This is a genomic window from Pseudomonas sp. GW456-E7, from assembly GCF_059424105.1.
Map to the genome: position 1 here is coordinate 55915 of NZ_JBWKZB010000021.1, position 49324 is coordinate 105238.

50 protein-coding genes and 1 pseudogene (1 of these 51 cut by a window edge) are annotated in these 49324 nt (G+C 59.9%); 23 read left to right on the forward strand and 28 right to left on the reverse strand.

Annotated features, from left to right (window positions below; genetic code table 11):
- On the reverse strand, positions 1-126 hold the start of the coding sequence (locus AC07YV_RS15355; protein WP_015097381.1) for a chorismate--pyruvate lyase family protein. It extends 438 nt beyond the left edge of the window; the window shows 126 of its 564 coding nt (coding positions 1-126); its start codon is at positions 124-126; the stop codon falls past the left edge of the window.
- A 199-nt stretch (positions 127-325) separates the two neighbouring features.
- Here AC07YV_RS15355 and AC07YV_RS15360 point away from each other — a divergent pair, with 199 nt between their 5' ends.
- The 3 genes from AC07YV_RS15360 (at position 326) to AC07YV_RS15370 (ending at position 2133) form a co-directional block, all read left to right on the forward strand.
- Positions 326-496, forward strand: coding sequence for a rubredoxin (locus AC07YV_RS15360; RefSeq protein ID WP_007975200.1), 171 nt, complete (start codon positions 326-328; stop codon positions 494-496).
- An 18-nt stretch (positions 497-514) separates the two neighbouring features.
- Complete coding sequence (locus AC07YV_RS15365) at positions 515-1663, forward strand: NAD(P)/FAD-dependent oxidoreductase (RefSeq protein WP_102700114.1); 1149 nt, start codon at positions 515-517, stop codon at positions 1661-1663.
- 194 nt (positions 1664-1857) lie between these two features.
- Positions 1858-2133 (forward strand): HU family DNA-binding protein, encoded by a 276-nt coding sequence (locus AC07YV_RS15370; RefSeq protein ID WP_003195589.1) that lies wholly within the window; start codon positions 1858-1860, stop codon positions 2131-2133.
- Between the two features lie 121 nt (positions 2134-2254).
- Here the strand turns inward: AC07YV_RS15370 and AC07YV_RS15375 are convergent, their stop codons facing one another.
- The 4 genes from AC07YV_RS15375 to AC07YV_RS15390 all read right to left on the reverse strand — a co-directional run bounded on the left by AC07YV_RS15375 (position 2255) and on the right by AC07YV_RS15390 (position 5363).
- On the reverse strand, positions 2255-2872 hold the full coding sequence (locus tag AC07YV_RS15375; RefSeq protein WP_102700113.1) for a GAD-like domain-containing protein: 618 nt from the start codon (positions 2870-2872) through the stop codon (positions 2255-2257).
- 80 nt (positions 2873-2952) lie between these two features.
- Complete coding sequence (locus AC07YV_RS15380) at positions 2953-3570, reverse strand: GAD-like domain-containing protein (protein WP_102700112.1); 618 nt, start codon at positions 3568-3570, stop codon at positions 2953-2955.
- Positions 3571-3584: 14 nt separating this feature from the next.
- Positions 3585-4934 carry a DUF6861 domain-containing protein gene (locus tag AC07YV_RS15385; RefSeq protein ID WP_102700111.1) on the reverse strand — a complete coding sequence of 450 codons (1350 nt, stop codon included), beginning with the start codon at positions 4932-4934 and terminating at the stop codon, positions 3585-3587.
- A 237-nt stretch (positions 4935-5171) separates the two neighbouring features.
- Entirely contained in the window at positions 5172-5363 is a 192-nt protein-coding gene (locus tag AC07YV_RS15390; RefSeq protein ID WP_146025364.1) for a hypothetical protein, read from the reverse strand.
- A gap of 239 nt (positions 5364-5602) precedes the next feature.
- Here AC07YV_RS15390 and AC07YV_RS15395 point away from each other — a divergent pair, with 239 nt between their 5' ends.
- Positions 5603-6526 (forward strand): leucine-rich repeat domain-containing protein, encoded by a 924-nt coding sequence (locus tag AC07YV_RS15395; RefSeq protein ID WP_146025363.1) that lies wholly within the window; start codon positions 5603-5605, stop codon positions 6524-6526.
- 376 nt (positions 6527-6902) lie between these two features.
- On the forward strand, positions 6903-7286 hold the full coding sequence (locus AC07YV_RS15400; protein ID WP_007975192.1) for a hypothetical protein: 384 nt from the start codon (positions 6903-6905) through the stop codon (positions 7284-7286).
- Between the two features lie 97 nt (positions 7287-7383).
- Here the strand turns inward: AC07YV_RS15400 and AC07YV_RS15405 are convergent, their stop codons facing one another.
- The 6 genes from AC07YV_RS15405 to exbB form a co-directional block, all read right to left on the reverse strand.
- Positions 7384-8784 (reverse strand): aminoacyl-tRNA deacylase and HDOD domain-containing protein, encoded by a 1401-nt coding sequence (locus AC07YV_RS15405; protein ID WP_102700108.1) that lies wholly within the window; start codon positions 8782-8784, stop codon positions 7384-7386.
- 78 nt (positions 8785-8862) lie between these two features.
- Positions 8863-10938 (reverse strand): ATP-dependent DNA helicase RecG, encoded by a 2076-nt coding sequence (gene recG, locus AC07YV_RS15410; RefSeq protein ID WP_102700107.1) that lies wholly within the window; start codon positions 10936-10938, stop codon positions 8863-8865.
- 9 nt (positions 10939-10947) lie between these two features.
- Positions 10948-11877 carry a hydrogen peroxide-inducible genes activator gene (locus AC07YV_RS15415; protein ID WP_095964342.1) on the reverse strand — a complete coding sequence of 310 codons (930 nt, stop codon included), beginning with the start codon at positions 11875-11877 and terminating at the stop codon, positions 10948-10950.
- A gap of 285 nt (positions 11878-12162) precedes the next feature.
- The gene (locus AC07YV_RS15420) at positions 12163-12912 is read right to left on the reverse strand and encodes an energy transducer TonB family protein (protein WP_015097375.1); all 750 of its coding nucleotides are present in this window, start codon (positions 12910-12912) and stop codon (positions 12163-12165) included.
- Positions 12909-13337 (reverse strand): TonB system transport protein ExbD, encoded by a 429-nt coding sequence (gene exbD, locus AC07YV_RS15425; RefSeq protein WP_007975187.1) that lies wholly within the window; start codon positions 13335-13337, stop codon positions 12909-12911. Before exbD ends, AC07YV_RS15420 begins: the two co-directional genes overlap by 4 nt.
- Positions 13338-13343: 6 nt before the next feature.
- A complete protein-coding gene (gene exbB, locus AC07YV_RS15430; protein WP_102700106.1) occupies positions 13344-14318 on the reverse strand; it encodes a tonB-system energizer ExbB in 975 nt (324 codons plus the stop codon).
- 188 nt (positions 14319-14506) lie between these two features.
- On the opposite strand from exbB, the gene AC07YV_RS15435 reads away from it, so the two are divergent.
- Positions 14507-15361: an SDR family oxidoreductase gene (locus AC07YV_RS15435; RefSeq protein ID WP_102700105.1), complete on the forward strand. Its 855-nt coding sequence runs from the start codon at positions 14507-14509 to the stop codon at positions 15359-15361.
- A 90-nt stretch (positions 15362-15451) separates the two neighbouring features.
- Here the strand turns inward: AC07YV_RS15435 and AC07YV_RS15440 are convergent, their stop codons facing one another.
- From AC07YV_RS15440 to AC07YV_RS15465, 6 genes are all read right to left on the reverse strand, one after another.
- Positions 15452-16192, reverse strand: a complete 741-nt coding sequence (locus AC07YV_RS15440) for a hypothetical protein (RefSeq protein ID WP_102700104.1) — start codon at positions 16190-16192, stop codon at positions 15452-15454.
- Between the two features lie 67 nt (positions 16193-16259).
- Positions 16260-16640 (reverse strand): RidA family protein, encoded by a 381-nt coding sequence (locus AC07YV_RS15445; RefSeq protein WP_102673745.1) that lies wholly within the window; start codon positions 16638-16640, stop codon positions 16260-16262.
- Positions 16641-16662: 22 nt separating this feature from the next.
- Positions 16663-18768, reverse strand: a complete 2106-nt coding sequence (gene spoT / locus AC07YV_RS15450) for a bifunctional GTP diphosphokinase/guanosine-3',5'-bis pyrophosphate 3'-pyrophosphohydrolase (RefSeq protein ID WP_102700103.1) — start codon at positions 18766-18768, stop codon at positions 16663-16665.
- Positions 18769-18825: 57 nt separating this feature from the next.
- The gene (rpoZ, locus tag AC07YV_RS15455; RefSeq protein WP_007921129.1) at positions 18826-19089 is read right to left on the reverse strand and encodes a DNA-directed RNA polymerase subunit omega; all 264 of its coding nucleotides are present in this window, start codon (positions 19087-19089) and stop codon (positions 18826-18828) included.
- A 167-nt stretch (positions 19090-19256) separates the two neighbouring features.
- The gene (gene gmk / locus AC07YV_RS15460) at positions 19257-19877 is read right to left on the reverse strand and encodes a guanylate kinase (RefSeq protein ID WP_102700102.1); all 621 of its coding nucleotides are present in this window, start codon (positions 19875-19877) and stop codon (positions 19257-19259) included.
- 12 nt (positions 19878-19889) lie between these two features.
- Positions 19890-20753 carry a YicC/YloC family endoribonuclease gene (locus tag AC07YV_RS15465; RefSeq protein ID WP_007975180.1) on the reverse strand — a complete coding sequence of 288 codons (864 nt, stop codon included), beginning with the start codon at positions 20751-20753 and terminating at the stop codon, positions 19890-19892.
- 268 nt (positions 20754-21021) lie between these two features.
- Between AC07YV_RS15465 and rph the strand changes: the two genes are divergently transcribed.
- The 3 genes from rph to gltS all read left to right on the forward strand — a co-directional run bounded on the left by rph (position 21022) and on the right by gltS (position 23771).
- Positions 21022-21744, forward strand: a complete 723-nt coding sequence (gene rph / locus AC07YV_RS15470; protein WP_007975179.1) for a ribonuclease PH — start codon at positions 21022-21024, stop codon at positions 21742-21744.
- A gap of 28 nt (positions 21745-21772) precedes the next feature.
- Positions 21773-22141 (forward strand): DUF4870 domain-containing protein, encoded by a 369-nt coding sequence (locus AC07YV_RS15475; RefSeq protein ID WP_007975177.1) that lies wholly within the window; start codon positions 21773-21775, stop codon positions 22139-22141.
- Between the two features lie 421 nt (positions 22142-22562).
- Entirely contained in the window at positions 22563-23771 is a 1209-nt protein-coding gene (gene gltS, locus AC07YV_RS15480) for a sodium/glutamate symporter (protein ID WP_102700101.1), read from the forward strand.
- An 89-nt stretch (positions 23772-23860) separates the two neighbouring features.
- Here the strand turns inward: gltS and crc are convergent, their stop codons facing one another.
- Complete coding sequence (gene crc / locus AC07YV_RS15485; RefSeq protein ID WP_003176915.1) at positions 23861-24640, reverse strand: catabolite repression control protein Crc; 780 nt, start codon at positions 24638-24640, stop codon at positions 23861-23863.
- Between the two features lie 80 nt (positions 24641-24720).
- Between crc and pyrE the strand changes: the two genes are divergently transcribed.
- A complete protein-coding gene (gene pyrE, locus AC07YV_RS15490) occupies positions 24721-25365 on the forward strand; it encodes an orotate phosphoribosyltransferase (protein WP_007975175.1) in 645 nt (214 codons plus the stop codon).
- A gap of 166 nt (positions 25366-25531) precedes the next feature.
- Here pyrE and argB read toward each other — a convergent pair whose 3' ends face one another.
- From argB to coaBC, 4 genes and pseudogenes are all read right to left on the reverse strand, one after another.
- Positions 25532-26437, reverse strand: coding sequence for an acetylglutamate kinase (gene argB / locus AC07YV_RS15495; RefSeq protein ID WP_007975174.1), 906 nt, complete (start codon positions 26435-26437; stop codon positions 25532-25534).
- Between the two features lie 17 nt (positions 26438-26454).
- Positions 26455-27831, reverse strand: a pseudogene (locus AC07YV_RS15500) (phosphomannomutase/phosphoglucomutase); the annotation flags it as partial.
- 260 nt (positions 27832-28091) lie between these two features.
- Positions 28092-28547, reverse strand: a complete 456-nt coding sequence (gene dut / locus AC07YV_RS15505; RefSeq protein WP_102700100.1) for a dUTP diphosphatase — start codon at positions 28545-28547, stop codon at positions 28092-28094.
- Positions 28548-28552: 5 nt separating this feature from the next.
- Positions 28553-29761, reverse strand: coding sequence for a bifunctional phosphopantothenoylcysteine decarboxylase/phosphopantothenate--cysteine ligase CoaBC (coaBC, locus tag AC07YV_RS15510; protein ID WP_102700099.1), 1209 nt, complete (start codon positions 29759-29761; stop codon positions 28553-28555).
- Between the two features lie 135 nt (positions 29762-29896).
- On the opposite strand from coaBC, the gene radC reads away from it, so the two are divergent.
- Entirely contained in the window at positions 29897-30571 is a 675-nt protein-coding gene (radC, locus tag AC07YV_RS15515; RefSeq protein ID WP_102700098.1) for a RadC family protein, read from the forward strand.
- A 131-nt stretch (positions 30572-30702) separates the two neighbouring features.
- Here radC and AC07YV_RS15520 read toward each other — a convergent pair whose 3' ends face one another.
- Entirely contained in the window at positions 30703-32289 is a 1587-nt protein-coding gene (locus AC07YV_RS15520) for an ABC transporter substrate-binding protein (protein ID WP_102700097.1), read from the reverse strand.
- Positions 32290-32734: 445 nt separating this feature from the next.
- Here AC07YV_RS15520 and rpmB point away from each other — a divergent pair, with 445 nt between their 5' ends.
- Positions 32735-32968, forward strand: coding sequence for a 50S ribosomal protein L28 (rpmB, locus tag AC07YV_RS15525; RefSeq protein ID WP_007975166.1), 234 nt, complete (start codon positions 32735-32737; stop codon positions 32966-32968).
- 11 nt (positions 32969-32979) lie between these two features.
- A complete protein-coding gene (rpmG, locus tag AC07YV_RS15530; protein WP_003177274.1) occupies positions 32980-33135 on the forward strand; it encodes a 50S ribosomal protein L33 in 156 nt (51 codons plus the stop codon).
- A gap of 188 nt (positions 33136-33323) precedes the next feature.
- Here the strand turns inward: rpmG and AC07YV_RS15535 are convergent, their stop codons facing one another.
- Positions 33324-33686, reverse strand: a complete 363-nt coding sequence (locus tag AC07YV_RS15535) for a cupin domain-containing protein (protein WP_102700096.1) — start codon at positions 33684-33686, stop codon at positions 33324-33326.
- Positions 33687-33921: 235 nt separating this feature from the next.
- Between AC07YV_RS15535 and AC07YV_RS15540 the strand changes: the two genes are divergently transcribed.
- Both AC07YV_RS15540 and AC07YV_RS15545 read left to right on the forward strand, forming a co-directional pair.
- The gene (locus AC07YV_RS15540; RefSeq protein ID WP_007975163.1) at positions 33922-35415 is read left to right on the forward strand and encodes an aldehyde dehydrogenase; all 1494 of its coding nucleotides are present in this window, start codon (positions 33922-33924) and stop codon (positions 35413-35415) included.
- 192 nt (positions 35416-35607) lie between these two features.
- Positions 35608-36750: an MFS transporter gene (locus AC07YV_RS15545; protein WP_102673749.1), complete on the forward strand. Its 1143-nt coding sequence runs from the start codon at positions 35608-35610 to the stop codon at positions 36748-36750.
- A gap of 55 nt (positions 36751-36805) precedes the next feature.
- Here the strand turns inward: AC07YV_RS15545 and AC07YV_RS15550 are convergent, their stop codons facing one another.
- Together AC07YV_RS15550 and AC07YV_RS15555 are read right to left on the reverse strand one after the other, a co-directional pair.
- Positions 36806-38380 (reverse strand): phospholipase D family protein, encoded by a 1575-nt coding sequence (locus AC07YV_RS15550; protein WP_102700095.1) that lies wholly within the window; start codon positions 38378-38380, stop codon positions 36806-36808.
- Between the two features lie 60 nt (positions 38381-38440).
- Entirely contained in the window at positions 38441-39874 is a 1434-nt protein-coding gene (locus AC07YV_RS15555; RefSeq protein ID WP_102700094.1) for an aminotransferase-like domain-containing protein, read from the reverse strand.
- A gap of 179 nt (positions 39875-40053) precedes the next feature.
- On the opposite strand from AC07YV_RS15555, the gene AC07YV_RS15560 reads away from it, so the two are divergent.
- Positions 40054-40299: a DUF1127 domain-containing protein gene (locus tag AC07YV_RS15560; RefSeq protein WP_102700093.1), complete on the forward strand. Its 246-nt coding sequence runs from the start codon at positions 40054-40056 to the stop codon at positions 40297-40299.
- A gap of 103 nt (positions 40300-40402) precedes the next feature.
- Here AC07YV_RS15560 and AC07YV_RS15565 read toward each other — a convergent pair whose 3' ends face one another.
- Positions 40403-41710 (reverse strand): NAD(P)/FAD-dependent oxidoreductase, encoded by a 1308-nt coding sequence (locus AC07YV_RS15565; RefSeq protein WP_102700092.1) that lies wholly within the window; start codon positions 41708-41710, stop codon positions 40403-40405.
- Between the two features lie 147 nt (positions 41711-41857).
- On the opposite strand from AC07YV_RS15565, the gene AC07YV_RS15570 reads away from it, so the two are divergent.
- Positions 41858-42211, forward strand: a complete 354-nt coding sequence (locus AC07YV_RS15570) for a YkgJ family cysteine cluster protein (protein WP_102700091.1) — start codon at positions 41858-41860, stop codon at positions 42209-42211.
- A gap of 136 nt (positions 42212-42347) precedes the next feature.
- On the opposite strand, the gene AC07YV_RS15575 is transcribed toward AC07YV_RS15570, so the two are convergent.
- Positions 42348-42836, reverse strand: coding sequence for an Lrp/AsnC ligand binding domain-containing protein (locus tag AC07YV_RS15575; protein ID WP_007975155.1), 489 nt, complete (start codon positions 42834-42836; stop codon positions 42348-42350).
- A gap of 157 nt (positions 42837-42993) precedes the next feature.
- On the opposite strand from AC07YV_RS15575, the gene dadA reads away from it, so the two are divergent.
- The 6 genes from dadA to AC07YV_RS15605 all read left to right on the forward strand — a co-directional run bounded on the left by dadA (position 42994) and on the right by AC07YV_RS15605 (position 49232).
- The gene (dadA, locus tag AC07YV_RS15580; RefSeq protein ID WP_095964443.1) at positions 42994-44298 is read left to right on the forward strand and encodes a D-amino acid dehydrogenase; all 1305 of its coding nucleotides are present in this window, start codon (positions 42994-42996) and stop codon (positions 44296-44298) included.
- On the forward strand, positions 44270-44623 hold the full coding sequence (locus AC07YV_RS15585) for a RidA family protein (RefSeq protein WP_007975152.1): 354 nt from the start codon (positions 44270-44272) through the stop codon (positions 44621-44623). The genes dadA and AC07YV_RS15585 overlap by 29 nt, the downstream gene beginning before the upstream one ends.
- Positions 44624-44722: 99 nt before the next feature.
- Positions 44723-45796: an alanine racemase gene (alr, locus tag AC07YV_RS15590; protein WP_102700090.1), complete on the forward strand. Its 1074-nt coding sequence runs from the start codon at positions 44723-44725 to the stop codon at positions 45794-45796.
- Positions 45797-45924: 128 nt separating this feature from the next.
- Positions 45925-46473 (forward strand): cupin domain-containing protein, encoded by a 549-nt coding sequence (locus tag AC07YV_RS15595; RefSeq protein ID WP_007975150.1) that lies wholly within the window; start codon positions 45925-45927, stop codon positions 46471-46473.
- Positions 46474-46655: 182 nt separating this feature from the next.
- Positions 46656-47078 (forward strand): c-type cytochrome, encoded by a 423-nt coding sequence (locus AC07YV_RS15600; RefSeq protein WP_102700089.1) that lies wholly within the window; start codon positions 46656-46658, stop codon positions 47076-47078.
- A 234-nt stretch (positions 47079-47312) separates the two neighbouring features.
- Entirely contained in the window at positions 47313-49232 is a 1920-nt protein-coding gene (locus AC07YV_RS15605; protein ID WP_102700088.1) for an acetyl-CoA hydrolase/transferase C-terminal domain-containing protein, read from the forward strand.
- Positions 49233-49324: the final 92 nt, after the last annotated feature.

A 49324-nucleotide genomic window follows, 5' to 3' on the forward strand; every position in this document is an offset into this window, starting at 1 on the left:
AATCAGGCGTCGGGTGAGCGAGCCTTCGTCGAACAGCCAGTCCAGGATGGAAGCATCGGGGAGGGGCGCCAGTTCGCTGCGCGAGAGCCAGAGGGGAGCTGGAGAGGGGGATTCTGTGTGTTGCACAATGAGTCATTATTGGCAGCAAATGAGGCGGCGAGCTTAACATGTCAGCCGCCGATATCGATTGAATTGGCCTGCCGTTGCGCCGAACAGGCTTGCATCCGGCGGCATCGATCAGTACAAAACGCGCTGAGTTGGACGGCAGTGCTACAACCATCGACCGTCCGGCCGGCAAAACGCCTGAACCCTGAGGAAGTACCTGATGAAAAAGTGGCAATGTATCGTCTGCGGCCTGATCTACAACGAAGCCGACGGTTGGCCGGATGACGGCATTGCGCCGGGCACCCGTTGGGAAGACGTGCCGGAAGACTGGCTGTGCCCGGACTGCGGTGTGGGCAAAATGGATTTTGAAATGATCGAAATCGCTGCCTGAATAATTGAGGAGTAAGGAATGAACGCACCTGTCGTCATCATTGGCACCGGTCTGGCTGGCTACAACGTCGCCCGCGAGTTTCGCAAGCTCGACAGCGAAACCCCGCTGCTTTTGATTACCGCCGATGACGGGCGCTCCTACTCCAAGCCGATGCTCTCCACCGGTTTCGGCAAAAACAAGGATGCCGACGGCCTGAGCATGGCCGAACCCGGCGCCATGGCCGAACAACTCAAGGCCGAAATACGTACCCACACGCGCATCAGCGGCATTGACCCGGGCCACAAGCGCCTGTGGATCGGTGAAGAAGCGGTGATGTACCGCGACCTGATCCTGGCCTGGGGCGCCGAAACCGTGCGTGTGCCCATTGAAGGTGACGCGGCGGACTGCGTATTCCCGATCAACGACCTGGAAGACTACGCACGCTTCCGTGCGGCAGCCGCTGGCAAGCGCCGCGTGCTGCTGCTCGGCGCCGGCCTGATCGGCTGCGAGTTCGCCAACGACCTGACCCTGGGTGGCTACGAAGTGCAACTGGTTGCGCCGTGCGAGCAAGTCATGCCGACCCTGTTGCACCCGGCGGCCGCGGCAGCGGTGCAGGCTGGCCTGGAAAGCCTCGGTGCACGTTTCCACCTCGGGCCGGTGCTCAACCGTCTGCAACGCGTGTCGGACGGCCTGGAAGCGCACCTGTCCGATGGCCAGGTGATCCCGTGCGACGTGGTGGTCTCGGCCATTGGCCTGCGCCCGCGTGTCGACCTGGCGGCAGCGGCCGGTTTGCAGGTCAACCGCGGCATCATGGTCGACCGGCACCTGAAGACCTCCCACGCGAACATCTACGCCCTGGGCGATTGTGCCGAGGTCGATGGGCTGAATCTGCTGTACGTGATGCCCTTGATGAGCTGTGCGCGAGCGCTGGCGCAAACCCTGGCCGGCAACCCGACCGCCGTCACCTATGGCCCGATGCCGATCACCGTCAAAACCCCGGTGTGCCCGCTGGTGGTGTCCCCGCCGCCACGGGGCGCAGAAGGCATCTGGACCGTCGAAGGGCAGGGCGCCGACATCAAGGTTTTATGCCGCGATGCCGCAGGCAAACTGCTCGGTTATGCCCTCACAGGCGCCGCCGTGATGGAAAAACTGGCCCTGAACAAAGAGCTTCCAGCCCTGTTGGCATAAATACCGGTCGTTCTGTCGGAATCACCCCCCTTTTGCCCTAACAATGGCCGCGCCGATACTGGCGCGGGGCCTCACTGCGTGCCATCCTCACTCCCGTCTGCCGCAGAGTAGAGCACCTGCGGCGCTTTTGGCGCTGCTCCGCAGAGAGCAGCACGGACATAACAACAACAAACCGTCAAAGGGGCTTCACTCACATGCGTAAACCAGACCTCGCTGCAGCCATTGCTGAAAAAGCAGACCTCACCAAAGAACAAGCCAACCGCGTTCTCAACGCCGTTCTTGAAGAAATCACCGGTGCCCTGCACCGCAAAGACAGCGTGACGCTGGTGGGCTTCGGCACCTTCCTGCAACGCCATCGCGGTGCCCGCACCGGCAAAAACCCGCAAACCGGTGAACCCGTCAAAATCAAGGCCAGCAACACCGTTGCGTTCAAGCCAGGCAAGTCGTTGAAAGACAGCGTCAATCCGTAAGCCGTTTTCGCCTCTCGCGTAGCGGGGGGTGGAATAAAAAATGGGCACGCCAACCAGGGTTGGGTGCCCATTTTTTGTGGGGTTAACAGAGCTTGTTGAAATCCGTCCCCTGAAATCTGGCTTATAGGTCTGAAAAACTGTAGGGCTGAAGCTCGGTGATCTGAGACAGCAGGATCAGATGCTCCACTGCCTTCACCTTCTCTAGATGATCGAGGGTGTCCGGGCCGCCGAACATCAGCGCTGGAACAAAGCCGTACATTTCGTCGTGACGCAGGGTGCCGAGCTTTTTCTTTGCGGGTTGGAACAGGTCGCCGAAATCGTTGTATTCCACTTCTGTAGATAAAAGAAAATTTTGAAGTTCTCTGTCCATCTCGTCACTCGTAATTTCGAAATCATCAAAAACACATCGAGAAAGCACACTGGTTATTTTAAGTGAGGCACCCGTTCTTTCGCCCCACAGGTACAAGTCACCGAAGGCGCTACGAGCAATCAGGTGGTAAGCATCACGCTCTTCATATTTCGTCCCCTCAAGCCAAGGCGCCACTACCTCATCGTATTCCTGGGGGTTCACTATCCAAAAAATGCCGTCACCGTATCCGCACCAGCCGTGTTCGGCCCAGTATTCCAATAACTGATTGGGTAGCTTGCCTCTATAGCGTTCGATACTTGAAACCGGTACTTCTTGACGATCAACGGGCCGGCCAAACGTCTCCAGAAAAATCGAAAATATCTCGTCCATTCAATATCTCCTTAAGCGTTATGAGGGCACCAGGCGAGTAACCCTGCTCGGAGCGCGGCCTAGGGGGGGAACTACATCCTTTACAGGTCTGAAAAACTATAGGGCTGAAGCTCGGTGATCTGGGACAGCAGAATCAGATGCTCCACCGCCTTCACCTTCTCTAGATGATCGAGGGTGTCGGGGCCGCCGAACATCAGCGCTGGAACAAAGCCGTACATCTCGTCGTGACGCAGGGTGCCGAGCTTTTTCTTCGCGGGTTTGAATAGGTCGCCATAATCGTTGGAGTCCACGTCCGTGGATAAAAGAAAGCCTTGCAACTCCCTATCCATTTCTTCGATCGTAATTTCAAAATCATCAAAAACACATCGAGAAAGCACACTGGTTATTTTAAGAGAGGCACCAGTTTTTTCGCCCCACAGGTACAAGTCACCGAAGGCACTACGAGCAATCAGGTGGTAAGCATCGCGTTCTTCATATTTCGTCCCTTCAAGCCAAGACGCTACTACCCCATCGTATTCCTGGGGGTTCACTATCCAAAAAATGCCATCACCATATCCGCACCAGCCGTGTTCGGCCCAGTATTCCAATAACTGATTGGGTAGCTTGCTTCTATAGCGCTCGATACTGGATGCTGGGACTTCCTGCCGATCAACAGGTCCGCCAAATTTCTCTATAAACCGGGCAAATACTTGGTCCACGCGATATCTCCTTATTAGCACTTATGTAGTTTTACATTGAGAAAAGTTGACTCTCTCATTGATTGGGGCACGTTCTCAGCAGCAGCCTTCAAATGTGCGATTTTCGGTCCCCATTGAGGGCCGATACTGGAATTCACTTGGCGATCACCAAAGTCCGCAATAATGTCCTTGCCGCCAGCGCTCAGATCAGGATTATGCAGCCCAGCAAGGTTTGACATCGTTTCCTTGGCTTTTTTGATAGCTTCAGCCTCCGCTTCAAGCGGAGTCATGTTTTTCTGATATTCCCGCTGAAAACGCTTTTTCAGCGTAGTTGTTAAATCTTTTCGAGCTCGCTTGGCAGCCGCCCGACTACGCTTCACCGGATTAGCAATATTCTCCAGATACTCATCAACCGTCAGCCGATTCAGCCCGTCCTCTTGCCCCTTCAACTGCCGCTCGAACTCTCCGATTTTAGACGCTGGCATCTTGTCCGCTTTGAAGCATTCGACTTTATGAAGCGGCATGGCGTTCGGTTTGTCACGGGGCGAGTCCTTGTCTTTTCCGGGTGGGCGATTTGCTGGCGGCGCAGGCTCCTGCGGGCTGAGTGCACCTCTGCGCGGCCCTGCGGGTTGCAGGTCTGGTCGTTTTTTCAGTGCATCTTCATGCTTGAGCATCCATTCGCCAAGCCGTGCCCCTTTGGGGCTTGCTCGCATTTCCTGGGCGAGGACGTTTGCATTGCCTCGACCACGGGTGATGTAAGCAACGATGGCTCCCAGCAGCAGGACGACAACTTCCACATGACCCAGTGCGATGTGATGGGAGGCTCTTTTTTCGGCAAAAGGATCGTCCCGGCTGAACGGGTTCAACCCTTCCTCCCCGCGTGGGCCTTTCCACGCGATGTTGATGCCCGTCAGGTAATACTCGCCAATGCGCGGTAATCCCTCGACGAAAAACTCGGCGATGGACGTCAGGCCAAGTATCCCTAATATCCAGGTGCTGACTTGCAATCCCATTGCGGCGCCAGCGGCACCCATGGGAATGGCACCTGCCCCTCCGAGGAATGCGCCCACTCCCGCGCCAATTGCCCCTCCGGTCAGCACACTGCCGGCGACGATCATTGCCATTTGAGTAACGACTTCGATCAACTCGTTGAGGATGCTGGAGATGTCGAGGTCAGAGAACCGTTGCCTCAATAGGCGGCCGACTTCCCACTCGGCTTGGTTGAATGCGTAGCGGACACTGTTGATGCGTCGGATGTTGAGAGAAAGGGAGGGGGCAGGTTCGTTGAAATGCGTGCGAAAGCTGGCTCCTCCCTGGTAACCCATTTCATGGGTCATACGTTTTTCAATCTCGTGCCACGTGGGCACGATTTGCCATAAAAACATTCCAGTGTCTCCCTGACAGTTCGCCCGTTCGTGGACTGGTAACTCCGGTGTCCATGACCGAAATACGCTAACAAGAAGTTGGAGGAGGTGATGTAGGAAGACTCTCCTTCAGCGATCAGAAACTTCCTATATTTCAGAATGTTGCATATCTCAAAGCGGAACGATCCAGGCTGGCACCTGGATTTTTTCCTGGAGCCGTGGCGTGGGTGATTTGATGTCGAACAACGTGATACGCAGTCAGAGAAGCCCCCGAATGTGCGTTGCGAAGGAAATGTCCGAGAAGTCTGCTGGGTGCAAGATCAGAAGTTCGCAGCCTGCGGCAGCTCCTACAGGAATGTGTTTCTGCAGGTGTTGTTGCTTGGCGATCAATGCCGGCATTTCCGGTTCGCTGAAATGGTCGCGGCGTTCTTTCTCACGATGGCTTTTCAAAAAATGATCGTTTTCGAGAGCGTCACCCCGTGCCAATGGTTTAGCGTGATTTAATTCCGTTTTCTAAGGCGATCTCAGGTTTTGCTAGTGCATTTCACGGTGCGCCGCATACCGTTCCCTCCGTCAACCGGCTCAGGATTATTCTAAATGGGTCTTACCAACTGTCAGTTATGACAGTTAAAAGGGGGCGGTCGATGTTTTATAAAAGAGTCTCCTTAAACACTGGCAAGGTGACCGACATGACCTCGTACACGGCAACTGCAAAGGCTTTTACCCCTGTGAAAATCCGGGCGCCGATCAAGACTCTCTTTGACGACATTTCATTTGCGCGCGTGGCGGCCGAGCATATTTCAAAAGCCACGGGCACGCCGGTGACTATCGACGACAAGGTGACGCAGGACACGCTGGATAAAGTGACGACGTTGAGAATGCTGAGCGGGGAACCGTTAAAAATCACCAGCTTGCGAGGTATTGGGCGTCTGCGCAACTTGGAGGATGTGATGATAGAGCGCCAACCTATCACCCGTCTGCCTGAAGACTTCGGGACGTTGGCAAAGTTGAAGTCGGCGTACTTCATCAACTGCTCACTCAAATCAATTCCAGACTGGATCGGCAAACTCGAAAGCCTGATCAGCCTGAACCTGAGTTCTCAAACGCCGCTGGGCATTATGAGAGGCGGTATTCCGGAGTCGATTGGCAACCTGATAAAACTGGAACGCTTCGACGTGGCTAATAACAATAACCTGTGCGGAAAGCTGCCGGATTCCTTTGCCAGGCTGACCGCCCTCAAAAACCTGTTGGTTCAGAGCAACGGGTTTGAAGACCTGACCGTCCTGAATAACCTGCCTTCGACCACCACCATCAATGCCATCAATCAAGCCTTGGGCATTTTTGAGCTGGGCAATGTGGCGCAAAATAGTTTGCTACCCATCAGGCTGCCTGAAATATTTGTGCAGGCCCAGACGGAGGGTGACGTCCTGTATGAATCGGGCGGTGTCCAAATCGTGGGCAGTCCAGAAGCGTATCTGGATAAAAATCTGCAATATGTGCATTTGCCGACCCGCACACTTGGTACGTCCGAGGTGATGCTGGCTATTCATGGGCGGCTGACCAATGTGAGTTATCGCTATACGGTGACCGCGCAACGGCCAACCATCAGATGAAGTGACCTGACATAAGCCGTGCGCAGGAGCGCGACAGCGTTCTCCGCGCACGGCTCATTAACCAGGAAGGGGTGACGGCGGGCAGGTGTGTGGGCACGCCCCATTCGATTTTTGTCATTGCGACTACATCAGCAACGAAACGCGATTTTGGGTCGGTGTGCCTCGGGTTCTGGATAATATCGGGTTCCTGATAATGCGTAATAAAGTAGAAAAACACCGCCTGCCGAAGTCACTTGTGCAGAAGATTCGTCAATGACTTGGTAGTCATCGGCGTCAAAAATGGCAGCATCTTCTGCAAAATAAAGCAGATGGTGGCGTTCTATATTTTAGCCGTTACACTGCCCCCGCCGTTCATTTTCCTTCTGAGGCTGTGCGCATGAAATTTCGTTTTCTGCTGTGGATGCTGGGTTTGTTGATGGGTAAGGCCAGCCGGACCAATCCGGCGTTTCAGCAGCAGTTGGGTGACAAGGACCTGGTGTTCCAGCTGCAGACCCTGGACGGGAAAGTGGCGCGGCAATTCCGCGTGAAGGACCAGCGCATCACCAGCCAATCGGGTGTGCATGCCGAGCCGGCGTTTGCGATTGCCTTCAAAGATGCCGCGTATGGCTTTGCCACGATGCAGGCGAAGAACAAGCAACTGGCGTTCATGACCGGGATTCAGGACAAATCGATTCAGATCAAGGGCAACCCGGCGCTGGTGATCTGGTTCCAGGGGCTGACCAAGTATTTGAAGCCGAAGAAGGCGAAGCCCAAGGCTTGAGGTCTTTCAGTTAGACCGAATGATATTCATCGCGGGCAAGCCCGCTCCCACAGGATTTAAGCGATCCCTGTGGGAGCGGGCTTGCCCGCGATGCTGTTCAGCCTTGAGTAAATTGCGACGCCAGTTCACGCAGCAGCACTTCAGCTTCCAGCACTTTGCTGACCACGTCGTCGGCCTTGGCGCGGCTCAGGCCGAGGCGTTCGAGCAGGGCGTCGGGGATGTCTTCGTCGGGGCCGGAGCCGATGCCTCGGCTGCGCAGCAGGCGCACCGACAGGCAGACCAGGTTCGGGTATTCGGCGTAGGTGCCGTCGTAGGCCGGGTCGTGCTGGAAGCGCAGGGCGGTAGACAGCTCTTCGGGCATGTCCCAGTAGCGCATCAGCCACGAGCCGATCTGTTCACGGCTGATGCCCAGCAGGTGTTGTTCCACGAAACTGTGGCACAGGTGCGGGTTGACCTCCAGGTGGCGGCAGATCAGCGAGAAGTGTGGCGGGAACACGTGGGCCAGCAACAGGTAGCCGAAGTTGTGCAGCAGGCCGGCGAGGTAGGTCAGGCCGGCTTCCGGGCGCTGGGTGCGCGGCATGGCGCGGGTCAGGCCTTCGATGACGGCGGCGGTGTAGATGGATTGCTGCCAGTACGGCGTGGTTTGTTGCGGGTGGTCCTTGGGCAGGCTCAGGGTTTTACCCAGGGCCAGGCCCAGCGCCAGGTTGATCACCAGGTCGAAGCCCAGCACGCGCACGATGGCGTCTTCCACGGAGCGGATCTTGCCCGGTGAGGCGTAGTACGGCGACGCTGCCCAGCTCACGACTTGCGCGGCCAGCGCCGGGTCGGTTTCGACCACGCCGGTGATGTCGTCGATGGTGGCGTTGGGGTCGACACGCAGCTTGATGATCTTTTGCGCGGTTTCGGCCAGCGGCGGAATCTCGATGGTCTCCTCCAGACGCTGCTGGATGCGCCGCGCGGTAAACGCCTGTACGGCCTGGGTGATTTCCTCGCGGTCGTCATCGGGGCGGTCGAGGTTCGGACGGATGCTGGTCAGGTTTTCGCCGAAGTTGGCGGCGCTGGCCTTGGTCAGCATGGTCTTGAAGTCTTCGCTGGAGACTTCCAGCAGCACGCCTGGCTCGCCAGAGTTGATCAGCAACTTCGGCTCACGCAGCAAGCTTTCGTCGTACAGGCAGGGTGAACTGGTCAGCGCCGGCAGGCCCGGCAGCAAGCTGAGGTTGTGCTTGCCGAGCATTTTTGTCAGGCGCTCGGTGGATACGGCAGTGAGGCGGCGACCGGTGAGTTCGGTCAGGCGATTGAGGTCCAGCAACTGGCTCTGCGGGAACAACACCATCAGCGCGCCGACGCTGTCATCGAGCAGAACGGCCTGTACTTTGCGTGCGGCATTGAGGCCGTGATGGTCCAGCACTTCTTCGTAGGCAATGCCCAACTTGCCCAGCATCAGCCGAATAACCGACGGAGCGTGCGGGGTCTCGGGTGCGAAGGCAACGTCGGTCATGGTCTGTATCCGTGATTAAACAATTGCAGGAGTATAACCAGCTTGCCTAAGGCCACGCCTCAGAAACTGTGACGGTTGTCACACTTGGCCGTATTGTTGGCCATGACGCAGCCAACGGTCGAGTAGCGGGCTGACGTGGGTCGGCCAGCGTTCGAGCAATGCCTGGGCGGCATCACGCACGGCGGGCAGCAAATCGGCATCGCGCATCAGGTCGGCGACCTTGAATTGAAGCAGGCCGGTTTGGCGGGTGCCGAGCATTTCGCCGGGGCCGCGCAATTCCAGGTCCTTTTCGGCGATGACAAAACCATCGTTGGTTTCGCGCATGATGCCCAGGCGCTGGCGGCCGATCTGTGACAGCGGCGGATGGTAGAGCAGCACGCAATGGCTGACGGCGCTGCCCCGACCGACGCGGCCGCGCAACTGGTGCAATTGCGCCAGGCCCAGCCGCTCGGGGTTTTCGATGATCATCAGGCTGGCGTTGGGTACGTCCACGCCCACTTCGATCACCGTGGTCGCGACCAGCAGTTGCAGGTTACCGGCCTTGAATTCGGCCATCACCGCCGCTTTTTCCGCAGGTTTCATGCGGCCGTGGATCAGCCCGACCTTCAGCTCGCCGAGGGCGGCGGTGAGGTCCTCAAAGGTGGTTTCGGCGGCTTGGCAGGTCAACTCTTCCGACTCTTCGATCAGCGTGCACACCCAATAGGCCTGACGCCCTTCGGCGCAAGCGCTGCGCACCCGCTCGATGACTTCGACCCGTCGGGTGTCGGTGATCAGCACGGTGTTGACCGGGGTTCGGCCGGGGGGTAGTTCGTCGAGGATCGAGGTGTCGAGATCGGCGTAGGCGCTCATGGCCAGCGTGCGCGGAATCGGCGTGGCGGTCATGATCAATTGGTGCGGACACATGCGTCCGCCGACGCCTTTCTGCCGCAGGGCCAGACGCTGCTGTACGCCGAAACGGTGCTGTTCGTCGATGATCACCAGCGCAAGGTTCTTGAATTGCACTTCGTCCTGGAACAGCGCGTGAGTGCCAACCACCATGGGCGTGCCATTGGCGATCTGCTCCAGTGCTGCGGTGCGGTTCTTGCCCTTGAGCTTGCCGGCGAGCCAGGCGACTTCGATGCCCAGCGGCTCGAGCCAGCGCTTGAAGGTGATGAAGTGCTGCTCGGCGAGAATCTCGGTGGGTGCCATCAGTGCGACCTGATAACCGGCCTCCAGCGCTTGCAGCGCGGCAAGGGCGGCGACCACCGTTTTGCCAGCGCCGACGTCGCCCTGGATCAGCCGCAGCATCGGTTCGTGCTGGCTGAGGTCGTAGGCGATTTCGTTGCCGACCCGTTGCTGGGCGCCGGTCGGGCTGAAGCCGAGATTGGCCAGGTATTTGGCCGGCAGCCGGGTGGCTTTGGGCATCGCCGGCGCACGCAGGGCGCGCATGCTTTCGCGTAGGCGCTGTTGTGACAGTTGATGGGTCAGCAGTTCTTCGAAAGCCAGGCGGTGCTGCGCCCAGTGATGGCCGAGGGCGAGTTCATCGACGTCGGCATCGGCGGGCGGGTTGTGCAGGTAGCGGATTGCATCGGCAAGCGGTGCCAGTTGGTAGTCGCGGGCCAGCTCGTTCGGCAGCCAGTCGGGCAGGCTGCTGGGGCCGAGCAGGGTGAGGGTCTGCATGCACAACTGGCGCAGGCGCTGTTGGGTCAGGCCCTCGGTGAGCGGGTAGACCGGGGTCAGGGTTTCATCCACCGGCGGTGGTTCGTCGCCAGTAATGGCGCGATATTCCGGGTGGTAGATCTCCAGCCCCGAAGCACCGGGCCGTGCCTCGCCGTAGCAGCGAATCCGCGTGCCGCGTTTGAGGCCTTCCTTCTGCGCATTGCTGAAATGGTAGAAGCGCAGGCTGAGTCCGCCGGTGCCGTCCTGCAAGCGCACCACGAGGCTGCGCCGACGGCCCATGACCACATCGGCGCCGCTGACCGTGCCTTCGATGACTGCATCCTGCCCGGGTCGCAGCGCGCCGATCGGGACCACGCGGGTGCGGTCCTGATAGCGCAGGGGCAAGTGAAACAACACGTCCTGGAGGTTTTCCAGGCCGACCTTGGCCAGTTTCTCGGCCATGGCTTCACCGACACCCTTGAGTGCCGTCACCGACACTTGCGACAACTCGCTCATGACCGTCGCTTAGCCCGCAGCGACCTGCGCCGCTGGCTTGGCCACCGAGCACAGGCGAATGGAGTCGGCGAGGATTTCAATCGCCTTCGGACGCGGGAAGCTCGCGCGCCACGCAATGGCCACGGTGCGGAACGGTACGGGTGCCGACAACGGACGCACCTCGATCACGCCGGGGGCGTAGTGATGGCTGTCCACCGCTGACAACGGCAGGATCGAAATCCCCAGGCCGGACGCGACCATGTGGCGAATGGTTTCCAGGGAGCTGGATTCCACCGTGGTGTGCTTGGCGCCGTCGTTGCCTTTGGTCAGGGTCGGGCAGGCTTCCAGTACCTGATCGCGGAAGCAGTGGCCTTCGCCGAGCAGCAGCAGGCTCTTGTCGTTGAGCAGGTTGGCGTCGATGGACTCTTTTTGTGTCCACGGGTGCTGGGCCGGCATCAGCACGTAGAACGGCTCGTCGTAGAGCTGCAGGGTCAGCACGTCGGCTTCGCTGAACGGCAGGGCGATGATGATCGCGTCGAGTTCGCCGTTGCGCAGTTTGTCGCGCAGCACGTGGGTGAAGTTTTCTTCGATGTACAACGGCATCTGCGGGGCGACCCGGTGCAGTTGTGGAATCAGGTGCGGGAACAGGTACGGGCCGACGGTGTAGATCGCGCCGACTTTGAGCGGGGCAGTCAGCTGATTCTTGCCGGCCTGGGCCAGTTCGCGGATGCCCTGGGCCTGTTCCAGCACCTTTTGCGCCTGGGCCACGATGCCTTCGCCGACCGGCGTCAGGCGCACGGCGCTTTTGCTGCGCTCGAAAATCAGCACACCGAGTTCGTCTTCAAGCTTTTTCACGCCCACCGAAAGGGTCGGCTGGCTGACGTGGCAACGCTCGGCCGCGTGGCCGAAGTGCTGCTCTTGGGCGAGGGTAACGATGTAGCGTAATTCTGTGAGGGTCATAGCAAGCGTCCATGAAGTTGCGGGCCAAGCATACCGGCTGCAATCGATAGACGCACGTTATCAGACTGAGCGTGTCGGGTGACACCGGGCAATGCCGGTTTGCCGCTGGTAGATAAGAGAAAGGCACCTTTCGGTGCCTTTTTGGCTTGGAACGCGACCTTCCTGCTGGCAGAAATCTCTGTGGGAGCGAGCTTGCTCGCGATGAGGGCCCAACATTCGACATCTGCGTTGAATGTTAGACCGCTATCGCGAGCAAGCTCGCTCCCACATGGGGCGGTGGTGCGTTTACCGGCGGCGTTTTTCCAGCGAATACACAAAGGGTGCAACGATCTCGATGGAGCCATTGGTCAGCATGTCGGCCGGCGGCTTGGGCAGCGGTTGAGCGCGGCGGATCATTTCCAGGGTGGCCCGGTCCAGATCGGCAGTGCCCGAGGCGCCTACCAGTTCAAACGACAACACATTGCCTTCGGCATCCACGACGAAACGCAGGCGGTTCATGCCTTCCTTGCCCCGGGCCTGTGCACTGGCAGGGTACTTTTTGTACTTCTGCAGGTGCGCCAGCAGCGTGCCTTGCCAGCTGGCCTTGGCCGCCAGTTGAGCCGGCGAAGGACCCGGTGCAGGCTGAGCGGATTTCTCCGTTGGCGCCTGAGTCTGTTGCGTTTCGGCAGGCTTTTCCTCGGCCGGTTTTTCCTTCGGCGGTTCGGGTTTCTTCTCTACCGGCTTGGGCGGCTGTGGCTTGGGCTTTGGCTTGACGGGCTTGGGCACGGCAATTTCAGCTTTCGGCGCTTCGGCGAGCTTGGGGATCGGCAGTTCTTCAACCGGAGCCGGTGGCTGCGGAGGGGTGACGACCTTCGGCGGAGCAGGCGGTGGCGGGGCAGGGACCGGTGCCAGTTCGACCATCATTGCCTGGGGCGGCAATTCGATGGGCGGGCGGGCGGACCAGTTCAGCGCCAGCGCGATGGCCAGCGCGTGAACGCCCAGCACCACAGCCAGGCTACCGCTGTAACGCGTCAGCTTATGGCGCGTCGTGATCATTTCTTGGCTGCCGTCTCGAGTCCGACCAGACCTACCTTCAGGTAACCGGCCGAGCGCAGGTTGTCCATCACGCTCATCAGGTCGCCGTAATCCACGCCTTTGTCGGCCTGGAAGAAGATCGTGGTGTCTTTCTTGCCCTGGGTCCTGGCGTCGAGCGTGGCGCCGAGTGCTTCGGCCTTCACTTCGTCTTCACCGAGGAACAGGCGCTGGTCAGCCTTGACGCTGAGGAACACCGGTTTCTCTGGCCGCGGTGCCGGTTTGGCGGTGGAAGCGGGCAGGTCGACCTTGATGTCCACGGTGGCCAACGGGGCCGCCACCATGAAGATGATCAACAGCACCAGCATCACGTCGATGAACGGCGTCACGTTGATTTCGTGGTTTTCGGACAGATCGTCGTCTGCCCCTTCTTTCAAATGCAGGCCCATGGCCGATTACCCCATTTTCACCATGTGCGGTTGCGAGCTGCGCTCAGGCTGGTGGTCGAGGTCGCGGCTGACCAGCAGCAGGACCTGTGCCGACGCATCGGACACTTGAGCCTTGTAACCGGCGATGGAGCGGGCGAAGACGTTGTAGATCACGACCGCAGGGATCGCTGCAACCAGGCCCAGTGCGGTGGCCAGCAGGGCTTCGGCGATGCCGGGAGCGACGACGGCGAGGTTGGTCGTCTGGGTTTTGGCGATGCCGATGAAGCTGTTCATGATGCCCCACACGGTACCGAACAGGCCGACGAAGGGCGCGGTGGAGCCGATGGTCGCCAGCACGCCGGTGCCGCTGCTCATGTTGCGACCGCAGGCTGCGACCAGGCGCTCAAGGCGGAAGCTGACACGCTCCTTGATGCCTTCTTTCTCGCGGCTGTTGACCGACAGGCGCATCTCTTCGAGAGCATCGTGCACCAGCAGGTTGGCGAGGGTGCCTTCCTTCGCCGCCGTGGCGCTGGCTTCCTTGAGGGAGGCGGATTTTTTCAGTTGGGCGATTTCACCGCGCAGGCGACGCTTGGCGCCCATCAGCTCAAAACCCTTGGCGATCCAGATGGTCCAGGTGATGATCGAGGCGATGGCCAGGCCGATCATCACGATTTTCACGATGATGTCGGCATTCTTGTACATGCCCCACGGCGACAGGTCATGGGCCATGCCCAGAGTGTTGTCGGCTTCGAGGACTTCAGGAACGTCTTCACCCAGGGTTTCTGTCGGCGCTGCCTGGGCAGGATCGGTCGCGGCGGGAGCGACGGCCGGGGCGGCGTGATCAGCCGGTGCAGGGGCTGCGGCGGCGGCCGGAGCAGCGGGCGCCTGGGCATCGGCGAAAGCGGCGACTGGCGCGAGCATCAGGCTGAGGAGCAGGGCGGCCACCGCGCTCCAGGCGCGAGGTCGTTTGGTTGGCGAAGCGGAGAGTTGATTACGTGTCATGCTGGCCGGACCTGAGAGAAAAAACGGGTGATGTTCTTCCAGGCCTCGAAGGGCCGAGAACAAAAGTGGGGCGTATTATTGCAAGTAATTCTTGTTAACAGAAGTAATAGCGTCTCTTTTTTTCCTGCATTGCTAGCCGCCTGTCTGTTGCCGGCGCTAGTCTGTGGCTTTGCGATGGGAGTTTTCTGATGTCTGCACCTACTGTTTTGATCGCCGGCTGCGGGGATGTCGGCAGTCGCCTGGCCACACAACTGCTGGCGGCGGGATGGGAGGTTCATGGCCTGCGGCGGGATGTTGCTCGCCTGCCCGCGGGCGTCATCGGCGTTGCCGGTGATTTGTTCAACAAAGACTGCCCGGCCACTTGGCCGATCGGTGCCGTGGATTACCTGGTGTATTGCGCGGCAGCCACCGATCACGACGAAGCCGGCTACCGTGCTGCCTATGTCCAGGGGCTGGAGCATGTGCTGGAGTGGCTCAACGACTACGGTCAGGTGCCCAATCGCCTGCTGTTCGTGTCCAGCAGCAGTGTTTACGGGCAGCAGGATGGCGAGTGGGTCGATGAAAGTTCGTCTACGGTGGCGTCCGGTTATTCTGGACGTGTGATGCTGGAGGCCGAGCAGATCGCGCTCAAGAGCGGTATCCCGGCCAGTGTCGTGCGACTGACCGGCATCTACGGCCCGGGGCGTGAGTGGTTGCTGACTCAGGTCCGCCGGGGTTATCGCGTGGCGGTCGAACCACCGTTGTATGCCAACCGGATCCATGCGGACGATGCCGCAGGGTTGATGGCGTGCCTGCTTGAGGCGGACCGGCGTGGCGTGGCGCTGGAGGATGTCTACATCGGCGTCGATGATGAGCCGGCAGCGCTGGCCGACGTGGTGGGCTGGTTGCGCGGGTATCTGGGCGTGACTGAATGGGATGACGATTCAAGCGTGCGGCGCACCGGCAGCAAGCGTTGCAGTAATGCGCGGGCGAAGGCCTTGGGCTGGACGCCGAAGTATCCGAGCTTCCGTGAGGGGTATGCGGCGATTCTTGAAGGGCGTTGAAAAACAAAAAAGATCGCAGCCTTCGGCAGCTCCTACAGGTGTTTGCATGACCCTGTAGGAGCTGCCGGAGGCTGCGATCTTTTCAGATGGTTACTGTTTTTCCAGCAGCCACTTGCGATCGCCAGGCATGTACTGAGGCATCTCGTCCGCCTGCGCCGTGTTCACGGTCTGGAAAATCTCCAGCTCTTTGCCCTTGCGCGCAAAGATCCAGGCGTTTCCTTGCCCATTGAGTTGCAGCCACATGTTGTCGTTGCCACCACTCATCGAGGCACAGTCGCCGGCCAGGCACAGCGCATAACGGTCACTACCCGGCAGACCGGTCACCTGGCCGTCGGCCTGGAACTGTACGGTGTCGCCTTCGCCGGGGCCGCTGACGACTTTCCAGCTACCGCCCATGTAGGCCGAATACAGCGCGCGTTCGAAGCTGGCGCCAAGCGGTGCGCCATCCGGTACCGGGATCAATGCCCGGTCGAAGACCTGGGCTGATTCGTTTTCGGTCGCGGTCTGGCTCAATTGTTTGCCATCACGCTTCAGTTCACTGCCGGAGCTGCCATAAAAGTCGACTTTCCAGAGGCCGGATTCTTCACCCTGCAGCTTGCCTTCGACGTTTTCAAAGCCGTTGGTGTAGCGGGCCTGGCCGGCCTTGGTGTTGATGTCCCATTCCAGGTTCGGGCCATAGGCCTGGAGCGCTTCACGCAGGGGGACGCCTTTGGCGGCAGCATCGATCGCCACCTGATTGATCCAGGTGCCGCTGATATCACGATCGGCAGGGTTGCTGGCACATCCGCCCAGGAGCAGGGCGAGCAGCGAGAGAGCAAGCGCATTGCGCATGGTGGAATCCTTTCAAACTTTCTTTACAGCAGAGCAGTCGGCGCAGCCCCAGGCTGCGCCGTGCACATTACTCGATGACCAGGATGGCATCCATTTCAACCTGCGAACCCTTTGGCAGGGCTGCAACGCCGATGGCGGCGCGGGCAGGGTAAGGCTGGTCGAAGTACTTGCCCATGATCTCGTTGACCTTGGCGAAGTGGCTCAGGTCGGTGAGGAAGATGTTCAGCTTGACGATGTCCTTGAACGAACCACCGGCTGCTTCGGCTACGGCCTTGAGGTTCTCGAACACCTGGACGGTCTGGGCTTCGAAGCCTTCAACCAGTTCCATGGTTTTTGGGTCCAGGGGAATCTGGCCCGACATGTAGACGGTGTTGCCAGCCTTGATCGCCTGGGAGTAAGTACCGATGGCGGCCGGGGCCTTGTCGCTGGTGATAACAGTCTTGGACATGAATGACTCCTTGTAAGTGGGCTTAAGCACGCATTCGGGTGATGCGGATCACCCCGGTCAAGGCGCGCAGTTTCTTGATCACGCGGGCCAGGTGCACGCGGTCGTGCACGCTGACCACCAACTGGACCACGCTGATGCGACCATCGCGTTCGTCCATGCTGATTTTCTCGATGTTGCCGTCGGCGGCGTTGACGCTGCTGGCCAGCAGGGCAATCAGGCCGCGCTGGTGTTCCAGTTCGACGCGCAGTTCGACGTTGAATTCGCCGGTGACATCCTTGGCCCACGAGAGCTGGATGCATTTTTCCGGGTTGTGGCGGATTTCGCTGATGTTGCGGCAGTTGTCCAGGTGCACGACCATGCCTTTGCCTGCGGACAGGTGGCCGACAATCGGGTCGCCCGGGATCGGTGTGCAGCACTTGGCGTAGCTGAGTACCAGGCCTTCGGTGCCGCGAATCGCCAGCGGGCCTTCCGGACTTGGCAGCTGTTCGCCTTCGCCGAGCAGGCGGCGGGCGACCACATAGGCCATGCGATTGCCCAGGCCGATATCCTCGAGCAAATCCTCGATCAGTTCGAGGCGATACTCGGCGAGCATCGCCTTGACGCGTTCGGCCGGGATTTTCTCCAGCGCGCTGTCGAATCCGTTGAGGACCTTGTTCAGCAGGCGTTCGCCGAGGCTGATGGATTCCGAGCGGCGTTGCAGCTTCAGGGCATGGCGGATGTGTGTGCGCGCCTTGCCGGTGACCACGAAGTTGAGCCACGCCGGGTTCGGCCGTGCGCCAGGAGCGCTGACGATCTCGACCGTGGAGCCGCTTTGCAGCGGTTCGGACAGCGGTGCGAGACGGCGGTTGATCCGGCAGGCAATGCAGCTGTTGCCCACGTCGGTATGCACCGCGTAAGCGAAGTCGACCGCCGTGGAGCCCTTGGGCAGCTCCATGATCCGGCCCTTGGGCGTGAACACGTAGACCTCGTCCGGGAACAGGTCGATCTTCACGCTTTCGATGAATTCCAGCGAGTTGCCGGCGCGTTGCTGCATTTCCAGCACGCCCTTGACCCACTGGCGGGCGCGGGCATGGGTGCCTTTTGGCTGCTCGTCGCCGCTGGATTTGTACAGCCAATGGGCGGCGATGCCGTTGTTGGCCATCTCTTCCATTTCACGGGTACGGATCTGGATCTCGATCGGAACACCGTGCATGCCGAACAGCGTGGTGTGCAGCGACTGGTAGCCGTTGGCCTTGGGGATCGCGATGTAATCCTTGAAGCGCCCCGGCAGTGGCTTGTACAAGTTATGTACAGCACCCAGCACGCGGTAGCAGGTATCGACCTTGTCGACGATGATCCGGAACGCGTAGACGTCCATGATCTCGTTGAAGGCCCGACGCTTGCCGCGCATTTTCTTGTAGATGCCGTAGAGGTGTTTCTGGCGACCGCTGACCTCGCCCTGGATGCCATCGATGGCCAGGCAGTGGCTTAAGGATTCTTCGATCTTGTTGACGATTTCCTTGCGGTTGCCCCGGGCGCGCTTGACGGCCTGGTAGATCCGCGCGGAACGCATCGGGTGCATGGCCTTGAAGCCGAGGTCTTCGAATTCTATGCGGATGGCGTGCATGCCCAGCCGGTTGGCGATGGGCGCATAGATTTCCAGGGTCTCCTTGGCGATGCGCCGGCGTTTTTCGCCGGACAGCACTTCCAGGGTGCGCATGTTGTGCAGGCGGTCGGCCAGCTTGACCAGGATCACGCGAATGTCGCGGGCCATGGCCATGGCCATTTTCTGGAAGTTTTCGGCTTGGGCTTCGGCCTTGGTCTCGAAGTTCATCTGGGTCAGTTTGCTGACCCCGTCGACCAGTTCGGCCACGGTTTCGCCGAACTGCGCTTGCAGCGCTTCCTTGGCAATACCGGTGTCTTCGATCACGTCATGCAGCATGGCGGCCATCAGGCTCTGATGGTCCATGTGCATGTCGGCAAGAATATTCGCCACCGCGAGTGGGTGCGTGACGTACGCCTCGCCGCTACGGCGGCGTTGGCCGTCGTGGGCTTGTTCGGCGTAGAAATACGCTCGGCGGACCAGGTTGACCTGGTCATTGCCGAGGTAGGTCGATAAGCGATCGGCGAGGGCGTCTATGCTCGGCATGATGTCTCCTGCCGTAAGCTGTGTTCCCGCGCCGTGCTACGTCGACCAGGCATAGGCTTAGACGGCCTCGTTGGACTCGTCCTCGAATGCAGCAAAAAGCGGTTCATCTTCAACGATTTCGGCTTCGGCGATAGCTGCGTAGTCGATCAGGCCTTCAGCGATTTCGCGCAGGGCGACGACGGTAGGCTTGTCGTTTTCCCATGCTACTTTCGGCTCTTTGCCGCCGGTGGCCAGTTGACGGGCACGCTTGGTAGAGAGCATGACCAGCTCAAAGCGGTTATCCACGTGTTCTAGGCAATCTTCAACGGTTACGCGGGCCATGGTCTTCCTCGTAGCAAATGCAATATGCGCGCTGCCCGGATGGGCGAGCGGACTCAACAGTTTAAAAAATCACCAGCGATTAGGGAAGCGCTGATTTTTTGACCAAGCCCTTCAACGCGCTGTAAGTGCCAATGTAAAGCCCTTGCAGCGGTTTTGGGAAGAGCTGATTAACCGAGCAATTCAGCCAGCAATTTGCCGTGACGCTGCTGCTGACGCTTCTGGATCAGCTGATTGGCGCGGAAAATCGCCTTCAGGTCGTGCAGTGCGTGGGCGAAATCGTCGTTGATGATCAGGTAATCGTAGTCGACGTAATGGCTCATTTCGCTGACGGCTTCGCGCATCCGGCCGTCAATGATCTCGTCGCTGTCCTGGCCACGGTTGGTCAGGCGCTGGTGCAGGGCCTGCAGTGACGGCGGCAGGATGAAGACCGAGCGGGCCTGCGGCATCAGCTTGCGCACTTGCTCGGCACCTTGCCAGTCGATTTCCAGGATCAGGTCGTGGCCTTGGTCCAGGGTCTGCTGAAGGTGGCTTTGCGAAGTGCCGTAGAGATTGCCGAACACTTCGGCGCGCTCGAGGAAGTCGCCGTGTTCGATCATCTTCACGAACTCTTCGCGCGAGACGAAGTTGTAGTTCACGCCGTCCACTTCGCCCGGGCGCATGGCACGGGTGGTGTGGGAGACTGAGACGCGGATCTCCGGATTGGCGTCGGTCAAAGCCTTGACCAGGCTGCTCTTGCCCGCGCCCGAAGGGGCGGAAATGATGTAAAGGGTGCCAGTGCTGTGGGTCATGTCGGGGTAGCCTTACTCAATATTCTGCACTTGTTCGCGCATCTGCTCGATCAACACCTTGAGGTTGACCGCAGCCTGGGTGCTGCGCGGGTCGAAGGCTTTGGAGCCCAGTGTGTTGGCTTCGCGGTTGAGTTCCTGCATCAGGAAGTCCAGGCGCCGCCCGGCAGCGCCGCCGGATTTGAGTACCCGGCGAACTTCGATGATGTGAGTGCTCAGGCGATCCAGTTCTTCGGCGACGTCGCTTTTTTGCGCGAGCATGACCATTTCCTGCTCCAGGCGCTGCGGGTCCATCTCTGCCTTCATGTCGGCGAAACGGTCGAGGACTTTCTGGCGCTGGGTGGCGAGCATCTGCGGGACCAGTTCGCGCAGGGTCACCACGTCTTCTTCGATGGAGGTCAGGCGCTCGTTGATCAACCGTGCCAGCTCCGCACCTTCGCGCTCGCGGCCGGCCTTGAGTTCCTTGAGGCCCTGGTTGAACAGTGCCAGCGCTTCGGCGTTCAAGGCTTGCGGGTCGGTGGCGTCGCCCACCAGTACGCCGGGCCAGGCCAGGACCTCAAGCGGGTTCAGCGCGGCCGGGTTCTTGATCAGGCCGGCGATGGTCTCGGCGGCGGCGACCAGTTGCGCGGCGCGCTCCTGATCGATCTGCAGCGCTTTGCCGGTGTTTTCTTCGGTGAAGCGCAGGGTGCATTCGAGCTTGCCCCGCGATACGCCTTGGCGCAGGGCTTCACGTACCGCGCCTTCGAGGTCGCGAAAGGACTCCGGCAGGCGCAAGTGGGGTTCCAGGTAGCGGCTGTTGACCGACCGCAGTTCCCAGCTCAGGGTGCCCTGGACGCCGGCTTTTTCGACGCGGGCGAAGGCGGTCATGCTGTGCACCATGGCGGTACCTCGCAAGGCAGATCGGCGCAGAACCTTGGTTCCGGGAATCCGATATCAATGAATTAAAGCCGACTGGCAGCAAAGGCGCAGGATTGTAGCGCAGTGGCGCGGATGCGCCCAAACACAGGGTGTGACAAAGAGCGGCAGGCCTGCGCCGGCGTGCAGTGCAGAGCCTTCGGTCGTCGGCGGATTTTTTTAGAAGTGCCCAGTGGCGGCCGTCGGCTCTATAATGCTCCGCAGTTTTCCGTCCCCAGTACAGGTATTCCCTATGATACGTCCAAGTGGTCGCGCTGCCGATCAGCTCCGCTCGATCCGCATCACCCGCAACTACACCAAACACGCCGAGGGTTCTGTGCTGGTCGAGTTCGGTGATACCAAGGTCATCTGCACCGTCAGCGTTGAACCGGGCGTACCGCGTTTCCTGAAAGGCCAGGGCCAGGGCTGGCTGACCGCCGAGTACGGCATGCTGCCACGTGCCACCGGCGAGCGTAACCAGCGTGAAGCCAGCCGTGGCAAGCAAGGCGGCCGTACGCTGGAAATCCAGCGTCTGATCGGCCGTTCCCTGCGCGCGGCGCTGGACATGACCAAGCTGGGCGACGTCACCCTGTACGTCGACTGCGACGTGATCCAGGCAGACGGTGGCACCCGCACGGCGTCGATCACCGGTTCCATGGTCGCGCTGATCGATGCCTTGAAAGTGATCAAGAAGCGTGGCGGCCTGAAAGGCGGCGACCCGGTCAAGCAGATGATCGCTGCTGTTTCCGTGGGCATGTACAAGGGTGAGCCTGTACTCGACCTCGACTACCTGGAAGACTCGGCCGCCGAAACCGACCTGAACGTGGTGATGACCAGTGCTGGCGGTTTCATTGAAGTCCAGGGTACTGCCGAAGGCGCGCCGTTCCAGCCTGAAGAGCTGAACGCCATGCTGGAACTGGCGAAGAAAGGCATGAACGAGATCTTCGAACTGCAAAAGGCCGCATTGGCCGACTGACCGGACCGCTCCAGGCAAGGAGGACACCATGAGTGATGAACAACTGCCGCTGCCCACGCCGAGCCAGGAGGTGCGTCAGTGGGCGATGTTCTGTCACCTGTCCGCCTTGCTGGGGATCTGGATTCCGTTCGGCACGCTGATCGGTCCGCTGATTCTCTGGCAAATGAAGCGCGAGATGGACCCGTTCATTGACGCTCAGGGCAAGGAGGCTTTGAACTTCCAGATCACCGTCGCCATTGCCTCGGCCATCTGCTTCCTGCTGATGGTGGTGATCATCGGGTTCTTCCTGTTCGGACTGGTGGCGATAGGTGCGCTGGTGCTGACGATCATTGCCGGGGTGAAAGCCAATGAAGGGTTTCCTTACCGGTACCCGTTTACCTGGCGACTGATCAAATAACGATCAATCTTCACTTGCAGGAGCGAGCCTGCTCGCACCCACAGAAGCAAAGCAGAAGCAGCGTCAGCCAAGGTAATAAGCAAATGCCCCGATGATTCGGGGCATTTTCGTTTGTCATATCCAATAAATGTTTCAAGTTGTAATGTTTTCTAGTTGTAACAAGTATTATGGCAAGTGCTGCTGAGTTAATACATTTTTAGTCACAACTGTGCAGTGTCAATGTTGCCCTTATGCTTGGCAATAAGTCAGGGTGATTGATAAAGTTGCCACCACGAAATATTTCAAGAAATATTTTGATATATTCAAACCATTGAAGGTCCTTGAATTCACCATCAATCAGTGTTGAGAAATTCAACCTGTTCAAGAGGCGTGTCCAGGTAAAAAGTTCGCCCCTGAATATATATCCAAGAATAAGTGCAAAATGATTCAGCTTGATTTTTATGGGACATTAGTCGCCGCCTCCCTGGTGCTGTTATTGGGTCGCGGGCTTGTCACACGTGTCGGTTTTCTACGCGCCTACAATATCCCCGAACCTGTAGCGGGTGGCCTGGTGGTTGCCCTGGTTCTCCTGGCCTTGCGCAGCTTCGATGTTCAAGTCCGGTTCGACACTTCGTTGCAGACCCCCTTGATGCTGGCGTTTTTCGCCACCATTGGCTTGAGCGCCGACTTCGCCAGCCTGAAGAAGGGCGGGCGCGTCGTGGGGATTTTCATTCTTGCGGTCAGCGGGCTTCTGCTGGTCCAGAATGCCATGGGCATTGGTCTTGCCAGCCTGCTGGGGCTTGATCCTCTGATGGGCCTGCTGACAGGCTCGGTGACCCTGGCGGGCGGTCACGGCACAGGCGCTGCCTGGAGCGCGACATTCAGCGAGAAATACGGCCTGGCTTCGGCTTCCGAGCTTGCGATGGCCTCTGCGACCTTCGGCCTGGTGCTGGGCGGTCTGATTGGTGGGCCGGTCGCCCGCTTGTTGATCAAGCGAGTACAGGTACCCGGTTGCGTTGAGCAAGCGAAGCCGCGCGCGCCGAAGGGCTTTGAGCAACCGAACAAGGAGCGCTCGATCACGCCTTTCTCGTTTATCGAGACACTCGCGCTGATCGCCGTCAGCTTGCTGGCGGGTAATCTTCTCAATGGGCTGTTGCTCGGCAGTGCATTCGAGTTGCCGACTTTCGTTTGTGTGTTGTTCGTCGGTGTTGTTCTGCGCAACGGGCTTTCGGCACTTGGCTTGTATCAGGTGTTTGAGCGCGAAGTCTCGGTACTTGGGAATGTAAGCTTGTCGCTGTTCCTGGCAATTGCCCTGATGTCCCTCAAACTCTGGGACCTGGCATCGCTGGCTTTGCCGATCTTTATCATTCTGGCTGTGCAAACAGTCGTCATGGCGCTGTTTGCGATATTCGTGACGTTCAGAATAATGGGGAGCAACTACGATGCGGCAGTACTGGCGGCAGGACATTGCGGTTTCGGGCTGGGTGCCACGCCAACAGCCATTGCTAATATGCAGGCCGTGACACAGCGCTACGGACCTTCGCAGATTGCATTTCTGGTGGTGCCAATGGTGGGCGCATTCTTCATCGACATCATTAACGTCATCGTCATCAAGTTGTTCCTGGCGCTGCCATTTTTCGTCGCTGTCTGAAGTTCAGCCGGCTTGCCCCATAAAAAATGCCCGTATCTTGCGATACGGGCATTTTTTTTGACTGGCCTGGGCGTCTGCGAAACGACGCCTCAGATGGTCAGCGTCCAGTCGTAGTCCACGATCAACGGCGCGTGTTGCGAGAACCGCGGCTGGCGTGGCAGACGTGCACTGCGTACGAAACGGCGCAGGCCCGGGGTCAGCAACTGATAGTCGAAGCGCCAACCGAGGTTGAGCATCTCCGCCTGTTCGTTATCCGGCCACCAGCTGTACTGGTCGCCTTCGCGGCTGACTTCGCGCAGGGCGTCGACATAGCCCATGTTGCCGACAATCTCGTCCATCCAGGCGCGTTCAGGCGCCAGGAAACCCGGAGATTGCTGGCTATCGCGCCAGTTCTTGATATCCAGCTTCTGTTGCGCCACGTACAGCGAGCCACAATAGATGTACTCGCGACGTTTGCGCCGCTGTTTATCCAGATAACGGGCGAAGTCGTCCATTAGCTTGAACTTCTGGTTCAAGTCTTCATCGCCGTTCTGCCCCGAAGGGAGCAGCAAGGTCGCGATGCTGACCTTGTCGAAATCGGCTTGCAGGTAGCGCCCGTAGCGGTCGGCCGTCTCGAAACCGAGACCGCTGATGACAGCCTTCGGTTGCAGCCGCGAATACAAAGCCACGCCACCTTGGGCGGGGACTTCGGCATCGCAGGCATAAAGGAAGTATCCATCCAGTTGGAAGGCTGGATCGTCCAGTTCAAAGGCGGAGGCGCGGGTGTCCTGCAGGCAGATGACGTCGGCATTCTGTGCCTGCAGCCAACTGAGCAAACCACGCTCGACTGCAGCCTGAATACCATTGACGTTCACACTGATGATCCGCATAAATGGCCCCAAAAATCGCGTGCGTGTATGATACACGGCGTCAAGCTAATTAGCTAAATCCGTGGTATTTGGGGTTTTTCATGCAAGCGTATCAGCGCGATTTCATCCGTTTTGCCATCGATCGCGGCGTTTTGCGCTTCGGTGAGTTCACCCTGAAGTCCGGGCGCACCAGTCCTTACTTCTTCAATGCCGGGCTGTTCAATTCGGGTTCGGCCCTGGCGCAGCTGGGTCGTTTCTACGCCGCTGCCATTGCCGAGAGCGGCATTGCGTTCGACGTGCTGTTTGGCCCCGCCTACAAGGGCATCCCGTTGGCGGCGACTACGGCCGTGGCCCTGGCCGAACATCACAACCGTGACCTGCCATGGTGCTTCAACCGCAAGGAAGCCAAGGCCCACGGCGAAGGCGGCAGCCTGGTCGGCGCACCGTTGACCGGCGAAGTGCTGATCATCGACGACGTGATCACCGCCGGTACAGCCATCCGTGAAGTGATGCAGATCATCGCCTCCCAGGACGGCGCCAAGGCCGCCGGCGTGCTGATCGCCCTGAACCGTCAGGAGCGCGGCAATGGCGAGTTGTCGGCGATCCAGGAGGTCGAGCGTGACTTTGGCATCCCGGTCATCAGCATCGTTTCGCTGAACCAGGTGCTGGAATTCCTGGCGGATGATCCGCAGCTCAAGCAGCACCTGCCAGCCGTCGAAGCCTACCGCGCCCAGTTCGGCGTGTAACGCCAAACCCTTGTAGGAGCTGCCGCAGGCTGCGATCTTTTGATCTTTTTTAAAAGCAAAATCAAAAGATCGCAGCCTTCGGCAGCTCCTACAAGGGGTGGATTTGCAGGCAAAAAAAGACCCCGCTCAGCCAGGCTGAGCGGGGTCTTTTTCATTGCGCTATCGCTTAGTGACGCTTGCGATTGCTGATCAGGGTGCCCACGCCGGTATCGGTGAAGATTTCCAGCAGGATCGCGTTCGGCACACGACCGTCGATGATCAACGAGCTGCCCACGCCGCCCTGGACCGCTTCCAGTGCGCAACGGATCTTCGGCAGCATGCCGCCGTAGATGGTGCCGTCGGCGATCAGTTCGTCGACCTGTTGAGTCGTCAGACCGGTCAGGACCTTGCCCGACTTGTCCATCAGGCCGGCGATGTTGGTCAGCAGCATCAGCTTCTCGGCCTTCAACGCCTCGGCGACTTTACCGGCCACCAGGTCAGCGTTGATGTTGTACGACTCACCGTTGGCGCCGACGCCGATTGGCGCGATAACCGGGATGAAATCGCCTTTGACCAGCAGGTTCAGCAAGTCGGTATTGATCCCGACCACTTCGCCCACATGGCCGATGTCGATGATTTCCGGGGTGGTCATTTCCGGGGTCTGGCGGGTGACGGTGAGCTTCTTCGCACGAATCAGCTCGGCGTCTTTACCGGTCAGGCCGATGGCGCTGCCGCCGTGGCGGTTGATCAGGTTGACGATGTCCTTGTTGACCTGGCCGCCGAGGACCATTTCCACCACGTCCATGGTCGCGGCGTCGGTGACGCGCATGCCGTCGACGAAATGACTCTCGATCGACAGGCGCTTGAGCAGGTCACCGATTTGCGGGCCGCCGCCGTGAACCACCACCGGGTTGATGCCCACGGCCTTCATCAGCACGATGTCGCGGGCGAAGCCGGTTTTCAGCTCCTCGCTTTCCATCGCGTTGCCGCCGTATTTGATCACCAGTGTCTTGCCGACGTATCGGCGGATATAAGGCAACGCTTCGGACAGGACCTTGGCGGTGTTGGCGGCGGCTTCGCGTTCGAGGGTCATTCAGGGCTCCGGGTGAATCAGAACGGTAGTTGGAGATCAGGTGCAACGCGCTTCAACTGGACTTTGAAAACGTCCTTGATGCGCTGCAATTCAGCCTCGTCATCGGCCTCGAAACGCAGCACCAGCACCGGTGTGGTGTTGGATGCGCGTACCAGGCCCCAGCCTTTGGCGTAGTCGACTCGCACGCCGTCAATGGTGGTCAGGTCGGCGCCTGCGCCCCACTGTGCGTCGTGCAGTGCATCAATGATGCTGAATTTGCTCTCTTCGGTCACATGGATATTGATTTCCGGCGTAGAAATATCGTTCGGGAAGGTTGCGAACAGCTCTTCCGCCGAGGATTTTTCCTTGCTGAGGATCTCCAGCAACCGCGCGGCGCTGTAGATGCCGTCGTCGAAACCGAACCAGCGCTCCTTGAAGAAGATGTGCCCGCTCATTTCGCCAGCCAGCAGGGCGCCGGATTGTTTCATTTTCTTTTTGATCAGCGAGTGACCGGTCTTCCACATTAACGACCGGCCGCCGTACTCCTTGATCAGCGGGATCAGGCGCCGGGTGCATTTGACGTCGAAGATGATCTCGGCGCCTGGGTTGCGTGCTACGACGTCGCGGGCGAACAGCATCAGCAGGCGGTCCGGATAGACGATGCTGCCGGTGTTGGTCACCACGCCGACGCGGTCGCCGTCGCCGTCGAAGGCCAGGCCGATGTCGGCGTTGGTTTCCTTGACCTTGGCGATCAGGTCCACCAGGTTCTCTGGCTTGCCCGGGTCCGGGTGGTGGTTCGGGAAGTTGCCGTCGACTTCGCAGAACAGCGGGATGACTTCGCAGTTCAGCGCTTCGATCAGCTGCGGGGCAATCACGCCGGCCGCGCCGTTGCCGCAATCGACAACCACTTTCAGGCGACGGGCCAGCTTGATGTCCTGGACGATTTCGGTGGTGTAGCGCTCGAGGATTTCGACCTGGGTGATGCTGCCCTGGCCGCTGCTCAGGTTGTTGGTCTTGAGGCGGTCGTGCAGGGCCTGGATCTGTTCGTTGGCCAGGGTGTCGCCGGCAATGACGATCTTGAAGCCGTTGTAGTTCGACGGGTTGTGGCTGCCGGTGAGCATCACCCCGGATTTGCCGGCCAGCACGTTGGCGGCGTAGTACAGCGCCGGCGTCGGGACCAGGCCGACATCGCTGACGTGGCAGCCGCTGTCGGCGATGCCTTTGATCAATTGCGCGACCAGCTCCGGACCGGACAAGCGACCGTCGCGACCGACGGACACATTTGGCTCGCCCTGGGCCAGGCTTTGGGAGCCGACGGCGCGGCCAATCCAGTAAGCGGTCTCGGCGTTCAGGAATTCCGGGACGGTGCCGCGGATGTCGTAGGCGCGGAAGATGCTGTCAGGGAACTTGGGTGCAATTTTGGCCGGGGTGTTCATCTGTGGAAATGCTCCATCTCGAAAGTGGCTGGACAGGCCGCCGAGTCATTCGGCGACAGGTTCAAACTGAAGGGTATGACGGCGTTTTCCACAGAGAGTTCGTGGTGTGAAAGGGCCATGACGCCCCTGACGGCAAGGGTTTGGCCGGGCAATGCCTTGATTTTCGGTGCTAAACGTTGCAGATGACAATTTGAATTTTGTGGCGAGGGAACAAGCTCCCTCGCCACGATGGATCTCTATCAACGAGTACCGGTATGGCCGAAACCGCCAGTGCCGCGCTCGGTTTCAACAAACTCGTCAACCATCTCGAAGTGAGCCTGCACCACCGGCACCAGCACCAGTTGCGCCAGGCGCTCGCCGACCGGCATGGTGAATTCGGTCTGGCCACGGTTCCAGCAGGAGACCATCAACGGGCCCTGGTAATCGGAGTCGATCAGGCCGACCAGATTGCCCAGCACGATGCCGTGCTTATGGCCCATCCCCGAGCGCGGCAGGATCAGCGCCGCCAGGTTCGGGTCACCGATGTAGACCGACAGGCCGGTAGGGATCAGCACGGTTTCACCCGGCTTGATCACGGTGTCCTGCTCCAGCATGGCGCGCAGGTCGAGGCCGGCGGAGCCCGGTGTGGCGTATTGCGGCAGCGGGAATTCGGTGCCGATGCGGGGGTCGAGGATCTTGGCTTGCAAAGCGTGCATGTAAATTAAACCTGGTTCAGACGTTCGGCGATAAAAGTGATCAGCTGGCGAGCAATCTTGCTCTTGCTGGTCTGGGCGAAAAGTGTGGCGTGAAGCTCACGATCGATGACGCTGCAGGCGTTTTCTTCGCTGTTGAAGCCAATGCTCGGGTTGGCGACGTCGTTGGCGACGATCAAATCGAGGTTCTTGTCTTTCAACTTGCGCGCAGCGTAATCGAGCAGGTGTTCGGTCTCGGCGGCGAAACCGACACTGAACGGACGGTCGGGGCGGGTGGCGATGGTGGCCAGGATGTCCGGGTTACGCACCATCTGTAGCAACAAGCCGTCGCCGTTCGTAGGATCTTTCTTGAGTTTCTGCGGGGCGACGACTTCCGGGCGGTAGTCCGCGACGGCTGCCGAGGCGATGAACAGATCGCAAGGGATGGCTGCTTCGCAGGCGGCGAGCATGTCGCGGGCACTGACCACGTCGATGCGAGTGACGCGATCCGGGGTCGGCAGATGCACTGGGCCGGTGATCAGGGTCACGCGGGCACCGGCTTCCACGGCGGCTTCGGCCAGGGCAAAGCCCATTTTCCCGGAGCTGTGGTTGGTGATATAGCGCACCGGGTCGATGTTTTCCTGGGTCGGGCCGGCGGTGATCAGTACGTGCTTGCCGGTCAGGGCCTGGCGCTGGAAACAGTCAGCGGCGCACTGAGCCAGTTCAAGGGCTTCGAGCATGCGCCCCAGGCCGACGTCGCCGCAGGCCTGGCTGCCGGAGGCCGGGCCGAAGACCTTGATATCGCGGCTTTCGAGGGTTTGCAGGTTGGCCTGGGTCGCCGGATCGCGCCACATGGCCTGGTTCATGGCCGGGGCAACGGCGACCACCGCGTCGGTGGCCAGCACCAGCGTGGTCAGCAGGTCATCGGCAATGCCTTGGGCCAGGCGGGCAATCAGATCCGCCGTGGCGGGGGCGATCAGCACCAGGTCGGCCCATTTCGCCAGTTCGATGTGGCCCATGGCCGCTTCGGCCGCCGGGTCCAGCAGGTCCAGATGGACCGGGTGCCCGGACAGGGCCTGCATGGTCAACGGGGTGATGAACTCTGCGCCGCCACGGGTCATGACCACGCGCACTTCGGCGCCCTGGTCGATCAGGCGGCGAACCAGGTCGGCGCTCTTGTAGGCAGCGATACCGCCGCCGACGCCCAGAACAATGCGTTTCCGATACAGCCGCTGCATAGGCCTGCCTTTCAATTCGTTGGTGACATACGTGGCGAAACCCCCTCCCCAGGGTGAATTCGCCCGCAAAAAAGATGGGCTACGATATCACAGCGACCGCTACGGAACAGCGGCGCCCACAGACAGGGAGGTGTTATGAGTATTCGCGATTGGCCAGCGGCGGAACGGCCGCGGGAGAGGTTGCTTGAACAGGGCTCGGGAAGCCTTTCGGACGCCGAATTACTGGCGATATTTTTACGGACGGGCGTGGTCGGTAAAAGCGCTGTGGATTTGGCACGACACCTGTTGAATCAGTTTGGCAGCCTGCGTTTGCTGCTTGAGGCCGATCAGGAAGCGTTCAGCAAGCAGTTGGGGCTGGGGCCGGCAAAATTTGCACAGTTGCAGGCTGCGCAAGAAATGAGCAGGCGCCATCTGGCCGAGCGGGCGCGTCAGAAACCGGCACTTGAGAGTCCGCAAGCGGTTCGCGAGTACCTGAAATCAATGCTGCGCCATGAGCCACACGAGGTGTTTGGTTGCCTGTTTCTCGATTCCAGGCATCAGGTACTGGCGTTTGAGACGCTGTTTCGCGGCTCCATTGACAACACCAGCGTTCATCCGCGAGAGGTGGTCAAGCGCGCCTTGGCCAACAACGCAGCGGCATTGATCCTCTGTCACAACCATCCATCGGGCAACAGTGACCCCAGTCAGTCCGACCGGGTGCTGACCAAGCGTCTGCAAGAGGCGCTGGAATTGATTGATGTGCGGGTGCTCGACCATTTCATCATTGGCGATGGCGATCCGTTGTCGATGGCTGAGTATGGGTGGATGTAGGGACCGTAGAAGCGAAACCCATGTGGGAGCGGGCTTGCTCGCGAAAGCGGTGAATCAGTCAGCATTGATGGCGACTGACACTCCCTCTTCGCGAGCAAGCCCGCTCCCACAGGGTTTTGTAGTGGGGCGGATTATTTGAGATTGACCTTGGAATAGTCCTGCCGCCCGAACGGGCTGACCGAATACCCCTCGACATCCTTGCGCGTCAGCGCGAAGGCCGTCGGGTGGGCCAGGGGCAACCACAGCGCCTGTTGCTGGATCTGCGCCTGCGCCTGTTCGTAGAGCTTGGTGCGTACGCCCTGCTCGCCGGTGGTCTTGCCGGCGCTGATCAGCTTGTCCAGGTCCGCATTGCAATAGCGGGCGAAGTTGGTGCCTGACTTGACCGCGGCGCAGGAAAACTGCGGCGTGAGGAAGTTGTCCGGATCGCCGTTGTCACCGGCCCAGCCCATGAACAGCAGGTCGTGTTCACCGGCCTTGGCGCGGCGGATCAGCTCGCCCCATTCGATCACCCGGATTTCGGCCTGGATGCCGATTTCCGCCAGGTCAGACTGGAGCAGTTGAGCGCCGAGGCTCGGGTTGGGGTTGAGGAGGCTGCCGGAAGGGCGGGTCCAGATGGTGGTCTGGAAGCCTTCCTTGAACCCGGCCTTGGCCATCAGCGCCTTGGCCTTCTCGACGTCATGCGGATACCCCGGAAGGCTTTTCGCATAGCTCCAGGTGTTCGGCGGGTACGGACCATTGGCCGCTTCGGCGGTGTCTTCGAACACGGCTTTGATGTAATTGGCCTTGTCGAAGGCAAGGTTGATGGCCTGACGCACTTCTGGCTTGTCCAGCGGTGGATGCTGGCTGTTGATGCCGACGAATGCGGTCATGAACGCGTCAGTCTTTTCGACTTTCAGGGTCGGCTCTTTCAGCGCTTCCTGTACGTCAAGGGGCTTGGGCGACAGGGCGATCTGGCATTCATTGCGACGCAATTTCTGCAAGCGGACGTTGGCGTCCGGTGTGATGGCAAAGATCAGCGGATCGACAGAGGGTTTGCCGGCGAAGTAGTCGGGGTTGGCTTTATAGCGAACCGAAGCATCCTTCTGGAAGCGCGTGAACACGAACGGCCCCGTGCCGATTGGCTGGCTGTTGAGTTTTTCAGGCGTGCCGGCCTTCATCAGCTTGTCGGCGTATTCGGCCGAATAGATCGAGGCGAAGCCCATGCTCAGGGTCGCCAGGAAGGTCGAGTCCGCGTGGTCGAGGGTGAAACGCACGGTCTGTGGGTCGAGGGCGTCGATTTTCTTGATCAGCGCCGGCAACTGCATCGATTGCGCATGCGGGAAGCCGCTCTGGGCGACTTTGTGCCACGCATTGGCCGGGTCGAGCATGCGGTCGAAGCTGAAAATCACGTCCTCGGCGTTCAGGTCGCGCGTTGGGGTGAAGTACTCGGTGCGATGGAATTTTACCTGCGGGTGCAACTTGAAGACGTAGATCAGGCCGTCGGGGCTGACCTCCCAGCTGTCGGCGAGACTGGCGACCACTTTGCCACTGGCCGTGTCGAAATCCACCAGGCGGTTCATCAGCACATCGGCCGAGGCGTTGGTGGTGGTCAACGAGTTGTACTGCACCACATCGAACCCTTCAGGGCTGGCCTCGGTGCAGACGCTCAGGGCGGCGGCAAAGGCTTGTGGGCTCAGCAGAAGCGGGGCGAGCAACAGCGGTAGGGCAGCGAGGCGCATGGTCGGCTTCCTTTACAGATCGAAGGCCCATCTGCAAGTGCAGTCTGGAAAAGACTTACCCTAGTGGGGTCTTTTGCAAATGACTATCCCCTTTTTCATTTTGAGAGGACTATAGGCGACTGTTTTGCTGTGCAGCGGTTGAGAAACCCCCTTGATTGGCCCAATGCCCGATTCTCTGCGACGAGCGGTCGCCATCGGCGATAGCCTTTGTCCAAAGCGCTCGGAGCCCGGAAAACGGGGATTTTGTGAATTCAACGCACACTGAATGTTGTTGCTCTCCAGTCTTTCTGGTATAAAGCAGCGCTCTTTTCTAGGGGCCCGGTTCCTTCACTGTAGGTGTAGCCGGTAAGACCTCTAAAGAAACGCGGCGCCTGGCGCCAAATGACTGAGAGATTAAGCGGCCAACCCATGCCGGGTTGGGCATGTGGTTTTAGAGGGCTGAGGCATGTCTAGAGTATGTCAAGTTACCGGTAAGGGTCCGGTAACCGGGAATAACATTTCCCACGCAAACAACAAAACCCGTCGTCGTTTCCTGCCGAACCTGCAGCATCACCGCTTCTGGGTTGAAGAAGAGAAACGTTTTGTGCGTCTGCGCGTATCTGCCAAAGGCATGCGTATCATCGACAAGCGTGGCATCACTGTCGTGCTGGCCGAACTTCGCCGCGATGGCAAGGTTTAAGGGAGCTAATCATGCGTGAATTGATTCGTTTGATTTCGAGCGCCGGTACTGGTCACTTCTACACTACCGACAAGAACAAGCGTACTACCCCGGACAAAATCGAGATCAAGAAATATGATCCGGTTGTTCGCAAGCACGTGATCTACAAAGAAGGCAAAATCAAGTAATTGATTTTTCTCTCTTACGAAAAAGGCCCGTATCGCGAGATACGGGCCTTTTTTGTTGTCTGTGGATTATGCAGTGCCTGTCAGGGCCCCTTCGCGAGCAGGCTCGCTCCCACAGGTTTTGTGGTCACCACAGATCCCTGTGGGAGCGAGCTTGCTCGCGATAGCGTCGACCCGGACAGCGATATTCTTCAGGCCTTCTGTTCAAACGCCACGTAGATCTTGCGGCACGGCTCCAGCACTTCCCAGGTGCCGCGAAAACCTGCCGGGATCACAAAGCGATCGCCTGCGCGCAGGGTCTTGGCATTGCCGTCGTTGTCACGCAGCACTGAAACTCCCTGTTGGATCTCACAGTACTCGTGCTCGGTGAAATTCACCGTCCACTGTCCGACTTCACCTTCCCACACACCCGCATTCAACTGACCACAAGGGCTGTTGTAGTGGTTGTACACCGCTTGTTCCGGGTCGCCCTTGAGCACTTTGGTCGGGTCCGGGCGGTAGCGCTCGGCGGCGGTGGTGGCCTGGCTGAAGTCGACGACGTTCTGGATGTTCATTGTTGTTATCTCCCCGTGATTGCGGCGCGGTTGGTTGATGAGCCCAAAGTCTATGTTTATTAAAATGAACATCGCAAGGCCGTTTGCCGGCGTTATGTCAAATATATTGAAACTTCATGTGCGGCTGGTTTAGGGTGGTGGATGCCTTGGGCCGAAAAGCAGGCTGGCCGGGCAGAATTCCTGACAGCGCCCGCGAAGAACGCGGGTGTCGTATCAATAAGAGGAGGACACTCGCATGACCACCCTGACCCGTGCCGACTGGGAACAACGTGCCCGCGATCTGAAAATCGAAGGCCGCGCCTATATCAATGGCGAATACACCGACGCCGTTTCCGCCGAGACCTTCGAGTGCATCAGCCCGGTCGATGGCCGTCTGCTGGGCAGGATTGCCAGCTGTGACGCCGCCGATGCCCAGCGCGCCGTGGAAAACGCCCGCGCCACGTTCAATTCCGGTGTCTGGTCGCGCCTGGCGCCGACCAAGCGCAAAGCCACCATGATCCGTTTCGCCGGCCTGCTCAAACAGCACGCCGAAGAGCTGGCGCTGCTTGAAACCCTGGACATGGGCAAGCCGATCAGCGACTCCCTGTACATCGACGTCCCTGGCGCGGCGCAAGCCCTGAGCTGGAGCGGCGAAGCCATCGACAAGATCTACGACGAAGTCGCCGCCACCCCGCACGATCAATTGGGTCTGGTGACCCGTGAGCCGGTCGGCGTGGTCGGGGCCATCGTGCCGTGGAACTTCCCGCTGATGATGGCGTGCTGGAAACTGGGTCCTGCGCTGTCCACCGGTAACTCGGTGATCCTCAAACCGTCGGAAAAATCGCCGCTGACTGCCATTCGCATCGCCGCTCTGGCCGTCGAAGCCGGCATTCCGAAAGGCGTGTTGAACGTGCTGCCAGGTTACGGCCACACCGTCGGCAAGGCTCTGGCCCTGCACAACGACGTCGACACCCTGGTATTCACCGGCTCAACCAAAATCGCCAAGCAACTGCTGATCTACTCCGGCGAGTCGAACATGAAGCGTGTCTGGCTCGAAGCCGGCGGCAAGAGCCCGAACATCGTCTTCGCCGATGCGCCGAACCTGCAGGAAGCTGCCGAAGCCGCTGCTGGCGCCATCGCCTTCAACCAGGGCGAAGTCTGCACCGCCGGTTCGCGTCTGCTGGTGGAGCGTTCGATCAAGGATAAATTCCTGCCGCTGGTGATCGAGGCGCTGAAAACCTGGAAGCCGGGCAACCCGCTGGATCCGGAGACCAATGTTGGCGCGCTGGTCGATACCCAGCAGATGAACACCGTGCTGTCCTACATCGAGTCCGGCCATGCCGACGGCGCCAAGCTGGTGGCCGGTGGCAAGCGTACCCTCCAGGAAACTGGCGGCACTTACGTCGAACCGACGATTTTCGACGGCGTGAGCAATGCGATGAAAATCGCCCAGGAAGAAATCTTCGGCCCGGTACTGTCGGTCATCGCATTCGACAGCGCCGAAGAAGCCATCGCGATTGCCAACGACACGCCGTACGGCCTGGCCGCTGCGGTCTGGACTGCCGACATTTCCAAGGCTCACCTCACCGCCCGCGCACTGCGTGCCGGTAGCGTGTGGGTCAACCAGTACGATGGCGGCGACATGACCGCTCCGTTCGGTGGCTTCAAGCAATCCGGCAACGGTCGTGACAAGTCCCTGCATGCGTTCGACAAGTACACCGAACTGAAGGCGACCTGGATCAAGTTGTAAGCCGTTAAGGGAGGCCAGTTGTAGAACCGGCCTCCCTAAGCGACACAGATCCCCTGTGGGAGCGAGCTTGCTCGCGATAGCGGTGTGACAGTCGACGAAAATGTTGAATGTTGTACCGGTATCGCGAGCAAGCTCGCTCCCACAGTGTTTTGTGTTGTCTGTAAAAACAATAAATCCACAGGAGCGTGGAACATGCGTTGGGCGACTTATTTCGCCGTATTGGCATCTGTCCTGAGTGTCGGCCTGGCTCTGGGCGTCAGCATGCCGCTGGTGTCGTTTCGCCTGGAAAGCTGGGGCTATGGCTCGTTTGCCATTGGCGTCATGGCTGCGATGCCGGCCATCGGCGTCCTGTTGGGGGCGAAAATCTCCAGCCATCTGGCGGCGCGATTCGGCACGGCCAATCTGATGCGCCTGTGCCTGTGGGCCGGGGCGGTTTCGATCGGATTGCTGGCGCTGTTGCCGAGTTATCCGGTCTGGTTGGTGCTGCGGTTGATGATCGGGGTGATCCTGACCCTCGTATTCATCATCGGTGAAAGCTGGATCAATCAATTGGTGGTCGAGGAGTGGCGCGGGCGGCTGGTGGCGCTGTATGGCAGCAGCTATGCGCTGAGTCAGCTGGCCGGCCCGGTGTTGCTGGGCTTTCTCGGTACCGAACACGATTATGGCTTTTGGGTAGGTGTCGGTTTGCTGATGGCGGCTCCGTTCCTGTTGCTGGGCCGCAGTGGTGCACCGAGCAGCGAAGCCAGCAGCGTGACCTTGAGTGATTTGCTCGCTTTCTGTCGTGGCCTGCCGGCGATTGCCTGGGCGGTGTCGCTGTTCGCCGCGTTCGAGGCGATGATTCTGACTCTGTTGCCGGTCTATTGCCTGCGCCAGGGCTTCACCACGGAGATTGCCCTGGCGATGGTCAGTACGGTGGTGGTCGGCGATGCGGTGCTGCAATTGCCGATTGGTGCGTTGGCCGATCGCTTGTCGCGCCGGGCGTTGTTTACTGGCTGCGCCGTCGTCTTGCTGGTGTCGAGCCTGGCAATTCCGATGCTGATCGATACGCTGCTGATCTGGCCGCTGTGGGTCTTGTTTGGCGCCAGTGCCGGCGGTTTGTTCACCTTGTCACTGATCCTCATCGGCGAGCGTTATCGCGACGATGCGCTGGTGCGGGCCAACGCGCACATCGCACAGCTGTGGGGCATCGGTTGTCTGGTCGGGCCGCTGCTGGCGGGCGCCGGCAGCCAGTGGATCAGCGGTCATGCGTTGCCGTTGCTGATGGCGGTCGGGGCCTTGGGCGTGTTGATCGTAGTGTCGCGGCAAGGGGCGTTTGGTGCGGTTCAGCCGGCTTAGATCAAAAGATCGCAGCCTTCGGCAGCTCCTACAGGGTTGCGACCTTTTGAAGAGGCTACAACATCCGCTCCAGCCCAACCGTATTGCTCAGCCACGCATTGAAACGACGCCACCAGCTCCCTGGCTCCTTGGTCAGGGTGTGCATTTTCCCGTCGTCTTCTGTGCTCCAGACAATCTGACCGTTCTCCAGCTCCACTTGATAGCTCAGGGCTGGCGCCATGCCCTGCAGCGCCAGTTCGCGGACCCGTGCAGCCAATTCCGGGCTGTCCACCAGCACGCCGACCTCGGTGTTCCACAGCACTGAGCGCGGATCGAAATTGAACGAGCCGATAAAGGATTTCTGCTGGTCGAAGATCATCGCCTTGCTGTGCAGGCTGGAATCAGAGCCGCGATAGGCGCTGCTGGAAAACAGATGCGGCCCGCTACCGCTGCCGCCTTCCTCGCCAGGTTGGCGACGCAATTCGTACAGCTTTACGCCGTGTTCCAGCAATGCCCTGCGATAGGGTGCGTATCCGCCGTGAACCGCGGGAACGTCCGTGGCTTCCAGTGAATTGGTCAGCAAACGCACCGAAACGCCGGCATCGGCGCGCCCGGTCAGGTACACCAGCCCCGGTTGGCCAGGCACGAAATAAGCCGAAATCATGATCAGCTCTTTGCGGACACCGTCGAGTTCAGGCGCCAATTGTGTGGTCAGCAGCAACTGCGGATCGGGCTCGCCCTTGGCCAGTACCTTGCTCGGTGCATCCCACAATGCCTGGTTCCAGGCCCAGATCAGTTCGCGGCGCCAGATGTCCAGGCGCGGATGGGTGGCGAAGGTCATCAAGTGTTTGTAGAGCGCATGATTCTGTTTGCGGGTTTCCGCCAGGGACTCTTCCAGTCGGGTGCGGGTGTTTTCCAGGTCGCGGGAGGTGGGTTTGCTCGACAGGAATTCGTCGATCGGCTTGCTCAGGGCGCTGTTCCAGTATTGGTCGAAACTGTGCCCGAGTTGCTCGGCAACCGGGCCGACACCGAGCAAGTCGATGTCAGTGAAATTCATGTTGGGCTCGGCATCGTAATACTCATCCCCCAGGTTTCGCCCGCCGACGATGGCCATGCTGCTGTCGGCCAGCCACAACTTGTTATGCATGCGTCGATGCTGTTGCGACAGGTTGAGCAGTCGGCCAGCGGTACGTGTCACCCCCGTACTGCGGCCCAGATTCAGCGGATTGAACACGCGGATCTGGATCTGCGGGTGCGCGGCGAGGGTGGCAATGACGCGGTCCAGGCCGTCGCTGGTCGTGTCATCAAGCAGTACCCGCACCCGCACGCCTCGGTCGGCGGCCTTGAGCAACTCCTCGATCAACATGCGCGTGCTGATGCCGTCGTGCACGATGTAATACTGCAAATCGAGGCTGCTTTGGGCATTGCGGATCAGTTCGGCGCGGGCGGTGAAGGCCTCGGTGCTGTCCGATAGCAGGCGGAAGCCCGATTGTCCCTTGTAAGGCGCGGCCTGTGCCTGGACCGAGCGGCCGAATGCGGAGTCTGAAGCCGGCAGCGCCTGGCTCGGTACACGCTGTACGTCGAGGCTGGCGCAACCGCCTAGGAACGCGGCGAGTAGCACAAGAGCAAGCAGGGGCTGTCTGACTCTCACGTAGGGTCGTTCCGTTTGGCGGCATAGTCAGGCATATGGACGCTGATTCACCAATAAAAGTCAGTCGCTGAGCTGATCGGTGTCCGCCAGGAGTTTGATCGCTGTCGCACCGACCTTGCGAACCGCGTCTTCGATCTGCGGTGTTGGTTTGGCAGCGTAGTTCATGCGCAGGCAATTGCGGTACTTGCCCGAGGCGGAAAAAATACTGCCCACGGCAATCTGTACGCCTTGGTCGTGCAAGGCGCGATTCAGTTTCAGGGTGTCGAAGCCTTCCGGCAGTTCGACCCACAGCATGAAGCTGCCTTGCGGGCGACTGGCGCGGGTGCCGGCCGGGAAGTAGCGGGTTACCCAATCAATCATCATGTCGCGATTGCGCTGGTATTGCGTGCGCATCCGCCGCAAATGCGGTTCGAAATGGCCGCCCTTGAGAAATTCGGCGATGGCGATCTGCGGTTGCGGCGCGGTAGAGCCGGTGCTGATGTATTTCATGTGCAGCACCCGTTCCAGATAGCGGCCGGGCGCGACCCAGCCGATGCGCAGGCCCGGGGCCAGGGACTTGGAAAACGAACTGCACAACAGGACGCGACCGTCCTCATCGAAGGACTTGATCGTACGCGGACGTGGATAGGTGTAGGCCAGTTCGCCATACACATCGTCCTCGATGATCGCCACGTCAAACCGCTGCGCAAGCGTCAACAACGCGCGTTTGCGCGACTCGGGCATGATGTAGCCCAACGGGTTGTTGCAGTTGGGGGTCAACTGTATGACCTTGATTGGCCACTGCTCCAGGGCCAGTTCCAGCGCTTCGAGGCTGATGCCGGTCAGTGGATCGGTGGGGATTTCCAGGGCCTTCATGCCCAGGCCCTTGAGGGTCTGCATCGCACCGTGAAAGCTCGGCGAGTCCACCGCCACAATGTCTCCCGGTTCGCAGATCGCCCGAATGCTGGTGGACAGCGCTTCGTGGCAACCGGTGGTCACTACCAGCTCGCTGGCGCCCAACTGGCAGCCGGAATCGAGCATCAGGCGGGCGATCTGTTCGCGCAGTTCGAGGTTGCCGTGGATGTTGTCGTAATACAGACCGGGCTTGTCCTGCCGCCGGCTGATCCGTGCCAGGTCGCGCAACAGTGGCTTCATGGTTGGACTGGTGATGTCCGGCATACCGCGGCCCAGTTGCACCACGTCTTTGCGCGGCACGGCGCGAATCAACTCCAGCACCTGATCCCATTGGGAGATGTCCACCGGCCGTTGGGCCGGGCGGCCGACTGCCGGCAAATCCGGCAGTTCGCGGCTGGCCGGGACGAAGTACCCGGACTTGGGACGCGGCGTGGCCAGCCCGCTGTCTTCCAGCACCCGATAGGCCTGCTGCACCGTGCTCAGGCTGACGCCGTGCTCGACGCTCAGCGCCCGTACCGAGGGCAGCCGGTCACCGGGGCGATAGAAGCCCTGCTCGATACGCGTGCCGAGCAATTCGGCCAGGTTGACGTAAAGGGTCATGGTGCAGCCTCGATAGGGATGATTCGGTTAACCAGTACAGATCAGACGAAAAATCGGGATTCAGTGGCGGAATCGGCAAAACTGTATGGAGTTAATACAGCCGCTTTGAATCTGTAATGCTTTTACCCGCCCGCGCATCATGGAACCTCTGGCTACCCAAGTAAACAGGAGCATCCAAGATGAACGGTTTGAGCGATGTGCGGCTGACGTTACACAGTCAGGAACTGGCGACAGGGCAGAACAACGGCGCGCGGGAGGCGGGCATGCACACTGCGTCGTCCGGCCTGAGTCGTTGGGACCAGTTCTGGCGTCGGCTGCACACGCGCAAGGCGTTGCTGGCGCTGACCCCCGACCAGCTCAAGGACATCGGGCTGACGCGGGAGCAGGCGCGGGAGGAGGGGCTAAAACCCTTCTGGAGACAGTAACCGTCCCCTATAGGAGCTGCCGCAGGCTGCGATCTTTTGATCTTGTTTTTTAAAAAGGCAAAGTCAAAAGATCGCAGCCTGCGGCAGCTCCCACAGCGGGCGATTAAACCAATTCTTTAAGCCGATGCCACAACATCCCCAGCGCCAGCAACGGCGAGCGCAAATGCTTGCCGCCGGGGAAGGTGATGTGCGGCACTTGGGCGAACAGATCGAAGCCGCCGCTGTGCTGGCCGCTGATGGCTTCGGCCAGCAGCTTGCCGGCCAGGTGCGTGGCATTCACGCCATGACCGGAATAAGCCTGGGCGTAATACACATTCGGCTGGTCCTTGAGCCGGCCGATCTGCGGCAGGCGGTTGGCGCCGATGCCGATCATGCCGCCCCATTGGTAATCGATCTTCACTGCGCTCAACTGCGGGAAAACCTTGAGCATTTTCGGACGCATGTACGCGGCGATGTCTTTCGGGTCGCGGCCGGAGTAATGGCAAGCGCCGCCAAACAACAGGCGCCGGTCCGCCGAGAGCCGGTAGTAGTCCAGCGCCACCCGTTGGTCACAGACCGCCATGTTCTGCGGCAGCAGGGCGTGGGCCTGTTCTTCGCTCAGTGGTTCGGTGGCGATGATGTAGCTGCCGGCGGGCAGGACTTTACCGCTGAGTTCCGGATTGAGGTTGTTGAGGTAGGCGTTGCAGCCCAGCACCAGGGTCTTGGCGCGCACCGAGCCCTCGGCGGTATGGACCTTGACCTCGGGGCCATAGTCGATGCGGGTCACGGCCGACCGTTCGAACAGTCGGACCCCCAGTTGTTGCGCCGCCGCCGCTTCACCCAAAACCAGGTTCAGTGGGTGCAGGTGCCCCGAGCCCATATCGATCAGGCCGCCGACGTACCGTGTGGAGCCGACCACCGTGTGCATCTCATTGGCTTGCAACAAGCGGGTCTCGTAGCGATATCCGAGGCTGCGCAGTTCTTCGGCATCCTCGGCGAACCCTTCAAGGTCGCGGGGCTTGTTGGCGAGGTCGCAGTAACCCCAGGTCAGGTCGCAGGGGATCTGGAACTGCTCGACCCGTTGCCGGACGATTTCCACGGCTTCCAGGCCCATGAGTTTCATTTGCCGCACGCCTTCGGCACCGATGACGTTGGTGAACTGATCAAGGCCGTGGCCGACGCCGCGAATCAGCTGCCCACCATTGCGTCCACTGGCGCCCCAACCCATTCTGTGGGCCTCAAGCAACACCACGCTGAACCCGCGTTCGGCCAGCTCAAGCGCCGTGTTCAACCCCGAAAAACCACCGCCCACCACGCAGACATCGGCCAGCACTTCGCCTTTGAGCACCGGAAGTTCGGGCTGCGGCAGGCAGGTGGCGGCGTAGTAGGACGCGGCGTGGTTCAGAGCAGGCTGTTGAGCACGGGGGGTCATGTGCGTGTTCCTGATTCTTGCGTTTAGTAAATTTGACGGAGCATAAGCCGGACGTTCCCGGACGGGCAACATTGGTCGGCTGGTACTGTCTGGATCGGGGCTTTTGCGTCAGAATCGCGCTCTATTCCGCTTTGGGTCACCGCTGCAATGAGCTGCAACAGCCAGACAATCCGCACATTGCGCCAACAGATTCCCTCATTCGAGTGCGTGCCCGGCTGCCATGACTGCTGCGGGCCGGTGACCACCTCGCCGGAAGAAATGTCGCGCCTGCCGCGCAAGACGCGCGCCGAGCAGGATGCCGCCATGGAAGCACTCAACTGTGTGCATCTGGGGCCCAATGGCTGCACGGTGTATGACGAACGGCCGCTGATCTGCCGGTTGTTCGGTACCACCAAGACCTTGCCGTGCCCCAATGGGCGCGGGCCGGTGGAGTTGATTCATCCGCGGGTGGAGAAGCAGGTGTTCGAGTATATGGCCAGTACACGGCAGGTGTTGGTCTAGATAGATCGAGTCGCTGCCTTCGCGAGCAAGCCCGCTCCCACATTGGATCTTCAGTGAACACAAAGTTTATGTTCGACACGGATTAACTGTGGGAGCGGGCTTGCTCGCGAAAGCAGCTGAACAGACACCGCCAATCTCAATCCGGAATCGGCAACGTCAGGCTCTCCTTCACCTCTTCCATCACGATATAGCTCTTGGATTCCCGCACATGGGGCAGCTTGAGCAGGATGTCGCCCAGCAATTTGCGGTACGAGGCCATCTCGGAAATCCGCGCCTTCACCAGGTAGTCGAAATCCCCTGACACCAGATGACACTCCAGTACATGGGGCAGTTTCAGCACCGCACGTCGGAACTCTTCGAACGTATCGCCGGATTTGTAATCCAGGCTGATCTCGACGAACACCAGCAGACTACCCTTCAGGTGTTGCGGATTCAGCCTGGCGTTGTAGCCCATGATGATCCCCTCGCGCTCCAGACGCCGGACCCGCTCAGTACAGGGCGTGGTCGAGAGCCCGACCTTTTCCCCAAGCTCGGTAAAGGAAATCCGCCCGTCCGCTTGCAGGATCCGCAGGATGTTGCGGTCGATCTTGTCCAGCTCACGTTTGGTCTGAGTGTTGGTACGCATAGGGGATGCGCCTCCGTGAAAAGGGTTTTTGCCGAGAATTGTCGCCAAATATAGGCGCTTATATAGTGAAAAGCACTGGCAAATCTTTTTTACACTGCGCGCATCTAAAGCTCTGAACAACAAACGTCAGCGGTTAGCCGCGATGAGGGATATGAAAATGCGCGTCATGGTCTTGGGCAGCGGCGTCATCGGTACCACCAGTGCTTATTATCTGGCCCGTGCCGGGTTTGAAGTGGTGGTCGTCGACCGGCAGCCGGCTGCTGCCATGGAGACCAGTTTCGCCAACGCCGGGCAGGTCTCGCCGGGTTATGCCTCGCCGTGGGCCGCACCGGGTGTGCCGCTCAAGGCCATCAAGTGGCTGTTGCAGCGCCACGCGCCCCTGGCAATCAAGGCCACTGCCGACATCGACCAGTACCTGTGGATGGCACAGATGCTGCGCAACTGCACCGCCAGCCGTTATGCAGTGAACAAGGAGCGCATGGTCCGCCTGTCCGAGTACAGCCGTGACTGCCTCGATGAACTACGCGCCGAAACCGGCATCGCCTACGAAGGCCGCAGCCTCGGCACCACCCAACTGTTCCGCACCCAGGCTCAACTGGACGGCGCCGCGAAAGACATCGCCGTGCTGAAAGAGTCCGGTGTGCCGTTCGAATTGCTCGACCGTGAAGGCATTGCCCGCGTTGAGCCGGCGCTGGCCAGCGTGACTGACATCCTCGCCGGTGCCCTGCGCCTGCCGAACGACCAGACTGGCGATTGCCAGATGTTCACCACCAAGCTCGCAGAAATGGCCGCGAACCTCGGTGTGCAATTCCGTTTCGGCCAGGACATTCAGCGCCTCGACTTCGCCGGTGACCGCATCAATGGCGTATGGATCGACGGCAAGCTGGAAACCGCCGACCGCTACGTGCTGGCCCTCGGCAGCTACTCGCCGCAACTGCTCAAGCCGCTGGGGATCAAGGCGCCGGTGTACCCGCTCAAGGGCTACTCCCTGACTGTGCCGATCACCAACTCGGCGATGGCCCCGACCTCGACCATTCTCGACGAGACCTACAAGGTCGCGATCACCCGTTTCGACAACCGCATCCGCGTCGGCGGCATGGCCGAGATTGCCGGTTTTGACCTGTCGCTTAACCCGCGTCGCCGCGAAACCCTGGAGATGATCGTCAACGACCTTTATCCTCAGGGCGGCGATCTGGCCCAAGCCGATTTCTGGACCGGCCTGCGTCCGACCACTCCGGATGGCACGCCGATCGTTGGCGCCACCCCGTTCAAGAACCTGTTCCTGAACACCGGTCACGGCACGCTCGGCTGGACCATGGCCTGTGGCTCCGGCCGTTTGCTGGCTGACCTGATGGCGAAGAAAAAGCCGCAGATCAGCGCCGAAGGCCTCGATATTTCCCGTTATGGCAACAAAACCCAGGAGTCTGCAAAGCATGTCAGTCCAGCGCCAGCTCACCAATGAGCGCATGAGTCAGATCGTCACCCATAACGGCACGGTTTACCTGGCCGGACAGGTAGGCGACGACATGAACGCCGGGATTGAACAGCAGACCCGTGAAACCCTCGCCAACATCGAGCGTTTGCTCGATCTGGCCGGCACCGACAAGCACAACCTGCTGTCGGTGACGATTTACCTAAAAGACATCGATGCGCACTTCGAAGGCATGAACGCGGTGTGGGACAACTGGCTGCCAAAAGGCGTCGCCCCGGCCCGTGCCACCGTTGAAGCGAAATTGTGTGAACCGGAAATCCTGGTCGAGCTGTCGGTTGTAGCCGCTCTGCCATAAGCCTGTCAGAAAAGATCCCTCTCCCGGTGCTGTTGGTGGTTCACGCTGTCAGCCAGCACCGGTTTTTCTTCCCGATAACCCGACCAGAAGTGTGCCGCCATGCGTCCTGCCCGTGCCCTGATCGACCTTCAAGCCCTGCGCAACAACTACCGAATCGCCCGTGAGCTCACGGGGGCCAAAGCCCTCGCGGTGATCAAGGCCGATGCCTATGGCCATGGCGCGGTGCGTTGCGCCCAGGCGCTGGAAGCCGAGGCGGACGGGTTTGCCGTGGCCTGCATCGAAGAGGCGCTGGAGCTGCGGGCGGCGGGCATTCGTGCGCCGGTCCTGCTGCTGGAAGGTTTTTTTGAAGCCGATGAGCTAGCGCTGATCGTCGAGCATGATTTCTGGTGCGTGGTGCATTCGCTGTGGCAACTCGAAGCCATCGAGAAAGCGGCGTTGAGCAAGCCGATCACCGTGTGGCTGAAGCTCGATTCGGGCATGCACCGCGTGGGGCTGCACCCGGCGGATTATCAGGCGGCCTATCAACGGCTGCTGGCCAGCGGCAAGGTCGCGAAGATAGTGCTGATGAGCCACTTTGCGCGTGCCGATGAACTGCACGAACAGGCCAGTGCCGATCAGGTGGCGGTATTTGAAGCGGCGCGCAAGGGCTTGTCCGCCGAGATCAGCCTGCGCAACTCGCCGGCGGTGCTCGGTTGGCCGCAGATTCCGAGCGATTGGGTACGTCCCGGCATCATGCTCTATGGCGCCACGCCGTTCGAAGAGGCCAATGAAGTGGCGTCGCGGCTGCAACCCGTGATGACCCTGGAATCGAAAGTCATCAGTGTCCGCGAACTGCCGGCTGGCGAGCCAGTCGGTTACGGCGCCAGGTTCATCACGCCCAAACCGATGCGCATTGGTGTGGTGGCCATGGGGTACGCCGACGGCTACCCGCGTCTGGCACCGACAGGCACCCCCGTGCTGGTTGCCGGGCAGCGCAGCCAGTTGATCGGCCGGGTGTCGATGGACATGCTCTGCATCGACCTGACCGATGTGCCGCAGGCCGGTCTCGGTTCGACCGTCGAATTGTGGGGCAAAAACATCCTCGCCAGCGACGTGGCCATGGCCGCTGGGACGATTCCGTACCAGATTTTCTGCAACCTGCGCCGGGTGCCACTGCTCTATTCCGGGGCTTAGTGCGCAAGGCTCCAGACCGGAAGTCGCCTCGCTGAGCAGGATTCAGGTCAAGGTGTTGTAAATACTGAACGCTGTCGCCATGATAACGTCCACTATTCCAACAATTTTGAATCCTGGAGGCGCAAGCTTTGGACGTCGGTGAACGACTGCAATCCATCCGTAGGCTCAAAGGCCTTTCCCAGCGTGAGCTCGCCAAACGGGCGGGTGTCACCAACAGCACCATTTCGATGATCGAAAAGAACAGCGTGAGCCCTTCGATCAGTTCGTTACGCAAGGTGTTGGGCGGGATTCCCATGTCCATGGTCGAGTTCTTTTCCGAAGAAATCCTGCAGGAAAAGCCGACCCAGATCGTCTACAAGGCCAACGAGCTGATCGATATTTCCGATGGCGCCGTGACCATGAAACTGGTCGGCCGGGCGCACCCGAGCCGGGCTATCGCATTCCTCAATGAAATCTATCCGCCAGGCGCCGACACCGGTGACGAGATGCTCACCCATGAGGGCGAGGAAACCGGCATCCTGGTCGAAGGAAAACTGGAACTGGTGGTCGGTCTCGAAACTTTTGTCCTCGAAGCCGGCGATAGCTACTACTTTGAAAGTACCAAGCCACACCGTTTCCGGAATCCGTTCGATGCGCCTGCGCGACTAATCAGCGCAGCCACGCCGGCGAATTTCTAAGAAAAGAGGCGTCCTGCCAGCATCGCAGAGGCGCCCGGGCCGTTTTTCCGCTGCAGCCTAAGACCCTTACGACTTTGGGGTTGTTTCAGTGCGGCGGGCTTACCGCTATACTTGCGCCCGCCTGCGAACCGTGGCCGTAGGCGTGACTAGCCACCATTGAGGGTGAACGCGTGAACCTAATTATGAAAATGCTGGCTGCACCAGCAACCGTACTGGCCCTATGGGCTGTCAGTGTCAGCGCTCAGGCTGCGACCAACGACGATATCGCCAAACGCCTTGAGCCAGTCGGCCAGGTCTGTGTTCAGGGTAAAGAGTGCAAGGGCATGGAAGTGGCCGCTTCCGCCGGCGGCGGGGGTGGTGCAAAAACTCCGGATGAAGTGATTGCAAAACATTGCAACGCTTGCCACGGTTCAGGCCTGTTGGGCGCGCCGAAAATCGGTGATGCTGCCGCTTGGGGCGAGCGCGCCAAGAAAGAAGGTGGTGTTGACGGCCTGCTTGCCAAAGCGATCTCCGGTATCAACGCGATGCCGCCAAAAGGCACCTGCGCCGATTGTGCAGACGCCGACCTCAAAGGCGCCATCCAGAAGATGTCCGGCTTGAAATAAGCCTGGGTCTTGCTGCCAGAAAGCCGCTTTCGAGCGGCTTTTTTGTGCCTGTCTGTTCCCTGTAGGAGCTGCCGCAGGCTGCGATCTTTTTAAGATCAACATCAAAAGATCGCAGCCTGCGGCAGCTCCTACAAGGTTTTGTGTCGGTCGATTGGCCCATACAGGCTGTTCATTGCAGCAAAGACCCGGCAAGCTCGGTCCAGGCCCAAGTCATGGAACGTGAGGGAGGATCCGATGGTTCAGCTGTGCTCTATCGAACAGGCAGTCGATGACGTCCTGGCAAGGTTGCCGGCGCATATCCACATGGGCTTGCCTCTGGGGTTGGGTAAACCCAATCACTTCGTCAACGCGCTGTATCGACGAATCGCACAGTTGCCCAAGCGGCGGCTGACGATCTACACCGCGTTGTGCCTGGGCCGCCCGCCCTTGGGTGACGGATTGCAAAAGCGCTTCCTCGAACCCTTTATCGAACGGGTTTTCGGCGATTATCCGGAGCTGGATTTCCTCGCCGACCTGCGTCGCGATCAGCTCCCGGGCAACATCCACATCCAGCAGTTTTTCATGCAGCCCGGTAGCCTGCTCAACAGTGCCACGGCGCAGCAGGATTACGTCAGCAGCAACTACAGCCATGCGGCGCGGGACATCAACGCCGCCGGGTTGAACCTGGTGGCGCAACTGGTGGCCAGCCATGCCGAGCATCCCGACCGCTTGAGCCTGAGCTGCAACCCCGACATCACCCTCGACCTGTTGCCGATGATCGCCAAGCGCCGCGCCGCCGGAGAAACCATCCTGATGGTCGGCCAGGTGCACAACGATCTGCCTTACATGCCCGGCGATGCGGAGCTCGGCATCGACACCTTCGACCTGCTGATCGATGAGAAAGACCACACCACGCTGTTTTCCACGCCGAACATGCCGGTGGGGTGCCAGGACCATTTCATCGGCTTGCATGCCAGCACCCTGGTGCGTGACGGTGGCACCTTGCAGATCGGCATCGGCTCCATGGGCGATGCGCTGACGGCGGCGCTACTGGCGCGGCAAGCGGACAACGACGCTTACAAGACGTTGCTGGCCGACGTAAACCTCAGCCACTGGGCGCAACTGATCGAACGCGAGGGCGGCATCGAACCCTTCGCCAAAGGCCTGTATGGCTGTAGCGAAATGTTCGTCAACGGCTTGTTGGTACTGGCCGATGCCGGAATTGTGCGGCGCAAGGTTTATCCGGACGTGGCGACCCAGCAGCAAGCGAATGCCGGCACCCTCGACGAGGCAGCGCAAACCGATGGCATCTCGGTGCACGGCGGTTTCTTCCTCGGTCCGCGCAGCTACTACGAACGCTTGCGCGAGTTGCCACAAAACAAGCGGCTCGAATTCAACATGACCCGCATCAGCTACATCAACGAGCTCTACGGCCAGGAAGAACTCAAGCGCTTGCAGCGCCTGGATGCACGGTTCATCAACACCGCGTTCACTGTGACCTTGCTCGGTGCCGCGGTGGCGGATCAGCTCGAAGACGGACGTGTGCTCAGCGGCGTAGGCGGGCAATACAACTTCGTGGTTCAGGGTCATGCGCTGCAAGGCGCGCGCTCGGTGTTGCTGCTGCGTAGCTGGCGTGAGTCTGGCGGTGATGTCAGCTCGAACATCGTCTGGGAGTATGGCCACTGCACGATTCCCCGGCACTTGCGGGACATGGTGGTCACCGAATATGGCATCGCCGATCTTCGTGGCAAAACCGATGCGGCAGTGATCGAGGCTTTGCTCAATATCAGCGACTCGCGTTTTCAGTCGGGATTGATTGAACAGGCGCAGAAGGTCGGCAAATTGCCCAAGGACTTCCGACTAGAGCCGCGCTTTACCGATAACACTCCGCAGCGGTTGCAGGAGATCCAGGCGCGGCATCCGCGGCTTTTTCCAGAGTATCCGCTGGGGTGTGATTTCACCGAGGTCGAGCGAGATGTGTTGCGGGCGCTGAACTGGCTCAAGAGCAAGTTCAAGCTGAGCGAGGTGCTGGAGTTGGGCAAGGCAGCGCTGGATGCGCCGGAGGCAGCAGCGTTCCCGGAGCATCTGGAACGCATGCAGCTGGCCAATCCGGAGGGGCTGAAGGAGGATTTGTATCAGCGGTTGCTGCTGGCTGGCCTGAAAGCCACTGCGTAATAACAGCCAACATAAATCAAATGTGGGAGCGGGCTTGCTCGCGAAGGCGGTGTATCAGTCAAAAATCAGTCGACTGACACACCGCCTTCGCG

Bases quoted from the DNA above. Each gene is read 5' to 3' on its own strand.
- AC07YV_RS15360 (WP_007975200.1), top strand. From the start codon at position 326: ATGAAAAAGTGGCAATGTATCGTCTGCGGCCTGATCTACAACGAAGCC.
- AC07YV_RS15365 (WP_102700114.1), top strand. From the start codon at position 515: ATGAACGCACCTGTCGTCATCATTGGCACCGGTCTGGCTGGCTACAAC.
- AC07YV_RS15370 (WP_003195589.1), top strand. From the start codon at position 1,858: ATGCGTAAACCAGACCTCGCTGCAGCCATTGCTGAAAAAGCAGACCTC.
- AC07YV_RS15375 (WP_102700113.1), bottom strand. From the start codon at position 2,872: ATGGACGAGATATTTTCGATTTTTCTGGAGACGTTTGGCCGGCCCGTT.
- AC07YV_RS15385 (WP_102700111.1), bottom strand. From the start codon at position 4,934: ATGTTTTTATGGCAAATCGTGCCCACGTGGCACGAGATTGAAAAACGT.
- AC07YV_RS15395 (WP_146025363.1), top strand. From the start codon at position 5,603: ATGACCTCGTACACGGCAACTGCAAAGGCTTTTACCCCTGTGAAAATC.
- AC07YV_RS15400 (WP_007975192.1), top strand. From the start codon at position 6,903: ATGAAATTTCGTTTTCTGCTGTGGATGCTGGGTTTGTTGATGGGTAAG.
- AC07YV_RS15405 (WP_102700108.1), bottom strand. From the start codon at position 8,784: ATGACCGACGTTGCCTTCGCACCCGAGACCCCGCACGCTCCGTCGGTT.
- recG (WP_102700107.1), bottom strand. From the start codon at position 10,938: ATGAGCGAGTTGTCGCAAGTGTCGGTGACGGCACTCAAGGGTGTCGGT.
- AC07YV_RS15415 (WP_095964342.1), bottom strand. From the start codon at position 11,877: ATGACCCTCACAGAATTACGCTACATCGTTACCCTCGCCCAAGAGCAG.
- AC07YV_RS15420 (WP_015097375.1), bottom strand. From the start codon at position 12,912: ATGATCACGACGCGCCATAAGCTGACGCGTTACAGCGGTAGCCTGGCT.
- exbD (WP_007975187.1), bottom strand. From the start codon at position 13,337: ATGGGCCTGCATTTGAAAGAAGGGGCAGACGACGATCTGTCCGAAAAC.
- exbB (WP_102700106.1), bottom strand. From the start codon at position 14,318: ATGACACGTAATCAACTCTCCGCTTCGCCAACCAAACGACCTCGCGCC.
- AC07YV_RS15435 (WP_102700105.1), top strand. From the start codon at position 14,507: ATGTCTGCACCTACTGTTTTGATCGCCGGCTGCGGGGATGTCGGCAGT.
- AC07YV_RS15440 (WP_102700104.1), bottom strand. From the start codon at position 16,192: ATGCGCAATGCGCTTGCTCTCTCGCTGCTCGCCCTGCTCCTGGGCGGA.
- AC07YV_RS15445 (WP_102673745.1), bottom strand. From the start codon at position 16,640: ATGTCCAAGACTGTTATCACCAGCGACAAGGCCCCGGCCGCCATCGGT.
- spoT (WP_102700103.1), bottom strand. From the start codon at position 18,768: ATGCCGAGCATAGACGCCCTCGCCGATCGCTTATCGACCTACCTCGGC.
- rpoZ (WP_007921129.1), bottom strand. From the start codon at position 19,089: ATGGCCCGCGTAACCGTTGAAGATTGCCTAGAACACGTGGATAACCGC.
- gmk (WP_102700102.1), bottom strand. From the start codon at position 19,877: ATGACCCACAGCACTGGCACCCTTTACATCATTTCCGCCCCTTCGGGC.
- AC07YV_RS15465 (WP_007975180.1), bottom strand. From the start codon at position 20,753: ATGGTGCACAGCATGACCGCCTTCGCCCGCGTCGAAAAAGCCGGCGTC.
- rph (WP_007975179.1), top strand. From the start codon at position 21,022: ATGATACGTCCAAGTGGTCGCGCTGCCGATCAGCTCCGCTCGATCCGC.
- AC07YV_RS15475 (WP_007975177.1), top strand. From the start codon at position 21,773: ATGAGTGATGAACAACTGCCGCTGCCCACGCCGAGCCAGGAGGTGCGT.
- gltS (WP_102700101.1), top strand. From the start codon at position 22,563: ATGATTCAGCTTGATTTTTATGGGACATTAGTCGCCGCCTCCCTGGTG.
- crc (WP_003176915.1), bottom strand. From the start codon at position 24,640: ATGCGGATCATCAGTGTGAACGTCAATGGTATTCAGGCTGCAGTCGAG.
- pyrE (WP_007975175.1), top strand. From the start codon at position 24,721: ATGCAAGCGTATCAGCGCGATTTCATCCGTTTTGCCATCGATCGCGGC.
- argB (WP_007975174.1), bottom strand. From the start codon at position 26,437: ATGACCCTCGAACGCGAAGCCGCCGCCAACACCGCCAAGGTCCTGTCC.
- dut (WP_102700100.1), bottom strand. From the start codon at position 28,547: ATGCACGCTTTGCAAGCCAAGATCCTCGACCCCCGCATCGGCACCGAA.
- coaBC (WP_102700099.1), bottom strand. From the start codon at position 29,761: ATGCAGCGGCTGTATCGGAAACGCATTGTTCTGGGCGTCGGCGGCGGT.
- radC (WP_102700098.1), top strand. From the start codon at position 29,897: ATGAGTATTCGCGATTGGCCAGCGGCGGAACGGCCGCGGGAGAGGTTG.
- AC07YV_RS15520 (WP_102700097.1), bottom strand. From the start codon at position 32,289: ATGCGCCTCGCTGCCCTACCGCTGTTGCTCGCCCCGCTTCTGCTGAGC.
- rpmB (WP_007975166.1), top strand. From the start codon at position 32,735: ATGTCTAGAGTATGTCAAGTTACCGGTAAGGGTCCGGTAACCGGGAAT.
- rpmG (WP_003177274.1), top strand. From the start codon at position 32,980: ATGCGTGAATTGATTCGTTTGATTTCGAGCGCCGGTACTGGTCACTTC.
- AC07YV_RS15535 (WP_102700096.1), bottom strand. From the start codon at position 33,686: ATGAACATCCAGAACGTCGTCGACTTCAGCCAGGCCACCACCGCCGCC.
- AC07YV_RS15540 (WP_007975163.1), top strand. From the start codon at position 33,922: ATGACCACCCTGACCCGTGCCGACTGGGAACAACGTGCCCGCGATCTG.
- AC07YV_RS15545 (WP_102673749.1), top strand. From the start codon at position 35,608: ATGCGTTGGGCGACTTATTTCGCCGTATTGGCATCTGTCCTGAGTGTC.
- AC07YV_RS15555 (WP_102700094.1), bottom strand. From the start codon at position 39,874: ATGACCCTTTACGTCAACCTGGCCGAATTGCTCGGCACGCGTATCGAG.
- AC07YV_RS15560 (WP_102700093.1), top strand. From the start codon at position 40,054: ATGAACGGTTTGAGCGATGTGCGGCTGACGTTACACAGTCAGGAACTG.
- AC07YV_RS15565 (WP_102700092.1), bottom strand. From the start codon at position 41,710: ATGACCCCCCGTGCTCAACAGCCTGCTCTGAACCACGCCGCGTCCTAC.
- AC07YV_RS15570 (WP_102700091.1), top strand. From the start codon at position 41,858: ATGAGCTGCAACAGCCAGACAATCCGCACATTGCGCCAACAGATTCCC.
- AC07YV_RS15575 (WP_007975155.1), bottom strand. From the start codon at position 42,836: ATGCGTACCAACACTCAGACCAAACGTGAGCTGGACAAGATCGACCGC.
- dadA (WP_095964443.1), top strand. From the start codon at position 42,994: ATGCGCGTCATGGTCTTGGGCAGCGGCGTCATCGGTACCACCAGTGCT.
- AC07YV_RS15585 (WP_007975152.1), top strand. From the start codon at position 44,270: ATGTCAGTCCAGCGCCAGCTCACCAATGAGCGCATGAGTCAGATCGTC.
- alr (WP_102700090.1), top strand. From the start codon at position 44,723: ATGCGTCCTGCCCGTGCCCTGATCGACCTTCAAGCCCTGCGCAACAAC.
- AC07YV_RS15600 (WP_102700089.1), top strand. From the start codon at position 46,656: ATGAAAATGCTGGCTGCACCAGCAACCGTACTGGCCCTATGGGCTGTC.
- AC07YV_RS15605 (WP_102700088.1), top strand. From the start codon at position 47,313: ATGGTTCAGCTGTGCTCTATCGAACAGGCAGTCGATGACGTCCTGGCA.